43 protein-coding genes, 1 pseudogene and 1 riboswitch are annotated in these 45,027 nt (G+C 72.0%); of the genes and pseudogenes, 25 read left to right on the top strand and 19 right to left on the bottom strand.

Annotation, left to right across the window (positions count from 1 at the left end):
• Window positions 1-11 precede the first annotated feature (11 nt).
• Genes ADK86_RS33285 through ADK86_RS33270 form a run of 4 tightly spaced genes read right to left on the bottom strand, consistent with a single transcriptional unit; the run spans window position 12 to window position 3,074 of the window.
• Window positions 12-686 carry an urease accessory protein UreF gene (locus ADK86_RS33285; protein WP_053699962.1) on the bottom strand — a complete coding sequence of 225 codons (675 nt, stop codon included), beginning with the start codon at window positions 684-686 and terminating at the stop codon, window positions 12-14.
• A gap of 42 nt (window positions 687-728) precedes the next feature.
• Entirely contained in the window at window positions 729-2,450 is a 1,722-nt protein-coding gene (locus ADK86_RS33280; protein WP_053699958.1) for an urease subunit alpha, read from the bottom strand.
• The gene (locus tag ADK86_RS33275; protein WP_030603209.1) at window positions 2,443-2,754 is read right to left on the bottom strand and encodes an urease subunit beta; all 312 of its coding nucleotides are present in this window, start codon (window positions 2,752-2,754) and stop codon (window positions 2,443-2,445) included. Before ADK86_RS33275 ends, ADK86_RS33280 begins: the two co-directional genes overlap by 8 nt.
• 17 nt (window positions 2,755-2,771) lie before the next feature.
• Entirely contained in the window at window positions 2,772-3,074 is a 303-nt protein-coding gene (locus ADK86_RS33270) for an urease subunit gamma (RefSeq protein ID WP_003986521.1), read from the bottom strand.
• Between the two features lie 418 nt (window positions 3,075-3,492).
• Here ADK86_RS33270 and ADK86_RS33265 point away from each other — a divergent pair, with 418 nt between their 5' ends.
• Entirely contained in the window at window positions 3,493-4,473 is a 981-nt protein-coding gene (locus ADK86_RS33265; protein WP_078952424.1) for a M28 family metallopeptidase, read from the top strand.
• Window positions 4,474-4,531: 58 nt separating this feature from the next.
• Here the strand turns inward: ADK86_RS33265 and ADK86_RS33260 are convergent, their stop codons facing one another.
• The 4 genes from ADK86_RS33260 to ADK86_RS33245 form a co-directional block, all read right to left on the bottom strand.
• Window positions 4,532-4,873, bottom strand: coding sequence for a type II toxin-antitoxin system Phd/YefM family antitoxin (locus tag ADK86_RS33260; protein ID WP_053699957.1), 342 nt, complete (start codon window positions 4,871-4,873; stop codon window positions 4,532-4,534).
• A 91-nt stretch (window positions 4,874-4,964) separates the two neighbouring features.
• Window positions 4,965-5,276: a hypothetical protein gene (locus ADK86_RS33255; RefSeq protein ID WP_053699956.1), complete on the bottom strand. Its 312-nt coding sequence runs from the start codon at window positions 5,274-5,276 to the stop codon at window positions 4,965-4,967.
• A 315-nt stretch (window positions 5,277-5,591) separates the two neighbouring features.
• Window positions 5,592-6,260 carry a GntR family transcriptional regulator gene (locus ADK86_RS33250; RefSeq protein WP_053699955.1) on the bottom strand — a complete coding sequence of 223 codons (669 nt, stop codon included), beginning with the start codon at window positions 6,258-6,260 and terminating at the stop codon, window positions 5,592-5,594.
• A gap of 106 nt (window positions 6,261-6,366) precedes the next feature.
• Entirely contained in the window at window positions 6,367-7,011 is a 645-nt protein-coding gene (locus ADK86_RS33245) for a hypothetical protein (protein ID WP_053699954.1), read from the bottom strand.
• A gap of 386 nt (window positions 7,012-7,397) precedes the next feature.
• On the opposite strand from ADK86_RS33245, the gene ADK86_RS33240 reads away from it, so the two are divergent.
• From ADK86_RS33240 to ADK86_RS33225, 4 genes are all read left to right on the top strand, one after another.
• Window positions 7,398-8,033: an ATP-dependent Clp protease proteolytic subunit gene (locus ADK86_RS33240; RefSeq protein WP_053699953.1), complete on the top strand. Its 636-nt coding sequence runs from the start codon at window positions 7,398-7,400 to the stop codon at window positions 8,031-8,033.
• A gap of 6 nt (window positions 8,034-8,039) precedes the next feature.
• Window positions 8,040-8,345, top strand: a complete 306-nt coding sequence (locus ADK86_RS33235; protein WP_053699952.1) for a hypothetical protein — start codon at window positions 8,040-8,042, stop codon at window positions 8,343-8,345.
• 520 nt (window positions 8,346-8,865) lie between these two features.
• Window positions 8,866-9,030, top strand: a riboswitch (cyclic di-AMP (ydaO/yuaA leader).
• A 3-nt stretch (window positions 9,031-9,033) separates the two neighbouring features.
• Window positions 9,034-9,507, top strand: coding sequence for a C40 family peptidase (locus ADK86_RS33230; RefSeq protein WP_053699951.1), 474 nt, complete (start codon window positions 9,034-9,036; stop codon window positions 9,505-9,507).
• A gap of 185 nt (window positions 9,508-9,692) precedes the next feature.
• On the top strand, window positions 9,693-10,265 hold the full coding sequence (locus tag ADK86_RS33225) for a DUF6328 family protein (protein ID WP_063789147.1): 573 nt from the start codon (window positions 9,693-9,695) through the stop codon (window positions 10,263-10,265).
• Window positions 10,266-11,078: 813 nt separating this feature from the next.
• On the opposite strand, the gene ADK86_RS33220 is transcribed toward ADK86_RS33225, so the two are convergent.
• On the bottom strand, window positions 11,079-11,507 hold the full coding sequence (locus tag ADK86_RS33220) for an ATP-binding protein (protein WP_053699950.1): 429 nt from the start codon (window positions 11,505-11,507) through the stop codon (window positions 11,079-11,081).
• Between the two features lie 301 nt (window positions 11,508-11,808).
• Between ADK86_RS33220 and ADK86_RS33215 the strand changes: the two genes are divergently transcribed.
• Together ADK86_RS33215 and ADK86_RS33210 are read left to right on the top strand one after the other, a co-directional pair.
• Window positions 11,809-12,693, top strand: coding sequence for a helix-turn-helix domain-containing protein (locus ADK86_RS33215; RefSeq protein WP_053699949.1), 885 nt, complete (start codon window positions 11,809-11,811; stop codon window positions 12,691-12,693).
• A 9-nt stretch (window positions 12,694-12,702) separates the two neighbouring features.
• On the top strand, window positions 12,703-12,939 hold the full coding sequence (locus ADK86_RS33210) for a DUF397 domain-containing protein (protein WP_053699948.1): 237 nt from the start codon (window positions 12,703-12,705) through the stop codon (window positions 12,937-12,939).
• 59 nt (window positions 12,940-12,998) lie between these two features.
• On the opposite strand, the gene ADK86_RS33205 is transcribed toward ADK86_RS33210, so the two are convergent.
• Window positions 12,999-14,240, bottom strand: a complete 1,242-nt coding sequence (locus ADK86_RS33205; protein ID WP_234346174.1) for an 8-amino-7-oxononanoate synthase — start codon at window positions 14,238-14,240, stop codon at window positions 12,999-13,001.
• A 146-nt stretch (window positions 14,241-14,386) separates the two neighbouring features.
• Between ADK86_RS33205 and bioB the strand changes: the two genes are divergently transcribed.
• The 5 genes from bioB (at window position 14,387) to ADK86_RS33180 (ending at window position 19,884) form a co-directional block, all read left to right on the top strand.
• The gene (bioB, locus tag ADK86_RS33200) at window positions 14,387-15,580 is read left to right on the top strand and encodes a biotin synthase BioB (protein WP_053699947.1); all 1,194 of its coding nucleotides are present in this window, start codon (window positions 14,387-14,389) and stop codon (window positions 15,578-15,580) included.
• On the top strand, window positions 15,573-16,883 hold the full coding sequence (locus ADK86_RS33195; protein WP_053699946.1) for an adenosylmethionine--8-amino-7-oxononanoate transaminase: 1,311 nt from the start codon (window positions 15,573-15,575) through the stop codon (window positions 16,881-16,883). Before bioB ends, ADK86_RS33195 begins: the two co-directional genes overlap by 8 nt.
• 51 nt (window positions 16,884-16,934) lie before the next feature.
• Complete coding sequence (gene bioD / locus ADK86_RS33190; protein ID WP_053699945.1) at window positions 16,935-17,621, top strand: dethiobiotin synthase; 687 nt, start codon at window positions 16,935-16,937, stop codon at window positions 17,619-17,621.
• 116 nt (window positions 17,622-17,737) lie between these two features.
• A complete protein-coding gene (locus ADK86_RS33185; RefSeq protein WP_053699944.1) occupies window positions 17,738-18,397 on the top strand; it encodes a class I SAM-dependent methyltransferase in 660 nt (219 codons plus the stop codon).
• 191 nt (window positions 18,398-18,588) lie between these two features.
• A complete protein-coding gene (locus ADK86_RS33180) occupies window positions 18,589-19,884 on the top strand; it encodes an alpha/beta hydrolase family protein (protein ID WP_234346171.1) in 1,296 nt (431 codons plus the stop codon).
• Here the strand turns inward: ADK86_RS33180 and ADK86_RS33175 are convergent.
• Window positions 19,871-20,443, bottom strand: a pseudogene (locus ADK86_RS33175) (dihydrofolate reductase family protein). The gene ADK86_RS33180 and the pseudogene ADK86_RS33175 sit on opposite strands and share 14 nt — an antisense overlap.
• 70 nt (window positions 20,444-20,513) lie before the next feature.
• On the opposite strand from ADK86_RS33175, the gene ADK86_RS33170 reads away from it, so the two are divergent.
• The 8 genes from ADK86_RS33170 (at window position 20,514) to ADK86_RS33135 (ending at window position 29,784) form a co-directional block, all read left to right on the top strand.
• Window positions 20,514-21,089 (top strand): TetR/AcrR family transcriptional regulator, encoded by a 576-nt coding sequence (locus tag ADK86_RS33170; protein ID WP_030603158.1) that lies wholly within the window; start codon window positions 20,514-20,516, stop codon window positions 21,087-21,089.
• A 215-nt stretch (window positions 21,090-21,304) separates the two neighbouring features.
• Window positions 21,305-22,228: an ABC transporter ATP-binding protein gene (locus ADK86_RS33165; RefSeq protein ID WP_053699943.1), complete on the top strand. Its 924-nt coding sequence runs from the start codon at window positions 21,305-21,307 to the stop codon at window positions 22,226-22,228.
• Window positions 22,229-22,234: 6 nt separating this feature from the next.
• The gene (locus tag ADK86_RS33160; RefSeq protein WP_053699942.1) at window positions 22,235-24,811 is read left to right on the top strand and encodes an ABC transporter permease; all 2,577 of its coding nucleotides are present in this window, start codon (window positions 22,235-22,237) and stop codon (window positions 24,809-24,811) included.
• An 85-nt stretch (window positions 24,812-24,896) separates the two neighbouring features.
• Entirely contained in the window at window positions 24,897-25,787 is an 891-nt protein-coding gene (locus ADK86_RS33155; RefSeq protein WP_053699941.1) for an LLM class F420-dependent oxidoreductase, read from the top strand.
• 118 nt (window positions 25,788-25,905) lie between these two features.
• Window positions 25,906-26,334, top strand: coding sequence for a GNAT family N-acetyltransferase (locus tag ADK86_RS33150; RefSeq protein ID WP_053699940.1), 429 nt, complete (start codon window positions 25,906-25,908; stop codon window positions 26,332-26,334).
• A gap of 185 nt (window positions 26,335-26,519) precedes the next feature.
• A complete protein-coding gene (locus ADK86_RS33145) occupies window positions 26,520-27,860 on the top strand; it encodes a hemolysin family protein (protein WP_053699939.1) in 1,341 nt (446 codons plus the stop codon).
• On the top strand, window positions 27,857-28,909 hold the full coding sequence (locus ADK86_RS33140) for a hemolysin family protein (RefSeq protein WP_053699938.1): 1,053 nt from the start codon (window positions 27,857-27,859) through the stop codon (window positions 28,907-28,909). Before ADK86_RS33145 ends, ADK86_RS33140 begins: the two co-directional genes overlap by 4 nt.
• Before the next feature lie 104 nt (window positions 28,910-29,013).
• Complete coding sequence (locus ADK86_RS33135) at window positions 29,014-29,784, top strand: SGNH/GDSL hydrolase family protein (protein WP_030639289.1); 771 nt, start codon at window positions 29,014-29,016, stop codon at window positions 29,782-29,784.
• A gap of 115 nt (window positions 29,785-29,899) precedes the next feature.
• On the opposite strand, the gene ADK86_RS33130 is transcribed toward ADK86_RS33135, so the two are convergent.
• The 3 genes from ADK86_RS33130 to ADK86_RS33120 all read right to left on the bottom strand — a co-directional run bounded on the left by ADK86_RS33130 (window position 29,900) and on the right by ADK86_RS33120 (window position 32,469).
• Window positions 29,900-30,154: a hypothetical protein gene (locus tag ADK86_RS33130; RefSeq protein ID WP_053699937.1), complete on the bottom strand. Its 255-nt coding sequence runs from the start codon at window positions 30,152-30,154 to the stop codon at window positions 29,900-29,902.
• A 549-nt stretch (window positions 30,155-30,703) separates the two neighbouring features.
• Window positions 30,704-31,351, bottom strand: a complete 648-nt coding sequence (locus ADK86_RS33125) for a response regulator (RefSeq protein ID WP_053699936.1) — start codon at window positions 31,349-31,351, stop codon at window positions 30,704-30,706.
• Window positions 31,348-32,469, bottom strand: coding sequence for a sensor histidine kinase (locus ADK86_RS33120; RefSeq protein ID WP_199834521.1), 1,122 nt, complete (start codon window positions 32,467-32,469; stop codon window positions 31,348-31,350). The genes ADK86_RS33125 and ADK86_RS33120 overlap by 4 nt, the downstream gene beginning before the upstream one ends.
• Before the next feature lie 280 nt (window positions 32,470-32,749).
• Between ADK86_RS33120 and ADK86_RS33115 the strand changes: the two genes are divergently transcribed.
• The gene (locus tag ADK86_RS33115) at window positions 32,750-33,367 is read left to right on the top strand and encodes a hypothetical protein (protein ID WP_053699934.1); all 618 of its coding nucleotides are present in this window, start codon (window positions 32,750-32,752) and stop codon (window positions 33,365-33,367) included.
• 137 nt (window positions 33,368-33,504) lie between these two features.
• Here the strand turns inward: ADK86_RS33115 and ADK86_RS33110 are convergent, their stop codons facing one another.
• Both ADK86_RS33110 and ADK86_RS33105 read right to left on the bottom strand, forming a co-directional pair.
• The gene (locus ADK86_RS33110; RefSeq protein WP_053699933.1) at window positions 33,505-35,388 is read right to left on the bottom strand and encodes a hypothetical protein; all 1,884 of its coding nucleotides are present in this window, start codon (window positions 35,386-35,388) and stop codon (window positions 33,505-33,507) included.
• A gap of 282 nt (window positions 35,389-35,670) precedes the next feature.
• A complete protein-coding gene (locus ADK86_RS33105) occupies window positions 35,671-36,327 on the bottom strand; it encodes a maleylpyruvate isomerase family mycothiol-dependent enzyme (RefSeq protein WP_053699932.1) in 657 nt (218 codons plus the stop codon).
• Window positions 36,328-36,398: 71 nt separating this feature from the next.
• Here ADK86_RS33105 and ADK86_RS33100 point away from each other — a divergent pair, with 71 nt between their 5' ends.
• A complete protein-coding gene (locus ADK86_RS33100) occupies window positions 36,399-37,316 on the top strand; it encodes a LysR family transcriptional regulator (RefSeq protein ID WP_053699931.1) in 918 nt (305 codons plus the stop codon).
• 44 nt (window positions 37,317-37,360) lie between these two features.
• Here the strand turns inward: ADK86_RS33100 and ADK86_RS33095 are convergent, their stop codons facing one another.
• Both ADK86_RS33095 and ADK86_RS41685 read right to left on the bottom strand, forming a co-directional pair.
• A complete protein-coding gene (locus ADK86_RS33095) occupies window positions 37,361-38,770 on the bottom strand; it encodes a lamin tail domain-containing protein (RefSeq protein WP_053699930.1) in 1,410 nt (469 codons plus the stop codon).
• 342 nt (window positions 38,771-39,112) lie between these two features.
• Window positions 39,113-39,394: a hypothetical protein gene (locus tag ADK86_RS41685; protein ID WP_078952422.1), complete on the bottom strand. Its 282-nt coding sequence runs from the start codon at window positions 39,392-39,394 to the stop codon at window positions 39,113-39,115.
• Window positions 39,395-40,292: 898 nt separating this feature from the next.
• Here ADK86_RS41685 and purB point away from each other — a divergent pair.
• The 3 genes from purB to proP all read left to right on the top strand — a co-directional run bounded on the left by purB (window position 40,293) and on the right by proP (window position 44,168).
• Window positions 40,293-41,726: an adenylosuccinate lyase gene (purB, locus tag ADK86_RS33090; protein WP_053699929.1), complete on the top strand. Its 1,434-nt coding sequence runs from the start codon at window positions 40,293-40,295 to the stop codon at window positions 41,724-41,726.
• Between the two features lie 12 nt (window positions 41,727-41,738).
• On the top strand, window positions 41,739-42,314 hold the full coding sequence (mug, locus tag ADK86_RS33085) for a G/U mismatch-specific DNA glycosylase (RefSeq protein WP_030659679.1): 576 nt from the start codon (window positions 41,739-41,741) through the stop codon (window positions 42,312-42,314).
• Window positions 42,315-42,635: 321 nt separating this feature from the next.
• Window positions 42,636-44,168 (top strand): glycine betaine/L-proline transporter ProP, encoded by a 1,533-nt coding sequence (gene proP / locus ADK86_RS33080; RefSeq protein ID WP_199834522.1) that lies wholly within the window; start codon window positions 42,636-42,638, stop codon window positions 44,166-44,168.
• A gap of 269 nt (window positions 44,169-44,437) precedes the next feature.
• On the opposite strand, the gene ADK86_RS33075 is transcribed toward proP, so the two are convergent.
• A complete protein-coding gene (locus ADK86_RS33075) occupies window positions 44,438-44,890 on the bottom strand; it encodes a hypothetical protein (RefSeq protein ID WP_053699927.1) in 453 nt (150 codons plus the stop codon).
• Between the last annotated feature and the right edge of the window lie 137 nt (window positions 44,891-45,027).

Genomic DNA, 45,027 nt, shown 5'->3' with positions numbered 1-45,027 from the left:
GGGGCCGCTGTTCACGAGGCGAACAGCCGGACCGGCCAGGCCGCGTGCTGTTCGGCGGTGATGTCCAGCAGCGGCGCGGACGCCGCCGGCAGCGCACCCAGCCCCTCCACGGGAACACGGCGTGCCGCGTCGGCGGCCTGCGCGGCGACCTGGTCCAGCGGGGCGGCCAGGCGGGCCAGCACGGCACTCGCCGCGAAGGGGTCCAGGCTCAGCAGGCGCACGGCGGCGGTGGCCGGGCCGCTGAGGTTCTCATACGCGGCGGCGTAGGCGGCATCCAGCGGCGCCAGGCCCGCCGCGCGGGCCGCCAGCCCCAGGACCACGGGCTGGTGGGCGCCGCGCGGCCGGGCCGCGGCCAGCGCATCCAGCGCGGCCGAGGGCCAGGTCGCGCGGGCCGCGCGCAGCATCTGCCGCCCCAGCCGGCGCGCCGTGGCGCGCAGCGCCGGCACCGGGGTGCGGGCATCGGCGGCCTCGTCCAGCGCCAGCGGATCGCACCCGGCGGCCGCCGCTGCGGCCAGCGCGGCCGCGACCAGGCCCGCGGTGTGCAGCCGCCCCCGGCAGAACGCCTCCAGGCTCGCCGCGTCCGTGATCCGCCCCGCGGTGACCGCCGCCTCCGCACCCCCGGAGTGGGCATGCCCGCCCGCCGGAAACCGGCCGTCCGCCAGCACCAGCAACGCCGCCCGGCTCACCACCACACCTCCCTCATCGGCCTCTCGCACATCCCCGGCCGCTCAGAAAAGGAAGTACCGCTGCGCCATGGGCAGTTCGTCGGCCGGGGCGGGCTCGACCACGTCGCCGTCGATGGTCACCGTGAAGGTGTCGGGATCGACGTGGACCCGCGGCAGCGCGTCGTTGTTGCGCATGTCCGCCTTGGTCACGCCACGGGTGCTGCGGATGGCCCGGAAGTTCTTGGCCAGCCCGAGGCGTTCCGGCAGTCCGTCGGCGACGGCCTGTTCGGAGACGAAGTTGACCGAGTTGCCGCCGGGCGCCTGCCCGATGGCGCCGAACATCGGGCGGGGCAGCACCGGCTGCGGCGTGGGAATGGAGGCATTCGCGTCGCCCATCTGCGCGTATGCGATCTGCCCGCCCTTGATGACGAGGTGCGGTTTGACGCCGAAGAACGCCGGCTCCCACAGCACCAGGTCGGCCAGCTTGCCGTCCTCCACCGAGCCGACCTCGTGGTCGATGCCCTGCGCGATGGCGGGGTTGATGGTGTATTTGGCGACGTAGCGGCGGGCGCGGGCGTTGTCCGCGAGGAGGTCGCCGGGCAGCGCGCCGCGCCGCTTCTTCATCACGTGCGCGGTCTGCCACGTACGCAGCACGACCTCGCCGATGCGCCCCATGGCCTGCGCGTCCGAGGACATGATCGAGATGGCGCCGAGGTCGTGCAGGATGTCCTCGGCCGCGATGGTGGAAGGCCGGATACGGGATTCGGCGAAGGCCAGGTCCTCCGGCACGGCCGGGTTGAGGTGATGGCAGACCATCAGCATGTCGAGGTGTTCCTCGACGGTGTTGACGGTGTGCGGGCGCGTCGGGTTAGTGGAGGCGGGCAGCACGTTCGGCTCGGAGACCATGGCGATCATGTCGGGTGCGTGACCGCCGCCCGCGCCCTCGACGTGGTACGCGTGGATGCCGCGGCCCGCGATGGCGGCCAGCGTGTCCTGGAGGAAGCCCGCTTCGTTCAGCGTGTCCGTATGGATGGCCAGTTGCGCACCGCTCTCCTCGCAGACACGCAGACACGCGTCGAGTACGGCGGGGGTGGCGCCCCAGTCCTCGTGGATCTTGAAGCCGAGGACGCCCGCGCGCAGCTGGTCGCGCATCGAGGCGGCGGACATGGTGTTGCCCTTGCCCAGCAGGCCCACATTGACGGGCAGCCCGTCCATCGAGGCGAACATCCGGGACACGTGCCAGGCGCCGGGCGTGATGGTGGTGGCCTTGCTGCCCTCGGCCGGGCCCGTACCGCCGCCGACCAGGGTGGTCACACCGGACGCCAGGGCCTCGTCCACCTGCTGGGGGCAGATGAAGTGCACATGGGTGTCGATGGCGCCGGCGGTGAGGATCTTGCCGTTGCCCGCGATGATCTCGGTCTCCGGGCCGATCACCAGGTCGGGGTGGACGCCGTCCATGGTGTCGGGGTTGCCGGCCTTGCCGAGCGCGGCGATCCGCCCGTCCCGGATGCCGACGTCGGCCTTCACGACGCCCCAGTGGTCCAGGACGATCGCGCCGGTGATGACGGTGTCGGGCGCGCCGTCGGCGCGGGTGGCGCGGGACTGGCCCATCGATTCGCGGATCACCTTGCCGCCGCCGAAGACCGCCTCGTCACCGGCGTGCCCCGGGCCGCCCGAGCGGTCCTCGGTGATCTCGACGAGGAGGTCGGTGTCGGCCAGCCGTACGCGGTCGCCCGCGGTCGGGCCGTACAGATCGCTGTAGGCGGCGCGGGTCAGATCAGCCATCGAGGGAGCCTCCGGTCTCGCCGCGCAGGCCCGCGACGATCCGCTTGCCCGCGACGGGGACGAGTTCGACCTCGGTGGGGATGCCGGGCTCGAAGCGCACGGCGGAGCCGGCGGGAACGTTCAGGCGCTTGCCGTGCGCGGCCGCACGGTCGAAGTCGAGGCCCGGGTTGGCCTCGGCGAAGTGGTAGTGGGAGCCGACCTGGACGGGGCGGTCGGCGACGTTCAGGACGGTCATACGGGTGACGGGGAGCCCGGGGTTCAGGCGGACCGGCGCGTCGGCGTGGAGGATCTGTCCGGGGATCATGGTCGGCTCTCCCGCGGTCAGTTGATGGGTTCGTGGACGGTGACCAGCTTGGTGCCGTCCGGGAAGGTGGCCTCCACCTGGACGTCGTGGATCATCTCGGCCACGCCCTCCATGACGTCGTCACGGGTGAGGACCTTGCGGCCGGTCGACATCAGCTCGGCGACCGTACGGCCGTCCCGGGCCCCTTCGAGGATGTGCGAGGTCAGCAGCGCGACGGCTTCCGGGTGGTTGAGCCGCACCCCGCGTGCGCGGCGCTTTTCGGCCACGTCCGCCGCCACATGAATCATCAGGCGTTCCTGTTCATGCGGGGTCAGTTGCATACCTCTACCTCACAGTCCTAGCTCTGGGCACATAAGCCCAGGTCACGGGTGTCAATACACCCGCAAAGCAGATGTATCACACACTAATTAAAGGCGGAGCAAACTGCTCACCAGCTCCGCGCCATCAATCACCCGGTGTCCGCAGGTTAGTTCGACGCGATTTCGACGGCGTTAACTCCGCGGTGCAAGCGCGGAACTTCACCGGTTGGGCCGCATCGCCGCATCCCCGGCGGCCCGCCGCCCCGCTTCCGCCCGATGTGTCTGCTGTGCGGACACCGGAGTCCGGTATCCGCTCTTGACGCGGCACGGATCGCCCGTAATTCTCATGCGCACGTCAAGCGCATAGGCGCTTCGGCGTCACCACCCCCACAGCGCCACCCCACGGCGCACCCCCCACATCAGCATCGGAGCCCCCACTGTGAACCGCGCGTCCCGCACCTCGCACCGCTCCCCCGCCACCCGAATACGCCGTACCGGCCTGGCCGTCGGCGCGTGCACCGCCCTGGCCGCCGCCCTGATCGGACCGGTCGCCGGAGCCCAGGCCACCGCCTCCGCCGCACCCGCCGCGCCCGACATCCCCGTCGCCGGTGTCAAGGCCCACCTCGACCGGCTGCAGGCCGTCGCCGACGCCCACGGCGGCAACCGCGCCCACGGCACGGCCGGCTACCAGGCGTCCGTCGACTACATCAAGGAGAAGCTGGACGCGGCCGGGTTCACCACGACCGTCCAGGAGTTCACCCGCAACGGCAAAACGGGCCGCAACCTCATCGCCGACTGGCCCGGCGGCGGCACGGACCGGACCGTGGTGACCGGCGCCCACCTCGACTCGGTGACCGAAGGTCCCGGCATCAACGACAACGGCTCCGCCGCCGCGGGCATCCTGGAGGTCGCGCTCGCCGTCTCCCGCACACACCTCGAACCCGCCAAGCACCTGCGCTTCGCCTGGTGGGGCGCCGAGGAGTACGGCATGGTCGGGTCCCGGCACTACGTGGACCAGTTGTCCGCCGACGACCGCGGGAAGATCGACGCCTATCTGAACTTCGACATGATCGGCTCGCCCAACCCGGGCTACTTCGTATACGACGACGACGCGCGCCTGGAGAAGGTCTTCAAGGACCACTTCGCGGCGAAGAACATCGCCACCGAGGTCGAGACGGAGGGCGACGGGCGCTCGGACCACGCGCCGTTCAAGGACGCCGGTGTCCCGGTGGGCGGTCTGTTCTCCGGCGCCGACTACATCAAGACCGCCGAGCAGGCGAAGAAGTGGGGCGGCACGGCGGGCAAGGCGTTCGACGCCTGCTACCACGCGTCCTGCGACACGGTGAAGAACATCGACGACACGGCGCTGGGCAACAACACCGCCGCGATCGCCGACGCGGTGTGGAAGCTCGCTTCCTGACACCGCCCCGCCCGGGCACGGCGCGTCCGGGCGGCGGCGGCCGCCCGCGCGGGACCGGTCAGTGCTCCCCCGCCGGACCGCCGTGCTCCGCGAACCCGCCGGACGCCCCCGGCTCGCCGGCCGCGCCACGGTGCTCCGCCGCGATGCCGAAGCGGCGCCACTCGCCGGGCGCGGCCGGGAACGGCCGCACCGCGGAGACGGTGCTGATCACCTGCTCCTCCCCCGCGGCCTCCTCCGCTTCCCGGCAGGCGTCCAGGCGCTCCAGGTCGGCGGCGGACACCAGGCCCACCAGCGGCTTGCCGTGGCGTGTGACGACCACCCGCTCGCCGCCGTAGACGACGCGGTTGATCAGGTCCGCCAGCTCCGCCCGAGCCTGTGTCACCGGAATCTCGTAAGCCATGCTCCTAGCTTAGGTCGCGTCCACGACATTCCGGCCGGGGCGGCGGGCGAACGGCCCGGCAGCGCTGCCGGGCCGCGTGCGCCGGCTGCGCTCAGGTGGTTGTCCGGTCGGTGGGGTCGGCGGGCTCGCGGCTGCCGCACTTGGCCAGGCCGCGGCTGATCATGTAGCCGATGGTCAGCAGGGTGATGTACCACCATGCCCGGTCGGCGGGGAAACGGTCCGCCCGGACGGCGTCGCCGCCCACCACGGCGGAGGCGACCAGTACCGCCACGACGGCGGCGAGATAGACGAAGAGCTCGGTGCTCTTGAAGGCGGGCTTGGTCTCCGTACTCGTACGCCGCTCGGTACGAGCGGCCTGGGACCGGCCGGATTCCGGGTATCCGGCGGATGAAGCGGTAGCCATCGCGTCCTCCTGGACTCGATTCGGCCCGACGGGCTCGGGTCCGCCCGGCGGGTACCCGGGCGGCCGGGGCGGCAACGGGCTCATGCGTAGGGCCGGGTTCCGCAAGGGCACCCTCGGCCAGGGACGCGCGGGCCGGGTGTCGTCTCCGCGGACCGGAGGGGTAGGCCGAGGGGTCGGCGGTGCGACGGAGGCAGTCCGGTACGCCGCACGCCGGGCCACTGCCCGACCGCGTGGGGGACTTCGGCCAAAACGTACCGGAACGAGGAGCCCTGTCCGGGCATCGGGCCCGCCTTCGGCCGCCTGATGGCCGCCGGATCAAGCGCTCGTCACACCACCCGCGCGCGCCCAGTGGTCATCGGCACATTGCAGCGCGCGCTGCCGGTCGCCTGCCGCACACGCGGTCAACAGGTCGTCCCAGACGTTTCCGGGCTCGGCCGGCAACGGGATGTCGAGATGCTGCGCCCGCTGCCATACGGGGGCGAGCTGGGAGACGGCGTCGTACAGGAACCGGTTGCGGCAGGCATGGACGAAGACACTCCACAGCGCGCGCTCTGCAGCGGCGGCTTCCACCGCGTTCCGGTGGGCGGCGGCGCGGGCGTACGCGGCAGCGGAGTTACGGAGGGCATCGAGGCCGTCCTCGGGGAGCGGCCATGGCGCGGTGAGCAGCGCGGTGCGGTACAGCCCGTGCAGAACGGCCGCGGCGTGCCGGCGGGTGGCGGCGTCGGCCGTCGTCACCCGTACCGTGTCCGGCCCCGCGTACTCGACGAGCCGCTGTGAGGCGAGCTGGAGCAGCGCCTCCTGGAGCGGGGCGAGGGGAGCGCCGAGCCGCGCGGCGAGGCTCGCTTCCCCGTACTCCTGGCCGGGCGCCAGCGTGCCGTTGACGAGCGCTTCGGTCAGCGCGCCGTGGATGCGTTCCCGCAGCGTGTGGCGGTCGTCGGCGGCGGCCTTCGGCGGCAGGGGCGTCAGGTGGGACAAGTCGGGCATCAGGCGTCCTCTGCGGGGCGTTGCGGCGTACAGCGGCCATTCTGCACGCCGCCCCCCCGGGACGGCTCCGGCCGGGCGCGTCGGCCGAAGCCCTCCCGTACGTGACTCAGCGGCCGGGCGTACCGCGCTTGCAGAGGTTGTGGACCTTGCCGTCGATGTCGTCCACGGAGAACATGTCGCAGCCGCCCCGCCGGTTGGAGAAGATGTAGCGCTGCTTGAGCTGCGGGTGCAGCGGGTTGCCCAGCGAGACGAACTGGAAGGCGTGGCCGCGGTGCCCGGCCCTCCTCAGTTCGTCGTACGCGCGGGCCGGCGTCAGCCGCGGCCCCTTGATCGGGGCGTTGTCCAGCCACGCGCCCCGGCCCGGCCGCGGCTGTCCGATGGGGCCGCCGAGCACGGCGTCGATGTACGCGCCCAGGACCGGCTTGGCGCCTCGGTGACGGGGCGGTACTTCGTAGATGAACCGCCAGTGGTCCACCTTCGCCATGTTCGTGGTGGGGCCGCCCGGCGCGCGCCCGAACGCGGACACCAGCCGCGCGCCGGGATAGACGGCGCGCACCTTGTGCGTCGCCCGGCTGTAGGTGAGGCGCCACGAGGCGTGGGCCCGGTCGTCGGCCTGGTGGCGCGCCGGGTTCTCGTGGGTGGCGGAGGGGCCGCTCGCCGGCGGGACGGGGGCGGCGGAGGAGGTGGTGGCGCTGCCGAGGGCGGTGGTCGCGGTGAGGGCCGCGGCCCCCAGAAGGACGCGTATGCGCATGATGCGGTTCTCCCTGTCGAGGGGGTTGGGGTACTCCCAGGGCAGCCGATGCGCGGCCAGGACGCACGGCCGGTGCAGGCATTCGCGTGACGCGGGGGAAGCAGGCGGTCACTCCGGGCTTACGGCAGCAAGGGGGGCGTACGGGCGGTCAGGGACCACCGCGAGGCCGGGCCGCGCCGGTCTCGACAACAGGCGTGTACACCTCACAGCCAGTCAGTTCGCCCGCATTTCGGAGCCACTGACGCCCCATGAGCCGTTTCGCTCTCAGCGAGCGCCCGGCACTTCACCCCCGGCAGCCATTGCCTTCGGCACCGGAACCATGCTCCCATCAAGCTCTACGTACGTTCTGTACATTCTTTACAGATGGACAGCGAAGAGGAGTCCCCATGAACCGCCCCGAGGCCCGATATGTCCTCCCGGAGTTCACCGAGCGCACCTCGTACGGGGCCCGGACCATGGACCCGTACTCCAAGCTGCTCAGCGAGCGGATCATCTTCCTCGGCACACCGATCGACGACACCGCGGCCAACGACGTGATCGCGCAGCTCATGCACCTCGACTACGACGCGCCCGACCGGGACATCTCGCTCTACATCAACTCGCCCGGCGGCTCGTTCACCGCGATGACCGCGATCTACGACTCGATGCAGTTCGTGGGCTGCGACGTCGAAACCATCTGCCTGGGGCAGGCGGCCTCCGCCGCCGCGGTGCTGCTGGCGGCCGGTACGCCCGGCAAGCGCCTCGCCCTGCCGGGCGCCCGGATACTCATCCACCAGCCCTCGTTCGGCGAACCGGTGCAGGGCCAGGCCGACGACCTGCGCATCCAGGCCGACGAACTGCTGCGCACGCGCGCGCTGCTGGAGGAACTGCTCGCGAAGCACACCGGCCGGCCCGTCGAGCAGATCACCGAAGACCTCGAACGCGACAAGATCCTCGACGCCGCGGCCGCCGTCGAGTACGGGCTGATCGACGGACTCACCCGCAGCCGCAAGCCGCGCCCGGCGGCACTCGGCGCGAGGTGAGCCGGGATGCTGCCACCCGAACTGCCGCCGCTGCCCGCACTGACCCGCGCCGAGGGCGAGTTCATCGACAGCTACTTGGCGGTCCTGGACCTGCTGGGCCGGATCAACCCGGCACGCGGCACGGACACCTACGGCGGGCTGCGTGCCGCACAGGCCCTGGTCGGCAAGTCCATCGCCCTGCGGGACGCGTTGACGCTGATGCACGACCGGGGTGAGAACGAGGTGCATTCCGGCACGCTGACGCAGGCCCTGCGCGTCCTGGACGGTGAGCGCCGCGCGCGGCTCGTTTCCGTACCCCCGGCGCGTAGCTGACCCGCGCCCTCACCGCGCGGCCGACGCCCGGAGTTGACGTCGCGCCGCGCGCATCCGGAGGGCGCTCGTACGGGGGTCGGGTGCCCTCCTCCCTGCCCACTGCCGCCTTTTGGGGCCCAACCGCCCCAACAGGAACGTGCCGGACGGGAGCGACAGAGCAGGACAGGAGGCGCCGGAGCACCCCAAGAGCACAGGAACATGCCGACACGGAGCCCGATCGGGCTCGCCCGAACGGCGTAGCCGCGGGGTCGCGCTCTGCGTCACACGGCTTGCGCGGCCTGCGTACGTGTCGCCCGGAACCCCCGGTTCCGGGCCTGGTACGCGAGTCCTCACCCTTCTCGGCGCCCCCGCGAAACGCCCACTGTCCACCTGAACGGCGCATACGTGACCAAACTCACATATCGCCGTTTCTGCTCGGAATCCGGGCGCCGGTTGCGCAACGATCGCTCCGACGACAAGCCCCCGCCACCGCGGTGGGGCGGTCCGGGCGGACGCCCAATCCTGCCGCCGTACCGGATGTCCGGTCGATGCGCCTGGATCGGCAGGAGCGGAGGACCCGAGCACGACGGGACCGGCGGCCACCGCGGCCGCACGGGCCCTTGGGGTGAAGTCGCCACCGCGACCGGGCATCTTCGCCTGCCCGAACCCGACAGGTACTCCTTCGTCGGCGGCTGACGAAGGGTTGCGCATGAGTGCGCGTACCACCATGTCCCCCCTGCTGGTGCGAGCCGGACTGGTGTCCGCCGTCGCACTGGCCACGGTCGGCGGAACACTGGTCGTACCGGGAGCCTCGGCGGAGGCCGAAGCCGCGTCGAGTTCGGCGGCGGCACTGCGGATAGCCGCCTCCAAGAAGGGCTCGCCGTACAAGTACGGGGCCACCGGGCCGTACCGTTTCGACTGCTCGGGGCTGACGCTGTACTCGTTCAAACGGGCCGGCAAGCGGCTCCCACGCACCGCGGCGGCCCAGTACAACCGCACCCGGCACCTGTCCGCATCCGCGCGCCGCCTCGGCGACCTGGTCTTCTTCCACTCGCGCCGAGGGGTGTACCACGTGGGCATCTACGCGGGCAACGGCAAGATCTGGCACGCGCCCAAGCCGGGCACCGTGGTGCGCCTGGAGCGCATCTGGTCGCGCAGCGTCTCGTACGGCAGGGTCCGCTGACGCGGCCGTACCGAGCTGTCCTGTAGACGGCCTGCAACTGTCCTGAAAGAGCGTGCGTACGGGGCCGGGTGCGCCCCGGGCCCCGTACCGGGGTACGCGCACCGGCGCCCGTACGCGCGTCAGGGCACCCGTCCGCACAGGAGCGCGTCAGGAATGTTCAACGCGTCGGTGGATACCCGGACACAATGGCCCCCCTCACCGAAGACGACCGGAACGCATCGCCCCGATCGCACCAGCAGTCCGGATCCGACCGGTACGCCGTGTGCGCGGACCGCAACGAGACGCCTTTGGAGCGCTACGACCGCAACTTCGGCGAACTGCTCCAGGAACTGCGCGTCCTGCAGACCGGGGTGCAGATCCTGTTCGCGTTCTTGCTGACGCTGGCCTTCACGCCGCGCTTCGTGTCCCTGGACACCACGCAACGCGCCTTCTACGTCGGTACGTTGCTGTTGGCCGTGCTGGCGACGCTGCTGCTCACGGCGCCGGCGGCGGTGCACCGGGTGCTGTTCCGGCGGCGCGCGAAGAGGCTGATCGTGGAGGTCTCGGCGCGTCTGACGGCGGCCGGCATGGCGGTGCTCGCGCTGGCGCTGGCCGGTGCCGTACTGCTCGTGGTCGACGTCGTGCTGGGACGCGGCGCGGGCGTGACGGCGGGGTCCGTGACGCTGGTGACCTGCGGCGGCCTGTGGGCGCTGCTGCCGCGCGTACTGGGGCACCGGAACGGGCACATCAAGCCGGCGGTGCGCGACTCGTCCTCCTGAGCCGTCCCGCTCGGAGAACCCCCGTGGTCGCCCGGGAGGCCGCCGGACACCGCGCGGTGGAAATCTTTTGTGACCTGGTCGTCCTTGCTTTGGCGACGGCGAACCGATGGAGTCTCCTTAGCACGTGAGGAGACCCATGCACACGCACCTGCCCCAGCCCCCGCACACCGGGACCGACTCGTGAACCTGCGCGGACTTCTGCGCCGCCGCTCCCCCGCCGCCCCCTGCCCGGCCTGCGGCAGCACGGACGTGCTGTGGGAGGACGAGGGGGTCTACGGCGCCGGCGAACTCCTGTGGTGGTGCGCCTCCTGCCTGCACCAATGGCATCCGGGCGATCTCGCGGGCGGGGAACCGGTGAACGGCGGTCCTGTACCGGGCGGTCCTGTGCCAGGCGCTCCCGTACAGGGCGGTCCCTTTCCGGGCTCTCCCGTACCAGGCGGTCCCGCGCCTTCCCCTGCGCCCGTATCCCCGCCGGCGTTCGCGCCTCCCCCGCCACCCACGGTTCCGCCCGCGCCTGCCGCTCCTCCCGTCACCACGGCTTCGGCCGTGCCCCCGGTCGCCGCGGCCCCGCCCGCCCCCGGGCCGGCCACCGTCGCCGAACGCGTCATGTACGCGGCCGGGCTCACGCCGCTCGTCCCCTGCCCCGGTGCCTACGAGCCGTGGCCGTGCCGCTGTTCCCGCTGCGGGCGGGAGAGCAGTCCTACGTACCGGCAGGGGCGGGGCGACGGCGTGGGCTGCGCGTGCGGCGGGGGCCGGCGCCGCAGGCCGCGCTTTCTCGCCAAGCCGTGAGGCGCCGCGGGGCGGGCCGGGCCGCTACGGAAGGAACAGCTTCCACGGCAGCGTGATCCACACCGTCTTGCCCCCGGCTTGCGTCGGCTCGACCGTGAGCTGTCCGCCGGACTCCGCCGTGAGGAAGCGGACGATCACCATGCCGCGCCCGTTGTCCTGCTGGACGGCCGCCGGCAGCCGCTTCGGCCAGCGCGGATGGTCGTCGGTGACCCCGATGCGCAGCCGCTCGTCGCGGTCGAGCCGGACATCGACGGTGAAGACCGGGGACCGGCCGAAGGTGTGCTGCACGGCGTTGGTGGCCAGCTCCGAGACGATCAGGCGCACGGTGTCGGCCGTCTCCGTCCGGTCCGGCAGGCCCCATTCGGCGAGCACACCCGTGACGTACCTGCGGGCCTCGGCGACCGAAGCCGGTGTGCTGGGCAGAGTGAGTGAGGATTCCTGATGGTCTGCCATCGCGACCCGTCCCTTTCCCACCGAGGCTCGGCTCCGGCCCGCCGCCGGAGGAAGCCGCCGTCGCTGTCCGGTCTTTTCGGCACCCTCGTCTCCGGCCTCGGACCGCTGCTGTGCGCCAGACTGCCACTCCTGCTGCGACTGTGACGGGTCATCCACCAAGATGTGCATATATCTGTCGCCCGAAGCAGTGAACTCTGCTACGCGAGACCGTATTTGCGCGGCACACTGTCGGATCGGAATCGGCCACCGGGGCCGGGTGCGCGCACGGGATGGCCTCGCGGAACGGGACGGAGGAACAGGCATGGGGCACGGGCCCGTGGTACGCCGTCGCAAGCTGGGTGCCGAATTACGGCGTCAGCGGGCGCTCGCCGGACTCACCAGCGGCGAGGCGGCCCGCCGGGTGGGATGGCACCAGTCCAAGGTCAGCCGCATCGAGACCGGGCGCAGCGGGGTGAAACCGGGCGATGTCGAACTGCTGCTGGACGTGTACGGCGTCCGGGACGCGGAGCTGCGCGCCCTGCTCGCGGCGCTGTGCGGGGGCGGCGCGCAGGACGGTACCGCCCGGCGGGGCTGGTGGCACACCCACCGGGACCTGTTGCCGCCGGAGTACCGGGACTTCATCAGCCTGGAGTTCGGGGCGTCGCGGGCGCGCACGCTGGAGACGACGGTGGTGCCGGGGCTGCTCCAGACGGCGGACTACGCGCGGACGGTGACCCGCGCGACGCTGTCGGACCTGCCCGCGCGGCAGATCGACGAGCTGGTGGAGGTGCGCATGGCCCGTCAGGAGGTGCTGCGGGGCGCGCGGCCGCTGGAGCTGTGGGCGGTGCTGGACGAGGCGGTGCTGCGGCGGGAGATCTCCTCGCCCCGGGTGATGGCGGCGCAGCTCCGCCACATTCTGGACATGGGGCAATTGCCGCATGTGCGACTACAGGTGCTGCCCTTCGCGGCCGGTGTGCACATCGGCATCACCGGCCCTTTCGTTATCTTCTCCTTTCCGCTCACTTCTGACTTGGATGTGGTTGTTCTCGACCATTTGACGAGTAGCCTCTACTTGGAACGTAAAGAGGACCTCAGGGCGTACAGCGATGCGTTCGACACGCTGCGGGGGCGCGCCCTCTCCTGCGAGAAGTCAGCGGAATTCATCGCCCGGGCCGCCGATACCTCATGGGCCGGCACCGGCGTCTGAGGAGGCACCATGTCAGTCCCGTCCGGGCACGCCCGGCCCCGCACCGTCCGGCCCGGCCTCCGGTGGCGGCGCAGCAGCCGCAGCACCGGGATGAACAACTGCGTCGAGACGGCCCGCATCGGCCCCGGGCTGCTCGCGGTGCGCGACTCGAAGAACACCGCGGGCCCGGCCCTGCTGTTCACCTCCGCCGCCTGGACGTCCTTCGTCGGCGGGCTGGCCGACCGCCGCTTCACCAAGGTGGGGTGAAACCGGTCCGCGAGGTGAGGTGAACCGGTCCGCCGTACGCAACGGGCGGCCGGCCCCTCTCAGGCGCCCGGCGCGGTGCGCAGGATCGTGCGGACCGCTTCGCGCGTCTGCCGTGCGGTCAGGTCCGCGCGGGCGGTCAGCCGGAGCCGGGAGATGCCGTCGGGTACGGACGGCGGGCGGAAACAGCCGACCAGGAGGCCCGCGTCGCGGCAGTCCGCGGCCCACCGGACGGCCTGTTCCGGCGAGGGCGCCCGTACGGACACCACGGCGGCGTCCGGGCGGGCGACCGTCAGCCCGGCCTCGGTGAGCCGCTGGTGCAGTTCGTCCGCCACCTCGCGGACCCGGCTCGCGCGCTCCGGCTCGCGGCGCAGCAGCCGCAGCGCCGTACGGGCCCCGCCGGCCGCCGCGGGGGCCAGCCCGGTGTCGAAGATGAACGTCCGCGCCGTGTTGACCAGGTGCTCGATGACCCGGGCCGGTCCGAGGACCACGCCGCCCTGGCTGCCGAGGGACTTCGACAGTGTCGCGGTGGCGACCACGTCCGCGTCCCCGGCCAGCCCGGCCGCGTGCAGCGTGCCGCGCCCCCCGTCGCCGAGCACGCCCAGCCCGTGCGCGTCGTCGACGAGCAGCGCCGCGCCGTGCGCCCGGCAGGCGTCGGCGAGGGAGCGCAGCGGCGCGGCGTCGCCGTCCACCGAGAAGACGGCGTCGGTGACGGCGAGGGCCGGCCCGTCGTGCCCGTCCAGCGACTTGCGTACCGCGTCGGGGTCGGCGTGCGGGGCCACGACGGTACGGGCCCTGGCGAGCCGGCAGCCGTCGATGAGCGAGGCGTGGTTGCCCGCGTCCGAGACGATCAGACCGCCGGGGCCGCCGAGGGCGGTGACGGCGGCGAGGTTGGCGGCGTAGCCGGAGGACAGTACGAGGGCGGCCTCGAAGCCGCAGAAATCGGCGAGTTCGGCCTCCAGGCGCGCGTGCAGCTCGGTGCTGCCGGACACCAGGCGGGAGCCGGTGGCGCCGGCGCCCCAGCGGTGCGCGGCCTGCGCGGCGCCGCGGGTGACCTCCGGGTGCCGCGCCAGGCCGAGGTAGTCGTTGCTCGCCAGGTCCAGCAGGGACGACTCGACCGGCCGCGGCCGGAGGGTACGGACGAGGCCCGCCCGGCGGCGCTGTTCGCGGGCCGTGTCGATCCAGCCGAAGGCGGCGGTCCGCGCGCCGGTGCCGCGGCGGTCCGCGACCGGCTCCACCGGCGCGTCGTAAGACGGTGGCGGCCCGCCGCGGGGCGCCGGCGGAACGGGGTCGTCCTGGTGCATCGGTTTCCTTCGCGTTTGTGGGCTGTCGATAGACGTTAGCGGTCGTTACACGGTCCTACGGTGTGGCCATGCACACACCCCGAAAGAGCGCCCTTGTTGGGTTCCTCCATGGTCGCGGACGGTGGCCGTACGCCAGGATCAGCGCCATGGATCTGCTGACAACGCTGGTGGACAAGGGGCTGCGGCGCGAATCGCCGACCCGCGAAGAGGCGCTCGCCGTGCTGGCGACGTCCGACGACGACCTGCTCGACGTGGTGGCCGCGGCCGGAAAGGTGCGCCGCCGGTGGTTCGGACGGCGGGTGAAGCTGAACTATCTCGTCAACCTGAAGTCCGGGCTGTGCCCGGAGGACTGCTCGTACTGTTCGCAGCGGCTCGGGTCCAAGGCGGAGATCCTCAAGTACACCTGGCTCAAGCCGGAGGAGGCGTCCAAGGCCGCGGCGGCCGGAGTGGCCGGCGGCGCCAAGCGGGTGTGCATCGTGGCCAGCGGCCGGGGGCCGACGGACCGGGACGTGGACCGGGTGTCGCAGACCATCGCCGCCATCAAGGAGCAGAACGAGGGCGTGGAGGTGTGCGCGTGCCTGGGCCTGCTCTCGGAGGGGCAGGCGGCCCGGCTGCGGGCCGCGGGTGCGGACGCCTACAACCACAACCTCAACACCTCCGAGGCCACCTACGGGGACATCACCACCACCCATACCTACGCCGACCGGGTCGACACGGTGCAGCAGGCGCAGGCGGCGGGCCTGTCCGCCTGTTCCGGCCTGATCGCGGGCATGGGCGAGAGCGACGCGGACCTGGTGGACGTGGTCTTCGCGCTGCGCGAGCTGGACCCGGACTCGGTCCCGGTGAACTTCCTGATCCCGTTCGAGGGAACCCCCCTGGCCAAGGAGTGGAACCTCACGCCCCAGCGCGCGCTGCGCATCCTGGCGATGGTCCGCTTCGTCTGCCCTGACGTGGAGGTCCGACTGGCCGGCGGCCGTGAGGTGCACCTGCGCTCGCTCCAGCCGCTCGCCCTGCACCTGGCCAACTCCATCTTCCTCGGTGACTATCTGACCAGCGAGGGCCAGGCCGGCAAGGACGACCTGGCAATGATCGCGGACGCGGGCTTCGAGGTCGAGGGCACGGACACCACCACGCTGCCGGAGCACCGCGCGGACGCGCTCGCGGGCGGCGGCTGCGGCGGGCACGGGGGCGGGGGCTGCGGGCCCTGCGGGGACGGAGACGCTGCCCCGGAAACGGTGGCGGAGGACGGCGCCGACGCGTCGGCCGCCGGTGAGGCCCGTACGGACCTGGTCGCCGTACGTCGCCGGGGCGCGGGTACGGAGCTGCCGCCGAATGCCTGAGCCCGACCAGCTGACCGTCGCCGAACTGCGGGCGCTCGACCGGCAGCACGTCTGGCATCCGTACGGCCCGATGCCCGGCCGGGCCGACCCGCTGGTCGTCGCGTCGGCATCCGGCGTACGACTGCGCCTGACCGAACCCGTAGAGGGTCAGACCGAATTGGTGGACGGAATGTCCTCCTGGTGGTCGGCGGTGCACGGATACAACCACCCCGTGCTCAACGACGCCGCCCGCGGCCAGCTGGACCGGATGAGCCATGTGATGTTCGGCGGGCTCACCCACGAGCCCGCCGTCCGGCTCGCCGCCCGGCTGGTGGAGATCTCCCCGGACGGCCTGGAGCACGTCTTCCTCGCCGACTCCGGATCGGTGTCGGTCGAGGTCGCCGTGAAGATGTGCCTTCAGTACTGGCGCTCGGTCGGCCGGCCCCGTAAACAGCGGCTGATGACCTGGCGCGGCGGCTACCACGGCGACACCTGGCAGCCGATGTCGGTGTGCGACCCGGAGGGCGGCATGCACGGGCTGTGGCAGGGCGCCCTGCCACAGCAGCTGTTCGCCGACGCGCCGCCGCCGAGCTTCGACGCCCCGCCGGACCCGGCCTACGAGGCGCACCTGCGCGACCTGATCGCCCGGCACGCCGACGAACTGGCGGCGGTCATCGTGGAGCCGGTGGTCCAGGGCGCGGGCGGAATGTCCTTCCACTCCCCCGCCTATCTGCGGGTGCTGCGCGAGGCATGCGACGAACATGGCGTCCTGCTCGTCCTCGACGAGATCGCCACCGGTTTCGGCCGTACGGGATCGCTGTTCGCCGCCGGGCACGCGGGCATCACGCCCGATGTGATGTGCGTGGGCAAGGCGCTGACCGGCGGATACCTCACCATGGCGGCGACGCTGTGCACGGCGGCGGTGGCGGACGGGATCTCCCGGGGCGAGGTGCCGGTGCTCGCGCACGGCCCGACCTTCATGGGCAACCCGCTGGCCGCCGCGGTCGCCAACGCCTCCGTGGACCTGCTGCTGTCCCAGGACTGGGCCCGCGAGGTCAAACGGATCGAGACCGGTCTGCGCGACGGGCTCGCCGGTGCCGCGGCCCTCGACGGCGTACGGGACGTACGGGTCCTGGGCGCGATCGGCGTCGTCCAGCTCGACCACGAGGTGGACATGGCCTCCGCGACCCGGGCGGCGGCCCGGGAGGGCGTGTGGCTGCGCCCGTTCCGCGACCTGGTGTACACGATGCCGCCGTACATCACCGGGGACGAGGACGTTGCGCGGATCTGCGCGGCGGTGTGTGCGGTGGCACGGGAGAGCTGAGGGCCGCCCGCCACGGCGACGACAACCTCTACGACAGGAGAAGAACCACTCATGCCGGTGCTGTTCGTTACCGGAACCTGCACGGAGATCGGGAAGACCGTGACCACGGCGGCGCTCGCCGCCACCGCACTCGGTCAGGGCCGTTCCGTGGCGGTGCTCAAACCCGCCCAGACCGGTGTCGCCGCACACGAGCCCGGTGACACCGCGGAGGTCGAACGCCTCGCGGGCCCCGGCGTCACCACGGCCGAACTGGCCCGCTACCCCGAGCCGTTGGCGCCCGCGACCGCCGCGCGCCGCGCCGGGCTGCCGCCGGTGCGCCCCGAGGAGATCGCCGAGACCGCGGCCAAACTGGCGGCCTCGCACGACCTCGTCCTGGTCGAGGGCGCGGGCGGCCTGCTCGTACGGTTCGACGACGAGGGCTCGACCCTCGCCGACGCGGCACGCCTGGCCGAAGCCCCCGTACTGGTGGTGGCGCAGGCCGGGCTGGGGGCGCTGAACGGGGTGGCGCTGACGGCGCTCGCCCTGCGTTCGTACGGCATCGAGTCGCCGGGGATCGTCGTCGGCAGCTGGCCCGCGCGGCCCGGCCTCGCCGCCCGCTGCAACCTCGACGACTTCCCCGAGGCGGCCGGCGCGCCGCTCCTGGGCCGCATTCCGGAGGGAGCGGGAAGCCTGCCGCCCGAGGAGTTCCGTACGCGAGCACCCGGCTGGCTGGCGCCCGCGCTCAGCGGCACCGCGTAACCCGCCGCCCGGCGCGCCCTGTGATCCCGCGCCCATCACGCTCCCACGGTGGTACCGCGGCACGGCGTTGACGGACACTCGAACCGGCGAACGTCGTCCGGTGAAGGGACCCAGCCATGCCAGACCGCAGGACAGCCGAGCGGGCCATCGTGCACCACCCGGTCTTCGCCCACTGGTACGCGTGTTTCGCGGACCACCGCGCCGGGCTCGCGGGCCTGCGGCGCGAGATGCTGGCCGGGCTCTCGGGCCGGGTGATCGAGATCGGCGCCGGTACGGGGGCGAACTTCGCCCACTACCCCCGTAGCGTGGCGGAGGTGGTGGCGATCGAGCCGGAACGCACGTTACGGCGCCGGGCGCTGACCGAGGCGGCCCGCGCCGGGATACCGGTGGACGTCGTACCGGCCACCGCGGAGGCGCTGCCGGTCAAGAGCGAGGCGTTCGACGCCGCGGTCGTATCGCTGGTGCTGTGCTCGGTACGCGACGTACAGCGCTCGCTGTCCGAACTGCGGCGGGTGCTGCGGCCGGGCGGCGAACTCCGCTTCCTCGAACACGGACGCTCCCGGCGGCGCGGCCCCGCCGCGGTGCAGCAGGCCCTGGACCGCACGGTGTGGCCGCTGCTCATGGGCAACTGCCATCTGGCACGCGATCCGCTGGACGAGATCCGGGCGGCGGGCTTCGCGATCGGGCCGTACCGGCGGGGCCGGCTGCTGCGGCACGACCCGGGTCCCGCTCTGCCGTGGACGGTGGTGGGGGTGGCGCGGCGCGCGGAGGAGTAGGGGGTGGGACGCGGGGCGTCCGGCCCGCGCTGGTTTCTGGCGCGGCGGTTCTCAGCCCGGAGTCGGGAGCACTGCGGAAAGCCTCAAACCAAAGTCGCGCCCCACCGTCATCTTTAGTGAGCACATCGGCCGCCGAAGACCAACCCACGGGCTGACGCGCCGGACCGGTGGCGGAACCTACCGTCTTACGCATGATCAGACGTCCTCGAACGGCCGCCGGCCTCGCCTTAGCCGTCGCACTCAGTCTCCCGCTGCCGCTCGCCGCCACGGCCGGTACGGCACTGGCCGCACCGTCGGCCACGGCACCCGCCGCCCCGCCCACCACGGACACCAAGGCCGCCGCGCGGCTGCGACTGCCCGCACCCACCGGGCCGTACGCGGTCGGCCGCAGCACCCTGCCGCTCACCGACCACAGCCGCCCCGACCTGTGGGTACCGACGGCGAAGGCCCGCGAGTTGATGGTCGACATGTACTACCCGGCCCGCCGCGGTACGGGCGCGCCCGCGCGGTACGCCACCATCGAAGAGATCCGCGCCCTGCTCAAACAGGCGGGTCTTGAGGGCAAGGTGGAGCCCGAGAGGCTGAGCGACACGGCTGTCCACAGTCGCACGGGCGCCCGCCCGGCGGCCGGGAAGTATCCGCTGCTCGTCCTCTCCCCCGGTTTCGGCGCCTCCCGCTACTCCCTCACCAGCCTCGCCGAAGACCTCGCCGGCCGCGGTTACGTCGTCGCCACCGTCGATCACGCCTACGAGAGCATAGGGACGACGTTCCCCGGCGGCCGGACACTGACCTGCGCGGCCTGCGAGAAGGTGTACGGCACGGAGGGCGGCACCCGGTACGCCACGCAAGGCCGGGCCAAGGACGTCGCCTTCGTCCTGGACCAGCTCACCGGCCGGCACCCCGCCTGGCGCTACGCGCACCTGATCGACGGCAGGCGCATAGGCATGGCCGGCCACTCGCTGGGCGGTGCGAGCGCCGCTTCCGCCATGGCGGGCGATCACCGCATACGGGCGGGCCTCAACCTGGACGGCGCGTTCGGGGACCCCGTACCGGCCGATGGCCTCGGCTCCCGCCCCTTCCTGATGCTGGGCACGGACGACGGAGTCCACCGCCCGGGCGGCCGGGACAAGACCTGGGATCTGGCGTGGAGCCGCCTGAACGGGTGGAAGCGGTGGCTGACGGTCGCGGGCGCCGACCACTACAGCTTCAGCGACGCGCCCGTCCTCGGCGACCAACTCGGCTTCCCGGTCACCGGAGCGGACCCCTCGGCCCCGCGGCCCGCCCTGTCCGGCGAACGCTCGGCCGCTCTCACCCGGTCCTATGTGGCCGCCTTCTTCGACCTGCACCTGCGCCACATACCCCAGCCGCTGCTCGACGGACCGAGCCAGGTCTACCCGGAGGTGAAATTCAACGACCCCACACGTACCCGCACCGCCCCGGCCGACCGTACGGCCCGAATAACCCCTACGGCTCTCAGCGCCGGGTGAGGCGGGAGATCGTGACGTCGTTGGCGAAGGAGGTGCGCTCGGCCACCGCGAAGAGGGTGGGGTCGAACTCCCCGTCGAACACCGGGATTCCGGCCCCCGCGACCACCGGATAGCTCTTGATGACCAACTCGTCGATCTCCGGCAGCAGTACACCGGCGAGCCGCCCGCCCCCGCACAGTCAGATGTCCTGCCCCTCCTCCCGCTTGAGGCCGCGGACCAGCCCGACCGGGTCCTCACGGACCACGGTCACGGCCGGATCGACGTCCTGCGCGAGGGTGCTGGACACCACGTACTGGCGCAGGTGCGCGTACGGGCTGGTGAGGCCCGCGTAGGTGCCGAGGCCCATCACCACCGTGTCGAAGCGGAGGTTGGGCGCATCGGCCAGACCGTGGGCTGCGCGCATGGCGGTGGGGACGGTCTCGGGGTACTGGGTGTTGGCCCACGCGGTGTAGGCGGCGGCCTGTTCCTCGTCGCCCGTGGGGTAGAAGTCGAACTCGCCGCCGGGGCCCGCGATGCGGCCGTCGAGGGTGACGGCGACGTAGTAGACCAGCTTGCGCATATAGACAACTCCGCCCATAGTACTCTGCTTGAAGTGGTTCGAACTTAGTACTACGACTGGAGTGGTGTCAATGGCGCGCAGGAACGACGAGCGGAGGGCCGCCCTGGTCGACGCCGCGATCGAGGTGCTGGCCAAGGAGGGCGCGCGGGGGCTGACCTTCCGGGCGGTGGACACCGAGGCCGCCGTCCCCGCCGGTACGGCCTCCAACTACTTCGCCAACCGCGACGACCTGCTCACCCAGGCGGGCGCCCGGGTCTACGAACGCCTGCAGCCCGACGAGGCCACCATCGCCCGGCAGCGGGCGAGCACGCCGGACCGGGAGACGTACGCGCAGCTGATGCGGGAGCTGATCGGCCGGATCAGCGCCTTCCGTACCGGCTACCTTGCGCTGCTCGAACTGCGCCTCGAAGCCACCCGGCGCCCCGGCCTGCGCGCGCTGCTGACCGAACGCGTCCGCGCCGACGTGGACGCGAACGTGGCCTACCACGAGGAATCCGGCCTGCCCGGCGACGCGACGGCCGTCCGGCTGCTGTACCTGGCCTTCAACTGGCTCATCGTCGAACAGCTCACGCTGCCGGGGGTCTTCTCGGAGGCCGAGCGGGACCAGCTCGTCGAGGCCGCGGTGGAACGCATCGTGACGCCATGAGGCGGGGCGGGGGCATCCCCCGTACCCCGTCGCACCACCCGCCCGCCCCGGCGCACACGCGGACCATCAGGGTCGCGCTCCTCCGGCGGGACGAGAGCCGGGGCGGGGAGGTGGCCCGTAGAGGGATTCCGGGGCGCCGGATGCTGCCCTACTGTCGGTGGCCACGCGGGAGTTGCCGCCCCGTGCCGGCACGGGGCCGACGTCGGGAGGCTGACGTGTCCACATCGGTCGCGGATACGGCGAAGGGCGCAACGGGCGGCCACGGGGCGGCTGCGCGGGCGGTGTCGCTGGTCAAGACGTACGGAATGGGCGAGACCCAGGTCGTGGCGCTGGACGGCGTCGACGTGTCGATCGGGCGGGGGCGCTTCACGGCGGTGATGGGGCCCTCCGGCTCGGGGAAGTCCACGCTGATGCACTGCCTGGCGGGCCTGGACACGGTGTCCGCCGGCCGGGTGTGGCTGGGCGAACGGGAGATCACGGGCCTGAACGACCGCCAGCTGACCCGGCTGCGCCGGGACCACGTCGGCTTCATGTTCCAGTCGTTCAACCTGCTGCCGACACTGACGGCCGAGGAGAACATCACGCTGCCCATGGACATCGCGGGCCGCAAACCGGACCGGGAGTGGCTGCGCGAGGTCATCAGCACCCTGCGGCTGGGCGACCGGTTGCGGCACCGGCCCTCCCAGCTCTCCGGCGGGCAGCAGCAGCGGGTGGCGTGCGCGCGGGCGTTGGCCGCCCGTCCGGACCTGGTCTTCGCGGACGAGCCGACCGGCAACCTGGACTCGCGCTCCGGTCTGGAGGTGCTCCAGTTCCTGCGGGAGGCGGTGGACGGGCTCGGGCAGACGGTCGTGATGGTCACCCACGACCCGAACGCCGCGGCCCACGCCGACCGCGCGCTCTATCTGGCGGACGGCCGGATCGTGGACGAGATGGCGCAGCCCACGGCGGAATCCGTACTGGAACGCATGCAGATCTTCGCCGCGGGCCCGCAACCCGCCCAGACCCTCCCGGGCCCCGGACACGGCACCGGCTCACGCTCCGGCCCCGGCTCCGGCTCCGGCTCCGGTTCCGGCTCCACAACCGAACCGCCCATCCCTCCCGGCCCCACCTCCTCCCCCGACACCCCGCGGAACGGCTGACCCGCCGTGTTACGGGCCACGCTCCGGAGCTTCTTCGCACACAAGGGACGGCTGCTGCTCTCCGCCCTCGCCGTGGTGCTCTCGGTGGCGTTCGTGGTGGGCAGCCTGATCTTCTCCGACACGACGGGCGCCACCTTCGACCGGCTCTTCGCCTCGACCGCCTCGGACGTGCGGGTCGCGCCGCGGCAGGACTTCGACGCGCCGGGCGGAATCGGTTCGGCGGAGACCCCGACCGTACCGGCGGCCCTGCGGGACCAGGTGGCGGGCGTCGAAGGGGTGGCGGGCGCGCACCTCGACGTCTCGCTGAACCGGACCACCGTCACCGACGCCCGCAACGAGCCGGTGGGGCCGACACAGAACGCCTCGTCCATCGTCGGCGCCTGGTATCCGAGCGAGCACAGTCCGGTCCGGGTGACCAGCGGCCGGCCGCCGCGCGGCCCCGGCGAGGCGATGCTCGACCGCGACTCGGCGGACCGGAAGGGCATCCGGATCGGTGACACCCTGCACGTCATCGCCCCGCCCGGCACGTTCTCCGTGCGCGTCGTCGGCATCGCCACCTTCACCACCACCAACCCGGGCGCCTCGCTGGTCTTCCTGGAGACGAGGGCCGCGCAGCGCGGTCTGCTGGGCAGTACGGCCAAGGCGACCGGAATCTCCGTGGACGCCGCGCCCGGCGTCCCGGACCGCGTGCTCAAGAGCCGGATCGGCGCCGCGCTGGGCCCCGGCGCCGCCGCCTACGACATCCGCACGCGCGACGAGCAGAAGAAGAGCCAGGCCGAGGAGCTGGGCGACTTCCTCAGCGTCCTCAAGTACATGATGGTGGGCTTCGCGGGCGTCGCCGTCCTCGTCGGCATCTTCCTGATCGTCAACACCTTCTCGATGCTGATCGCGCAGCGCACCCGGGAGCTGGGCCTGCTGCGGGCGCTCGGCGCGGACCGCCGCCAGGTGCGCCGCTCGGTGCTGCTGGAGGCGCTGCTGCTGGGCGTCTTCGGCGCGACGGTGGGGCTCGCGGCGGGCGTCGGGCTCGCGGTGCTGCTGGTCGTCGCGCTGGGCTGGTTCGGGCTGCGGCTGAACACCGCCGACCTGGTGCTGAACTGGCCGACCGTGGTCATCGCGTACGCCGTCGGGGTGGGCGTGACCTTCGTCGCCGCCCTGCTGCCCGCGCTGCGGGCGAGCCGGGTCTCCCCGATGGCCGCCCTCGCCGATGTGGAAGTCCCGGGCGCGGGGCGGCCGTTGCGCGCCCGCGCGATCGCGGGTTCCCTGGTGGGCGCCGCGGGCGTGGCCGCACTCGTGGGCTGCGCGCTGAGCGGCCGGACGGCGATCGCCGGGACGCTGCTGGCGCTCGGCGTGCTGCTGACGCTGCCGGCCGTGGTGATCGTGGGGCCGCTGCTGGTGCGCCCGGTGATCCGGCTGCTCGGACGCGGACTGGAGCCCGCGTTCGGCACGGTCGGCCGGATGAGCCGCCGCAACGCGCTGCGCAATCCCCGCCGTACGGGTGCGACGGCGGCGGCCCTGATGGTCGGGCTGGCGCTGGTGGCCGGGCTGTCGGTGGCCGGGGCGTCGGCCGCCGTGTCGGTCGGCCGGCAGATCGACCGGACGCTGGGCGCGGACTTCGTCGTACAGAACGCGTCGTTCGCGCCGTTCTCCGGGGAGATCACCGAGCGTGTGCGCGCGACACCGGGCGTGGGCACGGTCGTACGCCAGCGGATCGTCCCCCTGCGCCTGAACCTGCCCGACGGCCGGTCGGTCACGACCGTCGCCGGCGCCTTCGACCGGGGCTTCGACGCGGTGGGCAAGGTGACGTATGCCGCGGGCGGCACGGCGGCGGCGCTGGCGCCCGGACGGGTCGGCGTACAGGAGAAGTTCGCGCGGGAGCACGGTCTGCGGGTGGGCAGCAGGCTGGACGCGGTGCTGCCGTCGGGGCGGCCCGCCCGGTTCACCGTCGGCGCGCTCACCGCGGACTCCGGTTCCGGGCCCGCGGCGCAAGGGGGCGTCTTCATGGGGATGGCCACTTTGGAGACGTACGTGCCACGCGGCCAGGACTCCGTGGTGTACGTGAACGCCGCCGACGGCGTCGATCCGCGGCGGCTCCGGGCGGATCTGGAACGGTCGCTCACCCCCTTCCCGCAGGTCCAGGTCAACGACCGGGCCGACTACAAGAAGCTGGTCAGCAGCCAGATCCAGGGGCTGCTCAACCTGCTGTACGGGCTGCTGGGGCTGGCCATCGTGATCGCGGTGCTGGGTGTGGTCAACACGCTGGCCCTGTCCGTGGTCGAGCGCACTCGCGAGATCGGGCTGCTGCGTGCCGTCGGCCTGTCCAGGAAGCAGCTGCGCCGGATGATCCGGCTGGAGTCGGTGGTGATCGCCCTGTTCGGCGCGCTCCTCGGTCTCGGGCTCGGCCTGGTCTGGGGAGCCGCCACCCAGCGGGTGCTGGCGCTGGAGGGGCTGACGGCGTTCGCGGTCCCGTGGTCCACGGTCGCCGCGGTGGTCATCGGGTCGGTGCTGGTCGGGCTGCTGGCGGCACTGCTGCCGGCGCTGCGCGCCTCCCGGCTGAACGTTCTGGCCGCCATCGCCCATGAGTGACCGTACGTAGACTCGTCAACTGTCCGCACCACGCGTCGACCGCGCACCGGCCCGGAGCCGCGTGCACGCATCTCCAGGGGGCTCCATGGCACGTCCGTTCCGCTTCGGCGTCAACATGCTCACCATCGAGTCGGGGGCCGGGTGGCGGCAGAAGTGCCGCCGGGCCGAGGACCTGGGGTACGACGTGGTGCTCGTACCGGACCACCTCGGCATGCCCGCGCCGTTCCCCGCGCTGATCGCCGCCGCCGAGGTGACCGAGCGCCCGCGCCTGGGCACCTTCGTCCTCAATGCGGGCTTCTGGAACCCGGCGCTGCTCGCCCGCGAGGTGGCCACCGCCGACCTCCTCACCGGCGGCCGGCTCGAACTGGGCCTGGGCACCGGCTATGTACGCGCCGAACACGACACGGCGGGCCTGCCCTGGGGCCCGCCCCGCGAGCGGGTGGACCATCTCGTGCGGACGATCGAGGAGTTGGACCGCTTCCTGGGCGACCCGGAGCACGCGCCGCAGCCGGCCCAGCGGCCCCGGCCGCCGCTGCTGATCGGCGGCAACGGCCCGCGCATGCTGCGGATCGCCGCCCGGCACGCGGACATCGTGGCGTTCGCCGGCGGCCGGGCGGCCCCCGGCAAGCCGGAGGGCACCCTCGAACTCCTGACGCCGGACGCGCTCGACGACACGCTCGCCGTCTACCGCAAGGCCGCCGCGGACCGTACCCGGCCGGCCGAGCTGAACATCCTGATCCAGCAGGTCAAGGTCACCGACGACCGGCGCGCCATGGCGCGCGAGATCGCCGGGCACGGCATCGGCGTGGACGAGGAGCAGGCCCTGCACGTCCCGACGCTCCTGTTCGGCACGACCGCGCAGATGGCCGAACAGCTCCGCGAACACCGCGAGCGCTACGGCTTCTCGTACTTCACCGTGCTGGACCCGTCCATGGAGGCGTTCGCGCCGGTGATCGAGGAGCTGAAGGGGAGCTAGGCCCTGTCCGCGCGGCGCGTCGGCCTTCTACCCGCTCCGGCCCCCGGGGCCGGAGCGCCCCGTCTCGGACTGCGAAAGCCCGTGGCGGCCCGGGACCGTTCCGTGTTTGGCTCACGGCATGATCGACATACAGATACGGACGGCCGTACCGGACGACGCCGAGGACGTGCTCGCCTTCTGGCGCGAGGCGGCGGAGGGCACCTCCATCACGGACGACGTGGACGGAGTGACCCGCCTCGTGCGGCGCGACCCGCAGGCGCTGCTGCTCGCGGAGTCCGACGGCCTCCTGGTGGGTTCGGTGATCGCCGGTTACGACGGCTGGCGGTGCTCGCTGTACCGGCTCGCGGTGCTCCCCTCGTACCGCCGCCAAGGGGTGGCTACGGCGCTGCTCGAAGCGGCCGAGCGGCGCTTCCTGGCCGTGGACGGCCGGCGCGGCGACGCCATGGTGCTGGAATCGAACGAACGGGCCCACCGGGCGTGGTCGGCCGCCGGTTACCGGCGCGAGGACCACTGGCGGCGGTGGGTGAAACCGCTGTCCCGGACCTGAGCCGCAGCACTCCCGATCCGCTCGTCCGCCACCCGCTTTGCTCATCCTTTACCATGGATGGTTCCCACGTCTCCCAGCGAAAGGAGTGAGCGTCCAGCCATGGGCGAGCCTCCCAGTTGTCATCCCGTCTCCACCCGGAGCGCGAACCTCCCGGTCCTGTTCGAACATGGGACGGAGGTGACCCGATGACCGAGCTGCTCCTCCTGGCCGTGGCCCTGCTCCTGACCCTGGCCTGCGGCGTCTTCGTCGCGGCCGAGTTCTCGCTGACCACCGTCGAGCGCAGCGACCTGGAACGCGCCGTGGAGCGCGGCGAGCGCGGCGCGGACAGCGCCCTCAAGGCCGTCCGCAGCCTGACGTTCCAGCTCTCCGGCGCCCAGCTCGGCATCACCGTGACCGGCCTGGTCATCGGCATGCTCGCCAAGCCGTCGATCTCCACGCTGCTGGCCGGCCCGCTGGACGCCCTCGGCCTGCCGCCGTCCGCGGCGGACTCGGTGGCCCTGGTCCTCGGTACCGCGGTCTCCACCGTCGTCCTGATGGTCATCGGCGAGCTGGTCCCCAAGAACTGGGCCATCTCCAGCCCGCTGCCCATCGCCCGCCGCGTCGCCACCGCGCAGCGCGGCTTCAGCGCCGCCTTCAAACCGCTCATCGGGCACCTGAACAACACCGCGAACCGGATGATCCGCCGGATGGGCATGGAGCCCGCCGAGGAGCTGGCCTCCGCCCGCGGCCCGCAGGAGCTGGTCGCGCTGGCCCGGCACTCCGCCAAGGAAGGCGCCCTGGAACCGGACACCGCCGAGCTGTTCGTACGGACCCTGGCGCTCGCCGACCTGACCGCGGAGAACGTGATGACTCCGCGGGTGCAGGTCACCGCCCTGGACGTGCAGGCCACGGCCGAGGACGTGGCCACCGCGACCCGCGCCACCGGCCTGTCCCGCTTCCCGGTCTACCGCGGCAGCCTGGACGCCGTGGTGGGCGTCGCCCACATCAAGGACGTGCTGACCGTCCCCGCCGACCGGCGCCCCCGCCACCCCGTCTCCGAGCTGCTGCGCGAGCCGCTGCTCGTACCGGAGACGCTGACCGTCGACAAGCTGCTGGACCGGCTGTCCGGCAAGCAGACGATGGCCGTGGTCATCGACGAGTACGGCGGTACGGCAGGCGTCGTCACCCTGGAGGACATCGTCGAGGAGGTGGTCGGCGAGGTGCGCGACGAGCACGACCCGATGGAGACGCCGGACCTGGTGCTCGCCGGGGAGGACGCGGACGGCCGGTCCCGGTACGAGGCCGACGGCGCCGTGCGCACCGACCAGCTGGAGCAGATCGGCCTGAAGCTGCCGGAAGGCCCGTACGAGACGCTGGCCGGCCTGATCGCCACCGAACTGGGCCGTATCCCGGCCGCCGGGGACGGCGTCGAGGTCGCGGGGTGGCGGATGGACGTCCTGGACGCCTCCGGGCACCGCGCGGCGCGGGTGCTGCTGCACGCGCCGCTGCCGGAGAGCGCCGACGAGGCCGGGGAGGACGCCCGATGACCGCGCTCCAGCTGTTCATCGGCCTGCTCACGCTGGTCGTCAACGCGTTCTTCGTGGGCGCCGAGTTCGCGATGATCTCGGTGCGCCGCAGTCAGATCGAGCCGCACGCGGAGGACGGCGACCGCCGTGCGGACCGGGTCCTGTGGGGGCTCCAGCACGTCTCCGCCGTGCTGGCGGCCGCGCAGCTGGGCATCACCCTGTGCACCCTGGTGCTCGGCGCCGTCGCCGAGCCCGCCATCGCCCACCTCCTGGAGCCGGTCTTCGACACGGTCGGCGTGCCGGCGGTCCTGGTGCACCCGGTCTCCTTCGTCCTCGCGCTGGCCGTGGCGACGTACCTGCACATGCTCTTCGGCGAGATGGTGCCGAAGAACGTCGCGCTGGCCGAGCCGGTGCGTACGGCGCTGCTGCTGGGGCCGCCGCTGGTCGCGCTGACCCGCGCGCTGCGCCCGGTGATCTTCGCGATCAACGCGTTCGCCAACGCGCTGCTGCGGCTGCTGCGGGTGGAGGCCAAGGACGAGGTGGCCGCGACCTTCTCCGACGACCAGCTCGCGAAGATGGTCGAGGACTCGCAGGCCGCCGGGCTGCTGGACGACCGGGCGAAGGAGCGCCTGCGGGACGCCCTGGAGCTGGGGCGCCGGCCGGTCGCCGACGTGGTGGTGCCGGTGGCGAAGGTCGTCACGGCCCGGCTCGGCATCACGCCCGAAGGCGTCGAGGAACTGGCCGCGACCTCCGGTTTCTCGCGCTTCCCGGTGCTCGACAGCACCCAGCGCATCCTCGGCTACCTGCACGTCAAGGACGCGCTCGACGCCTCGCCGCGCGATCTGCCGTTCCCCCTGTCCGCGCTGCGGCCGATCGCGCGCGTACGGGCCGAGACGCCGCTGGACGACGTCCTGACGGCGATGCGGGCCTCCCGTACGCACCTGGCGGCGGTGATCGGCAAGGACGGCCGGCTGGCGGGCCTGGTCACGATGGAGGACGTGCTGCGGGAGCTGGTGCTCCAGCAGCAGCCCCGGAAGGCCGGGCCGGCCGGGAGCACGGCCAGGCGGTAGGGGCGGGGCCCCGGGACGCGGAGATCCGTGCCCGGGGCCCGGGCCCTCTCCGCCGGGCGGCCCGCCCGGGGCCCCGATCCCGCCCCGGTAGGATGCCTCCCGCCATGGAGATCAATGCCACCTACACCAGTTTTGTCGCGGTGGGCGACAGCTTCACCGAGGGCATGTCCGACGCCCTGCCGGACGGCTCGTACCGGGGCTGGGCCGATCTGCTGGCCGCCCGGCTCGCGGCCCGCACCCCCGGCTTCCGCTACGCCAACCTCGCGGTGCGCGGCAAGCTGATCGGGCAGATCGCCGCCGAGCAGACCGGCCCCGCCGCCGCGATGGGCGCGGACCTGGTCACGCTGGTGGGCGGGCTGAACGACGTGCTGCGGCCCAAGTGCGACGTGAACCGGGTCTGCGCCCTCCTGGAGGAGGCCGCGGAACGGCTGGCCAAGGACTGCGGACAGCTCGTACTGATGCGCAGCCCGGGACGGCAGGGCCCGGTCCTGGAACGCTTCCGCCCCCGCATGGAACAGCTCTTCGCGCACATCGACATGCTGGCCGAGCGGCACGGCGCCATCGTGGTGGACCTCTTCTCCTCCCGCGCGCTGGCCGACCCGCGGATGTGGGCGGACGACCGCCTCCACCTGAACAGCGCCGGTCACGAACGCGTGGCCGAGGCCGTCTGGCAGGCCCTCGGCTTCCCGCCCGAGTCCGACTGGGACGCGCCGCTCCCCGCGTTCGTACCGCCGCGGTGGACCGCACGGCGCACCGCGGACGTACGCTTCGCGCGCCGCCACCTGATGCCATGGATCGGCAGGCGCCTGACCGGCCGCTCCAGCGGAGACGGTCGCCCGCCCAAGCGCCCTGACCTGCTGCCGTACGAGGACTGAGCCGGGCGCGGCCTGCCGGGGCATGCTCTGCGCAGCAGCTCCGTCCCGGACCCTGGAACAATCCGTAAGAACAACGCATGCCGCCTGGCACCGCGCCTACCGGGCGGCGAGATGCTCAGCAGCCCGTGTTGTGCAGGCCCGGCGTCTCGAAGTTGCCCTGGTCCGCGACGGCCAGGAGACCGTAGATCGTGCTGCAGCCCAGGTTCTGGTTCTTGAACTTGTACGTCTTCGTGTCTCCCTTCTTGACCGTGTACGCGTTGCTGAGGTGCTTCGTGTTGCCCTTCCGGTAGCCCAACTTCACGGTCACCGGGGAGCCGCCGGTCTTCCCGTATACGACGTTCACGGTGTGGCCGCCGTCGATGATGCCCACGCAGAGCGTGCCATTGGAGAGCGAGGTGCAGGAGGGACCCGCGTTGCGGACCGCAGCGGCCGACCCGGCGGCCGAAGCAGGAGCAGCCAGGCCCGCGGCCGTGAGGAGTGATGTGGCGAGAATGACGCCGGCCCGATCCAGCCCCGCGACCCCTGGCTCCCCCAGGTGTCGTTCGCGAGGCCCGTAGGGCGTGCGTCATGGGCAACTGCCCGCCGTGCGGCCGCCCGGTCCGACCGAGCGCCATCCCTGAAGATCAACACCAGCAGCGACAGCCACTTCGCGATCAGCCCGGAGCGCAGCAGGTAGGACGGGACGAGTCCGCCGGTGCCGGACAGACGCGTAGACGAGCAGGTCGTCATCCGTGAATTCGCTTCGGCTCGCCAGGAGATAGGCCCCGACCGCAAGGATCACCGTTCCCTCGTTGGCCCGGGGAACGAGACAGCCCGTCGCCAAGTGTTTCCGTGCGGCTTGGAATCCGTGCTGACGCTGGCCGGTGACCGGCGGCCGTACGGCGGCCCGAGCCCCGGCCGCTCATCGCCGGCATTCCGTTCACAGCAGGCCCAGTTCCCGGGCGCGCAGCGCGGCCTGAGTGCGGTCGCGCAGGGCCAGGCGGCCAAGGATGCGGGAGACGTGGTTCTTCACGGTGCCCTCGCTGAGGTAGAGCTGCGCGGCGATCTCCCGGTTGGTCCTGCCTTGCGCCACGAGTCGCAGAATGTCGATCTCACGCGGGCTGAGGGCGGCGACGGCCGCCCGGGGGCACGGGGCGGGCAGGGAGGCGGCCAGGTGACGGGTCACGGAGGCGTCGAGCTGGGTGACGCCCGCGTGCGCGAGCCGGACCGCGTGGGCGAGTTCATCGGCCGGCAGGTCCTTGAGCAGATAGCCGAAGGCGCCCGCGCGCAGCGCCTGGACGACGTACTCCTCGTCGTCGAACGTCGTCAGCATCACCGCCCGGCACTCCGGCGCCTCGCCGCGCAGGACGGCGACCGCCTCGACACCGTCCATCCCCGGCATCCGGACATCCATCAGCACGACATCGGGTTGCAGTTCGAGCACCTTCGCGACGGCTTCGCGACCGTCCTCCGCCGTGCCGACGACCGTGATGCCCGGCCGGATGGACAGCAGCGACGCGATGCCGTCCCGGATGAGTCGCTGGTCGTCCACCACGAGTACGCGGACCGACGCCGTCTCCTCGCTCACGTCGCGCCTTCCCCGCCGTGACCTCGCGGCACCGTCACCGTCAGCCGGGTCCCCGTGCCCGAGCCGCTGTCGATGTGCACGCTCCCGCCCGCCAGGTGCACCCGCTCCCGCATCCCGATCAGCCCGTACCCGGTGGCGGTCCCACCCGGGGCGAAGCCGCGGCCGTCGTCGGCGACGACCAGGCGTGCCGTGTGTTCCGTCAGGTGAACCGCCACCGTTACCCGCGAGGCCCGCGCGTGGCGGCGCGCGTTGGTCACACCTTCCTGTGCGGCCCGGTAGAGCGCGGCCAACTGCGCCGGTCCATAGCCGTCCTCACAGCCGTCCATCTGCACGGTGACCCGGGGTCCGGCCTCGTCGTCGCAGGCCAGGCCCGCGATTGCCGTGAGCGACGCGTGCGTCTCCTCGCCCCGTAGCGCCCGTACGGACTGTCGTACGTCGCCCAGCGCGCGCTTGACCGACAGCCGCGCCTCATCGACCGCGCGCTGGGCGGAGCCGGGCTCCAGGGCCCGGAACTCGGAGGCGATTTCCAACTGCACGGACACGGCGGTCAGATGGTGCCCGAGGCTGTCGTGGATGTCCCGCGCGAGACGGTTGCGTTCGGCCGCGGCGGACAGCTCCGCGACCTGCTCGGCGTACCGCTCCAGGGCACGCCGAGCCCGCTGTTCACCGATGGCGACGGCCGCCATGGAGAGCGCGAGGATCAGGCCGACGCAGAGCATGAGCAGGTCGGACACGCGCTCCACGTCGCGGTACCAGCCGGGCGCGGCCACCGCGTATCCCGCCAGGAGCCCGGCCACGCACAGCGCCGCCAGCACGAGCGCGGTACAGCGTCCGAAGACGAAGTAGGCGGTGAAGGGCAGGAGGACGAAGAGGACCTGGGCCAGCCCCGACACGTCGAGGGCGACCACCACCGGGATCAGGCATCCCCGCCCGAGCATCGGCAGGCGCGCCCGAAGGGAGATGCCACGCCGCTCCACGGCCTCCAGGGCGATCAGCGCCACGAGCCCCGCGGCGAATCCCGCCGTGCGCGGCAGCGGTGGACCGGGGCCGGAAGCGAGGCCGGCCAGCGCGTAGTAGAGGCCACCGACCAGCACCGCGGCGTACAGCAGAGGCGACACCCATGGCACGGGAACGTAGGCCGTCATGTGCTCACCCCCCTTTTGGTGCCGTCAAGGCTAGGCGGGCAGCCGTCAGGGGGCGAGGGCGCGCGGCGCCCGCAGGCGGGTGTGGCCGGGCGGCACGTGCCGACCAGCCGTACGGCAGCGGCGGGTCGGTGACGTCCGGCGGTGGGTCTCGCCGTTCAGCACCTGCCGCAGCCGGTCGGCGGCACCTTAACGTTCTCGGCCCCGGCCCGCGGGTTCCGGGCCGGGACCGTCCTTCGACGCATTGGAGCGCCCCATGCCCACCACCCTGTCCGACCGGGCCGCCCGCACCGGAGCGCTGTGCGGAGCGCTGTCCGGCCTGCTCATCGCCCTGCCCGCACTCGTCGAATTCTTCACCGGGGAGACCGCGGCGACCAGCTTCTTCCTCGCCCTGTCCCCCGCGTTCGCGCTGCCGTTGCTGACCGCGCTGCACCGGCGCCAGAGCGCGGTCACGGGCCACTTCGGGGAGACGGCCTACGTCGTCAACCTCATCGGCCTCGGTCTGTTCGGCGGCGCCGCGTTCGCCTCGAACCTCGTGCTCTTCTCCTTCGACGATACGGCCGTCGAGAAGGCCCTGACGGGCCCCACCGTCCCCGCACTCATCGGATCCGCGGCCGTCTTCGCCGCGGGCTCCGCCCTGTTCGGTGCGGCACTGCTCCGCGCCCGGGTGTTCCCACGGCTCTCGTCATGGGCGTACGCGACCGTGCTTCCGCTCTTCGCATTCCTGACCGCGCTGCCCGACTCCGCACTCACCGGCGCCCTGCACATCGTGGTCGGCGCCACCTTGGCCTGTCTCGCACGCGCCCTGTGGCGGTCCGCCGGGACGGTGATTCCCCGGGCGGGCACCCTCGCGGGTCACGTGGGCCCCAAGTGATTCCGGCGGGCCCGGCCGGGTGGTACCGGACGTCGGGGGAGGTCAGCGTCGTGTTCGCCTGCGTGGCGGCCGTCCTGGCGACCGCATTCTCCGTCAGCGGATTCTCCGCGCGGGGGGGGCGGCCGGGTGGGAACCGGTCATTCGCGGTCGATCTCCACGGTCGCGGTCCCGCCCGGCGGTATCCGTACGTTCACGCAGGTGTGGACGCTGCCGTGGAGCGTCCTCCACTGGAACTCGTGCGGCCGTCCGTCGGCCCTGACGGTGCGGTGGCCGCCCGGGAAACGGGCCTGCCACGTGTACGCCTTCGAGGTGGCGTTCGTGAGCGTGGACCGGTGGGTGCCGTCGTGCCGCAGGCCGAAGAAGCCGTCGCCGACGGGGATGTCGTCGGCCCGCACCCAGTCGATGCCGCGGGGCAGGTGGGAGCGGGTGGTCACCCTGGCACGGGGCGCGTCCGGGCGGAATCCCATCAGTCCCTCGACAGTTTGTGAGACGAGGGTGAATGCGACCTCCGGATAGTCGCCGTTGAGGCCCTGCGCGGCGACGGGGTGGCGGTCGTTGCGGTGGTCGTAGACGTAACGCATCCACTTCCACGCCTGCTGGTCACGGTCGTTGGCGAAGAAGGTGTCCGGCAGATATGTGATCGCCTCAAGGTTCACCGGTTTGCCCGCTCCCCCGGCCATTTCATCGATGTAGTCGAGGTAGGCGTCATTGCGCGGCCCCGGCAGCAGCAGACGTTTCATGGGCATGAACCAGCTGTTCTCCTTGCCCCATCCGGACAGCGGGGCGCCGGAGAGGTCATAGGCGCGTGTCATCGCGGCGCCCTGGTTCGCGACCCAGCCGTGGTGGAAGTATCTGCGCAGTTCCGCGGCCCGGTCGGCATACCGGGCCGCTTGGTCGTCCTCGCCCCGGGCCGCCGCGAGGGCCGAGGCGGCCAGGTAGGCCCGGTACTGGGAGGCGAACGCGTCGCCGGCCTCGACCAGTTGCTCGCCGCTGCCCTCGTTGTAGCTGGCCGCCCCCTGGAAGATGCCCTGCCCCGTGCCCTCGGCGACACCGTTGGGTTTGAGCCGGTCGTGCTCTTCGACGAATTCCATGGTGGTGTGACGGCAGAAATCCCACATGGTGCCGTCGGTATAGAAGGGGTCGCCGCTCCACCGGTACGCCTGTTCCGTCTTCTCCACCAGTTCGAAGGGTGCGGGCACTTCGCGCACGAAGAAGTCGGGGCTGTGGTAGTCGATGCTCAGATACGTCCGGGCGTCGAAGTTGTACGCCCATACCGGGTAATACACATGGGCGGCGACTGCCGAAACGGCGAAAGAGCCCAGCATGGTCTTGTTCTCTTCGGTCAGCCCCAGGATCTGGGCTCCGACGACCTGATGGGCGGTATCGCGCGCGTAGTAACCGCTCCGGTGCGCGTACCCGGCCCAGTACGAGGGGGCATAGGCCGCGGTGCCGGTCCCGCTGGGCTGTCTTTCGTCCACATTCAGGGGCCCGACGGTGCCGGGCAGGTGAACCCAGCTGTTGGCCTTGCGTTTGGCCCACTCGAACATCTCCGCCACCAGGGGATCGGAGGATGTGACCCGCGGGTCGGCCGGGGCCGCGGGGGACAGCATGACGTCGTCCACATTGACCCAGGCGCCACCGGACGCGAACACGATCTCCATCCGGTCCCCTTTTCTCAGGGCGACCCGCGAGACGGTGTGGCGGGAATAGAACGAGCGGTCCGCGACGGCGACCTCACCGGCCGGCGCGCCATTGACCCGTACCAAGAACGCACCACGCGGCCCGCCCGCGGCTATCCACGCGGACACGTCGTACGTGCCCTTCCCGGTCGCGGTCACTACCTGCCGCACCTGCCGTTCCCGCCCGGAATCCAGATACGCGTTGCAGCGTCCGGTGTGCGGATTGCCGGTGGCGACGCCGGTGCCGTCGTCCCAGATCCACCCCTGCTCGCCCTGCTCGAACCCGGGATTGGCCACCGCCAGGAACGACGGGCCGACGTAGCAACCGTTCGGTGATGACACGAGCGAACCGTCCTCTCCTTCGATGGGCGCGACCCGGCCACGCGCCGGGCACCGTATACGGCAGGCCCCGCGGGTCCGACCCACGCGCACAACCCGCCGCGGCACCACGGCGGAAGCCGCGCCCACAAGCGAGGGGCCCTCAGCCGCCGCTCCGTGCCCGGAAAGGCGGGCCACCACACCAGAGTCGAGGCAGCACCGGATACGCACAAGACTCCGCGGCCACGAACGCCACCGGTGGACAGCGGGGACGCGGATGGGCGGAGCCGGCAGCACGGTTTGTGCTCACCCGGCCGGCAGGGTGAAGCGGCTGCTCGGCTCTCCTCGTAGCCGACTGCCTGGAATCCTGCGGCCGTATGCCAGCAACAGGAGGTCCTGGGCGGAGCCGTACAGCGGCGAGCCCGAGCCGTACGACCAGTCGAGGTCCTCGGCACACAGCCGCACCCCGTCGAGGTCGGCGCCGAAGAATTTCAGGCTGCTGGGCCGGATCGCGTCGAGCAGGACGCGCAGCCGGTCCTCGGGGACGCGCCGGTCGAGGCCGAGCGCGACGGTGATGTCCAGCCCGTGCACCACGTCATGGCCGAGCGCCGCCGCGAGCCCGCCGACCGGTGGGGTCCAGGGATGATCGGCGTTGTCCCGGAGGAAGGCGGCGAGTGCGGCGGGGGAATGGGCGGCCGCGTCCTTGCGCGCGACCCGGTCGGTCATCCGGTGGAGGTTCCCGCGCGCCTTGGCCAACTCGCCGAGCATCGCGGGCAAGCGGAGCCGGAACCCCATCGACATGTGTGCCGCCACCTCACGCACCCGCCATCCCGCACAGAGGCTCTGCCCCTCCCATTGGTCGGCCCGCAGAGTGTCCAACAGGTCGGCAAGTTCCCGGCGTTCCGCCGAAATCGCGGCTCTGACCTCGGCCTTCTTCACTTTGCGCGGTGTCGCGTTCTCCATGGGATCAAGCCTGCCGCCGATCGGGCCATATCTCCAATAGATGGTTCTGCTGGCACCTAGAATCGCTGGTTATGGAACTGCGTCAGCTGCGCTACTTCGTCTCCGTGGTCGAGGAGGGCGGTTTCACCCGCGCCGCGGCCCGGCTGCACCTCGCGCAGCCCGGCTTGAGCGCCCAGATCCGCCAATTGGAGAAGGAGCTGGGACAGTCGCTGCTCGACCGCTCCGGCCGCTCGGTGACACCGACCGAGGTGGGCCGGGCCGTCCTGCCGCATGCCCGCGCCGCACTGGCCGCGGCGGAGGCGGTGCGGCAGACGGTGGACGCGTACACGGGACTGCTGCGCGGCCGGGTCACGCTCGGGCTGGTCTCCGGTGCCACCGGCCACGTCTTCGACATCGCCGCTTTGCTCGCGGAATTCCACGACGCCCACCCTGCGGTCGAATTGACCCTCACCGAGGACACCACGGAGCGGATGCAGGAAGCACTCCTGGCCGGTGAGCTGGACATCGCCGTCCTCGGGACAGCTGAGGAAGTGCCGCCATCTGGAATGGCCTTCCAGACCGTGATCGACGTCCCGCTGGTTGCCACTGTCGCGCCCGGCGTTCCGCTTCCCGGCCGCGAGCAGGGCACGAGCATCCCGCTTGCCGATCTCCGCGACAGACCGCTGATCTGCCTGCCGCACGGTACCGGGGTACGCGCGGCACTCGAACGCGGCTGCTCGCAGGCGGGATTCCGGCCTCGCGTCACCTTCGAGGCGGCCGCCCCGCACGTGCTCGTACGACTCGCCGCGCGGGGCCTGGGCATCGCCGTACTGCCTGCTGGAGAGGACGAATCGCCTCTCGACGGGCAACTTTGCACCATGCGGATCGTCCGGCCCGAAATGCGGGCACGCATCGCGCTCGCCTGGCAGGCCACCGGCCCCTCCAGCCCCGCGGCCCGGGCACTCCTCGACCGCCTGCGCGAAGTTCTCCCGAAGCCGCCCGGGACATAGTCCGCACTGCTGCGTGCGGCGCGCCCGGCGGGTCGGGGCACGGGTCAGCAGGTGACGGTGCCCTTGCGCAGTGCGTGGCCGTCGTCGTTGGCGTCGTCGGCCCAGTAGACGGGCTTGGACCCGGCGATGCACTCGTCGGCGCCTGCCAGGGCGAAGCCCTCGTTGTTGTAGTTGGGCATGCCGGCGGGGCGGTTGTAGACGGCGGTGGTGGTGAAGGCGCCGGCCTTGTCGACCTGCAAGGTGCGGTGCCGGCCGTCGCAGGTGTCGTCGCAGACGGCCCACAGACGGGCGGCCCGGGGGTCCCACTGGAGTTCCATGACGCCACGCATGCCGCTGTTGACCGACGCGACGCGGGTGAAGGCGCCGGAGTCCTGCAAGACGTATCCGTAGATCATGCCGGTGCCTTCGACTCCGGCGAAGAACACGCCGCCGCTGTGGGCGCCGTAGCGGGCCGGGTCGTAGGCGGCGCCGGTGGAGGCGTCCTTGAAGGCGGCCTGGGTCAGGTAGGTGTCGGGGATCCAGGTGATGCCCTCGAAGCCGAGGTTGGAGCCGACCGGCGGCAGGTCGGAGGTGAGGTTCCACTCCTTGACGGCCGTGAGCGTGGAGCCGGTGCCGGAGACGTCGTACTTCAGGACGGACAGGCGGCTGGTGCCGGAGGCGTCACCGTTGCGTTCACTGACGACGAAGACGCCGTCCGCGGAACCGTTGCCGGTCACGGTGACGCCTTCGCTGTCGGGGTGCCCGGAGCCGCCGGGAAAGCGCAGGGCCTTGCCGGATCTCCAACCACTGTTGGTGTCGGGGGCCCAGCCACCGGAGCCGTTACGGACCAGGCGCCACAGCTTGCCGCTGTTCTGGGCCGCCCACATGATGTTGCCGTCCTGGTAGAGGCCGCTGAGATCCTGCCCGAAGACGTTGGAAGGGTCAGCGTTCGTCACGGAGTTGCTGCCGGGCCATGACACGGGTGTGGTTCCGCCGCCACCGCAATCGTTCGCGGCACCCAAGGTCACCTCGGCCGCCTTGAAGGCACCCGTGCCGTCGGGGCAGCGTGACCAGGAAGGGCCGGAATGCTTGCTCCAGGAATAACTGTCGACCAGAGTCTTGCCGTCCGGCAGGTACAGACGAGCCTTGTCGTCCGACCCCAGCCCGAACGCGTCGTGGACGTCGAAGGCACGAAAAGCACCCGCGGCCAGCGTGGTCCCGGAGGCGATCTTGTACTTCGAGCCGTCCTTGCCGTCCTTGAGGATCCAGCCGGAGATGTCGACCGTCGCGGTGCCCTTGTTGTACAGCTCGACCGAGTCCTCGACGTCCCCGGTGGTCACCACTTCGTTGATACGGATGTCACCGGCCGGGGCCGCGTCGGCAGGTGAGGCGACGAGCGCACCGGCCAGTGCCGTCCCGGCGGCGAGGAGGAGAGCGAGAGCACGAGGCCGGCGGCGCGTACGTAATGCGGTCACGGTATACGTCCAGGGGTCGCGGAGGATGGGGCGGCACGACGCTCCCGACGCGATCCGAACGAAGTGCCTCCTGATGCGCAGACGGCACGTGAACGAAGGCAGAACGGTTCGCGGAAAGGCGGACAGATGACCGATGCTGCGGGCTGCGAGTGGGGTGCGTCGGCCGACCGGTGAACCGCCCCTGGGCCCCTGCGGGTTCGCCGCACCCTGTCCTCGCCGATCCGAACCGGGCCGTGGGCCACGGGGTCCGGCTCGCCGCTGTCCTCCGTGCGATCGGGCAGAGCGCCGCTCAGCAGCCGCCACACGCCCGACGTGCGCGGAATTACGAAGTCACGTTGGGTGTCAGGAGTCGCTGGTGCCGTCGTGGAGGAAGCGTCGGGTGAGCGGGCCTTCGAGGTCGGCCAGTGATGTTGTCCGGGGCCAGGGGGGCTGTTCCTGGCCGCCACTCCAGGTCAGATGAACCACTGCCCAACGGAAGGAACGGTCGGTGACGCGGAACAGGACGTCGTCGCAGGCTTCGCAACGTGCCGCCGCGCGGACCCGGGCACCGTACAGCGGGTGGCCCGGCGGCAGTTCCCGGTGAAGTTCCCGTTCCAGGCCGTGCAGAGCGCCGTCATCAGGCACCCACCATGGGGCGGGGAGTCGGCCGGGATCGTCTGGCGTAGGCGGTATAGGCAGCACCGTTTCAGTGTGGCCCGCGCTTCTTCCCGTTCCGGGCGAGACCCCACAGGAGCGGAGGCCCACGACATGGCAGGGAGGCGTGGGCATCCGGCCGCGGCCTCCTCGCCGTCTCGGTTCGCGCTCAGGACCGGTGAGTGTCTGCGAGGCCCGGCGGCAGTCGGGGACACCGGCTCGCGGATCTTCGCGAAACGGCAGCTGGAGGCGCCGGGCCTTGGTGCAACGATTGCCGCCGGATGAGTTGCTGCGTCATCTTGCCGGATCCAGCGTCCGGACGGAGAGGTGGCTCAAAACGAGAAGGATAGGAACCAGGAGGGTTCGGGGCGCCGACGCGCCGGCCCCCGACCGAGCATTCCCTCGGACAGTGGCGAGCGCCCAGACCATCGTCATGATGCCCGGGTCGTCGAAAGCCAGGCCGATGTCGGCCCCCGGACGCCGCCTCCAAGGGCAGGTCCCGCCGGATGAGCCCCGGCCGCAGGGCGAGGATGTCGGCGACCGGGCGGAAGCCGCGGCGCGCTCCGGTGATGATCATTCTGCGAGCTCTCCGCCACCGAAGAGCGCAGGCGCGCCATACCGCCCGTCTCTCCGGTAAAGGAGTCCGCGCTGAGCGGCCGGCCGATCCGACGGCTCCGGCCCTGGATGAAGGAGTGCCTCAAAGCGGAGGGCCACTGCGCCACCATCATCAAGCCCCGCACCGCACACAAGATCACCAGGGCCCGCCAGGCCGCGGGCCCCTCCGGCCGACCTCGCCCCCACCCCCTCCAGTTGATCAAGGAAGAAGCCAGTTCCCCAGGTCACAGGGCTGGACGTCGAGGCTGTCAGGTGACCAGTAGACTCTCGTCACGTGACTGCCAAGCCCCGCATTCCGAATGTCCTGGCCGGCCGCTACGCCTCCGCGGAGCTCGCCGTCCTGTGGTCCCCCGAGTACAAGGTCAAGCTGGAGCGCAAGCTGTGGCTCGCGGTGCTCCGTGCGCAGAAGGACCTCGGGGTGGAGGTGCCGGAGCAGGCCCTCGCCGACTACGAGCGGGTGCTGGAGGACGTCGACCTGGCGTCGATCGCCGAGCGGGAGAAGGTCACCCGGCACGATGTGAAGGCGCGGATCGAGGAGTTCAACGCGCTCGCCGGGCACGAGCAGGTCCACAAGGGCATGACCTCGCGCGACCTGACCGAGAACGTCGAGCAGCTGCAGGTCCGGCTGTCGCTGGAGCTGATGCGGGACCGTACCGTCGCCGTGCTGGCGCGGCTGGGCCGGCTCGCCGGTGAGCACGCCGAGCTGGTGATGGCGGGGCGCTCGCACAACGTCGCGGCCCAGGCGACCACGCTGGGCAAGCGCTTCGCGACCGCCGCCGACGAGCTGCTGGCCGCGTACGAGCGGCTGACGGACCTGCTGTCCCGCTATCCGCTGCGCGGCATCAAGGGCCCGGTCGGCACCGCGCAGGACATGCTGGACCTGCTGGGCGGCGACGCCGCGAAGCTGGCGGAGCTGGAGCAGCGGATCGCCGGGCACCTCGGCTTCGGCCGGGCGTTCACCTCGGTCGGCCAGGTCTATCCGCGCTCGCTGGACTACGACGTGGTCACCACCCTGGTGCAGCTGGCCGCGGCGCCGTCCTCGCTCGCCAAGACGATCCGGCTGATGGCCGGCCACGAGCTGGTCACCGAGGGATTCAAGCCCGGCCAGGTGGGCTCGTCCGCGATGCCGCACAAGATGAACACCCGCTCCTGCGAGCGCGTCAACGGCCTGATGGTCATCCTGCGCGGCTACGCCTCGATGGCCGGCGAGCTGTCCGGCGACCAGTGGAACGAGGGCGACGTGTCCTGCTCGGTGGTGCGCCGGGTCGCGCTGCCGGACGCCTTCTTCGCCCTGGACGGCCTGCTGGAGACGTTCCTGACCGTGCTGGACGAGTTCGGCGCCTTCCCCGCCGTCGTCGCGCGGGAGCTGGACCGCTATCTGCCCTTCCTCGCCACGACCAAGGTGCTCATGGGCGCCGTACGGGCCGGGGTGGGCCGCGAGGTGGCGCACGAGGCGATCAAGGAGAACGCGGTCGCCGCGGCGCTCGCCATGCGCGAGCAGGGCGTCGAGCGCAACGAGCTGCTGGACAAGCTGGCGGCGGACGAGCGCATTCCGCTCGACCGTGCGCAGTTGGACGCGCTGATGGCCGACAAGCTGTCCTTCACCGGCGCCGCCGCCGACCAGGTGGCCACCGTCGTGTCCCGTATCGAGGAGATCGCCAAGCAGCACCCCGAGGCCGCGGCCTACGCGCCGGGCTCCATTCTGTGAGGCCCCGCTGAGATGGGATTCACTCCCGAGGAACTGCAGGCCGCGCGCGGCCGCCTCGTCCCCGACGTGGCGGCGCCCGGCCTGCGGGTGCTTTTCTGCGGCATCAATCCCGGACTGATGTCGGCCGCCGCCGGCCACCACTTCGCCCGGCCCGGCAACCGCTTCTGGCCCACCCTGCACGCGGCCGGGTTCACGCCGCGCGTGCTCAGGCCCGCCGAGCAGGAGGAGCTGCTGGCGTACGGCCTCGGCATCACCAACGTCGTGGAGCGGGCCAGCGCCCGGGCCGACGAGCTGACCGCGGAGGAGTTCCGCGAGGGCGGACGGCACCTCGTCGAGAAGGTGACGCGCCTGCGGCCGCGGTGGCTCGCCGTGGCCGGGGTGACGGCCTATCGGGTGGCTTTCGACGACAAGCGGGCGCAGGTCGGCCCGCAGGAGCGGACGATCGGCGACACCCGGATCTGGGTGCTGCCCAACCCCAGCGGCCTCAACGCGCACTACCCGCCGGCCGCGCTGGCGGAGGCGTACGCACGGCTGCGAGCTGCAGCTTTCGACGAGGAAGCCGAGGAAGGTGACGTCCGGGACGTGTGAGTCCCGCGTTACGGGTAAGGCGTGCGTTGTGTGTAGGGCGCACGGGGTGGTGGGGCTGTGCGCAGCGTTTGAGCCATTCGGTGGTGTTGTGCCGTATGGGTACGGCCAGTGAGCCGATAAGACGTCAAACGTTGCGTTCGCCCCATTCGTGTCGTTCCTATGCTGGTTATGCCGATTTCGACCTTTGCGTTGATACTCGGAGTTACCGATGTGCCGCTCAGCCCCTAGCGACAGGACGAGATGACTACCGGTCAGCCTCAGCCGCCGCGTGTCCGGCGGAACAAGCGGTCGGACGGAGGAAGAAGCTCCGAAACCGACCGGCTGCTGCGCACCCTGCTGCGCCGCCGCAAACGCCAGCTCAGTGTCGAGGAAGTCACCGTCACCGACCGACCGCAGGTGCGCCGCGCGGTCACGGCGGCCGCGCTCGGCAACATGATGGAGTGGTTCGACTTCGGGGTCTACGCCTATCTGGCGGCCACGATGGGCAAGGTCTTCTTCCCGTCCAGCTCCCCCGGCGCCCAGCTCGTCTCCACCTTCGCCACCTTCGCCGCCGCCTTCCTCGTGCGGCCGCTCGGCGGTCTGGTCTTCGGGCCGCTGGGCGACCGCATCGGACGGCAGCGGGTGCTCGCCGCCACGATGATCATGATGGCGATCAGCACCTTCGCGGTCGGCTTCCTGCCCGGCTACGACTCCATCGGCTTCGCCGCCCCGCTGCTGCTGCTCGTCTGCCGGCTGGTGCAGGGCTTCTCCACCGGCGGCGAATACGCCGGCGCGACGACCTATATCGCCGAATACGCGCCGGACAAGCGCCGCGGCTTCCTCGGCAGCTGGCTCGACTTCGGCACCTTCGTCGGCTACTCCCTCGGCTCGGGCCTGGTCACCGTGCTCACCGCCGTACTGGGCACGGACGGCCTGGAGGACTGGGGCTGGCGCATCCCCTTCATGGTGGCCGGGCCGCTCGGCCTGATCGGCCTCTATATGCGGATGAAGCTGGAGGAGACCCCGGCCTTCAAGCAGGAGGCGGAGGCGGCGCGGCAGCAGGCCGAGGCCGCCGGTCCCGACGACACGCCCGTCGAGGAAGCCCGGCAGTCGGGCAAGGGCCGCCTGAAGGAGATCTTCACGGGGCACTGGGAAGCCGTGCTGATCTGCATGGGGCTGGTGCTGCTGTACAACGTCACCAACTACATGGTGACCTCCTACCTGCCCACCTTCATGACCGAGACGCTGGGCGAGGACGCCACGACCGCGCAGCTGCTGGTGCTGGGCACCATGATGGTCGTCGCGCTGACGATCACGACCGTGGGCCGTACGTCCGACAAATGGGGCCGGCGCCCGGTGTTCATCGCCTCCAGCGTCGCGCTGGTGGCGCTCTCCTATCCGGCGTTCCTGCTGATCCGGCAGGGCGGGATCCTCTTCCCGGCGTTCGGGTGCCTCATCCTGGGCCTGCTGCTGGTCTGCTTCGCGGGCACCTCCGCCTCGACGCTGCCGGCGCTCTTCCCCACCCATCTGCGCTACGGGGCGCTGTCGATCGCGTTCAACATCTCCGTGTCGCTCTTCGGCGGCACCACGCCGCTGGCCGCCTCGGCGCTGGTGGAGGCCACCGGCAGCCATATGATCCCGGCGTACTACCTGATGGTGGCCGGTGTCATCGGCTTCATCGCGGCCTTCTTCCTGCACGAGACGGCGGGCAAGCCGCTGCGCGGTTCCGGGCCGATGGTCGAGACCCCGGAGCAGGCCCGCGAGCTGGTGGCCCAGAGCCGTACCGAGGCCGGGCGCCAGGCCCGCGACATCTGGATCCGGCTGCGCCACCCGTGGGCACACCACCGCGACAAGCAGAACGACGGGGAGAAGTAGACCCGGCAGGAACGACGGGACGGCCGCGCCCGTACGGTACGCGCGCGGCGCCCGCGCCCGACGGCCCCCGCACGGGTGGCGGCGGCGGTGCGGCCGGCCCACGGCGGGCGGCCGGCACCGGCGCCGCCACCCGTTCCGCGCGCAGACCCCATTCCTCGTACGGAGCCCGTTTCCCGTACGGAGCCCGTTTCCCGTACCGGGCCTGTTCCGCACGCAGACCCCGACCCCCGCACCGAGCCCGTTCCGCGCACAGACCCCATCCTCGGTGCTCAGCGCACCGCATCCGCCCGGCCCACCGCCGCCAGCAGCCGGAAGGCCGGCATCTCGGGCTCGCCCTCCCCCAGCCCGACCGCGATCCACCGGCCGTCGGCGCGCCAGGCGTGCACCCGCGGCACCTGGCCGCACAGCACGTCGAGCGGCGGCCGGACGGGCATGCCCATCGCGACCCGCTCCAGCTGGTCCGCCAGGTCCAGCACCTCGGGCTCGCCCCAGCGTAAGCAGAGAGCCGATATGAGTCCCTCCAGCTCGGCGCGGTACTCCTGCGCCGTCTCCTCGACGTCGGCGGGGTCGGCGTCCCACAGCTGCTCGTCGGCGCGCAGCTGGGCGACGTGGAATCCGGGGCCGCTCTCGACCATGGCGGAGGCGACCGGCTCGGCCGGGAACGCGCGGCCGCGGAGGAGGTCGATGGCGGTGAGGTGCTGTGCTGTGGTCGCGTTCGTCATGCCGTCAGTAAACCGCCGGGGTCTGACAATTGGCCCCGCGTCAGGCGCCGCCGGGCGCTCCCGTGGCGGACGATCAGCGGGCACGGGCCCGGCCCGCGGCCCCCGCGCCGCCTCCCGGCCCTCCCCCGCCCGCCGCC

The organism is Streptomyces sp. NRRL F-5755, assembly GCF_001279365.1.
In the GTDB taxonomy this organism is placed as follows: Bacteria; Actinomycetota; Actinomycetes; order Streptomycetales; family Streptomycetaceae; genus Streptomyces; species Streptomyces rimosus.
This window is presented reverse-complemented; position numbering and strand designations above follow the sequence as displayed.

Bases quoted from the DNA above. Each gene is read 5' to 3' on its own strand.
- ADK86_RS33255 (WP_053699956.1), bottom strand. From the start codon at position 5,276: ATGGCTACCGCTTCATCCGCCGGATACCCGGAATCCGGCCGGTCCCAG.
- ADK86_RS33075 (WP_053699927.1), bottom strand. From the start codon at position 44,890: ATGACGAACGCGACCACAGCACAGCACCTCACCGCCATCGACCTCCTC.
- ADK86_RS33230 (WP_053699951.1), top strand. From the start codon at position 9,034: ATGAGTGCGCGTACCACCATGTCCCCCCTGCTGGTGCGAGCCGGACTG.
- ADK86_RS33180 (WP_234346171.1), top strand. From the start codon at position 18,589: ATGATCAGACGTCCTCGAACGGCCGCCGGCCTCGCCTTAGCCGTCGCA.
- ADK86_RS33100 (WP_053699931.1), top strand. From the start codon at position 36,399: ATGGAACTGCGTCAGCTGCGCTACTTCGTCTCCGTGGTCGAGGAGGGC.
- ADK86_RS33185 (WP_053699944.1), top strand. From the start codon at position 17,738: ATGCCAGACCGCAGGACAGCCGAGCGGGCCATCGTGCACCACCCGGTC.
- mug (WP_030659679.1), top strand. From the start codon at position 41,739: ATGGGATTCACTCCCGAGGAACTGCAGGCCGCGCGCGGCCGCCTCGTC.
- ADK86_RS33205 (WP_234346174.1), bottom strand. From the start codon at position 14,240: ATGCACCAGGACGACCCCGTTCCGCCGGCGCCCCGCGGCGGGCCGCCA.
- ADK86_RS33140 (WP_053699938.1), top strand. From the start codon at position 27,857: ATGACCGCGCTCCAGCTGTTCATCGGCCTGCTCACGCTGGTCGTCAAC.
- ADK86_RS33235 (WP_053699952.1), top strand. From the start codon at position 8,040: ATGCTGCCACCCGAACTGCCGCCGCTGCCCGCACTGACCCGCGCCGAG.
- ADK86_RS33280 (WP_053699958.1), bottom strand. From the start codon at position 2,450: ATGGCTGATCTGACCCGCGCCGCCTACAGCGATCTGTACGGCCCGACC.
- bioD (WP_053699945.1), top strand. From the start codon at position 16,935: ATGCCGGTGCTGTTCGTTACCGGAACCTGCACGGAGATCGGGAAGACC.
- ADK86_RS33240 (WP_053699953.1), top strand. From the start codon at position 7,398: ATGAACCGCCCCGAGGCCCGATATGTCCTCCCGGAGTTCACCGAGCGC.
- ADK86_RS33250 (WP_053699955.1), bottom strand. From the start codon at position 6,260: ATGCCCGACTTGTCCCACCTGACGCCCCTGCCGCCGAAGGCCGCCGCC.
- ADK86_RS33150 (WP_053699940.1), top strand. From the start codon at position 25,906: ATGATCGACATACAGATACGGACGGCCGTACCGGACGACGCCGAGGAC.
- ADK86_RS33220 (WP_053699950.1), bottom strand. From the start codon at position 11,507: ATGGCAGACCATCAGGAATCCTCACTCACTCTGCCCAGCACACCGGCT.
- ADK86_RS33145 (WP_053699939.1), top strand. From the start codon at position 26,520: ATGACCGAGCTGCTCCTCCTGGCCGTGGCCCTGCTCCTGACCCTGGCC.
- ADK86_RS33275 (WP_030603209.1), bottom strand. From the start codon at position 2,754: ATGATCCCCGGACAGATCCTCCACGCCGACGCGCCGGTCCGCCTGAAC.
- ADK86_RS33155 (WP_053699941.1), top strand. From the start codon at position 24,897: ATGGCACGTCCGTTCCGCTTCGGCGTCAACATGCTCACCATCGAGTCG.
- ADK86_RS33215 (WP_053699949.1), top strand. From the start codon at position 11,809: ATGGGGCACGGGCCCGTGGTACGCCGTCGCAAGCTGGGTGCCGAATTA.
- ADK86_RS33195 (WP_053699946.1), top strand. From the start codon at position 15,573: ATGCCTGAGCCCGACCAGCTGACCGTCGCCGAACTGCGGGCGCTCGAC.
- ADK86_RS33260 (WP_053699957.1), bottom strand. From the start codon at position 4,873: ATGGCTTACGAGATTCCGGTGACACAGGCTCGGGCGGAGCTGGCGGAC.
- ADK86_RS33210 (WP_053699948.1), top strand. From the start codon at position 12,703: ATGTCAGTCCCGTCCGGGCACGCCCGGCCCCGCACCGTCCGGCCCGGC.
- ADK86_RS33225 (WP_063789147.1), top strand. From the start codon at position 9,693: ATGGCCCCCCTCACCGAAGACGACCGGAACGCATCGCCCCGATCGCAC.
- ADK86_RS33170 (WP_030603158.1), top strand. From the start codon at position 20,514: ATGGCGCGCAGGAACGACGAGCGGAGGGCCGCCCTGGTCGACGCCGCG.
- ADK86_RS33135 (WP_030639289.1), top strand. From the start codon at position 29,014: ATGGAGATCAATGCCACCTACACCAGTTTTGTCGCGGTGGGCGACAGC.
- ADK86_RS33270 (WP_003986521.1), bottom strand. From the start codon at position 3,074: ATGCAACTGACCCCGCATGAACAGGAACGCCTGATGATTCATGTGGCG.
- ADK86_RS33105 (WP_053699932.1), bottom strand. From the start codon at position 36,327: ATGGAGAACGCGACACCGCGCAAAGTGAAGAAGGCCGAGGTCAGAGCC.
- ADK86_RS33115 (WP_053699934.1), top strand. From the start codon at position 32,750: ATGCCCACCACCCTGTCCGACCGGGCCGCCCGCACCGGAGCGCTGTGC.
- ADK86_RS33245 (WP_053699954.1), bottom strand. From the start codon at position 7,011: ATGCGCATACGCGTCCTTCTGGGGGCCGCGGCCCTCACCGCGACCACC.
- bioB (WP_053699947.1), top strand. From the start codon at position 14,387: ATGGATCTGCTGACAACGCTGGTGGACAAGGGGCTGCGGCGCGAATCG.